Source organism: Acinetobacter sp. TY1 (assembly GCF_048551395.1).
GTDB lineage: Bacteria > Pseudomonadota > Gammaproteobacteria > Pseudomonadales > Moraxellaceae > Acinetobacter.
Map to the genome: position 1 here is coordinate 1 of NZ_JBLYZK010000015.1, position 57,671 is coordinate 57,671.

General features: G+C 37.0%; 48 protein-coding genes, 1 tRNA gene and 4 pseudogenes (1 of these 53 running past the window's edge). 20 read left to right on the forward strand and 33 right to left on the reverse strand.

Annotated features, from left to right (window positions below):
• Window positions 1-958: 958 nt before the first annotated feature.
• A pseudogene (locus ACK2M2_RS10065) lies at window positions 959-1,066 on the reverse strand (IS1595 family transposase); the annotation flags it as partial.
• Window positions 1,067-1,347: 281 nt separating this feature from the next.
• On the opposite strand from ACK2M2_RS10065, the gene ACK2M2_RS10070 reads away from it, so the two are divergent.
• Entirely contained in the window at window positions 1,348-2,364 is a 1,017-nt protein-coding gene (locus ACK2M2_RS10070; RefSeq protein ID WP_419348027.1) for an AI-2E family transporter, read from the forward strand.
• Between the two features lie 112 nt (window positions 2,365-2,476).
• On the opposite strand, the gene ACK2M2_RS10075 is transcribed toward ACK2M2_RS10070, so the two are convergent.
• From ACK2M2_RS10075 to ACK2M2_RS10145, 15 genes are all read right to left on the reverse strand, one after another.
• On the reverse strand, window positions 2,477-4,174 hold the full coding sequence (locus ACK2M2_RS10075) for an AMP-binding protein (protein ID WP_419348029.1): 1,698 nt from the start codon (window positions 4,172-4,174) through the stop codon (window positions 2,477-2,479).
• Between the two features lie 255 nt (window positions 4,175-4,429).
• Window positions 4,430-7,267 (reverse strand): RNA polymerase-associated protein RapA, encoded by a 2,838-nt coding sequence (rapA, locus tag ACK2M2_RS10080; protein ID WP_419348031.1) that lies wholly within the window; start codon window positions 7,265-7,267, stop codon window positions 4,430-4,432.
• Between the two features lie 139 nt (window positions 7,268-7,406).
• A complete protein-coding gene (locus ACK2M2_RS10085; protein ID WP_409512012.1) occupies window positions 7,407-8,051 on the reverse strand; it encodes an RluA family pseudouridine synthase in 645 nt (214 codons plus the stop codon).
• A gap of 285 nt (window positions 8,052-8,336) precedes the next feature.
• Window positions 8,337-8,582 carry a phosphopantetheine-binding protein gene (locus ACK2M2_RS10090; protein ID WP_419348034.1) on the reverse strand — a complete coding sequence of 82 codons (246 nt, stop codon included), beginning with the start codon at window positions 8,580-8,582 and terminating at the stop codon, window positions 8,337-8,339.
• Window positions 8,555-9,037: a hypothetical protein gene (locus ACK2M2_RS10095; RefSeq protein WP_419348036.1), complete on the reverse strand. Its 483-nt coding sequence runs from the start codon at window positions 9,035-9,037 to the stop codon at window positions 8,555-8,557. The genes ACK2M2_RS10090 and ACK2M2_RS10095 overlap by 28 nt, the downstream gene beginning before the upstream one ends.
• 74 nt (window positions 9,038-9,111) lie before the next feature.
• On the reverse strand, window positions 9,112-9,381 hold the full coding sequence (locus ACK2M2_RS10100) for a hypothetical protein (RefSeq protein WP_419348038.1): 270 nt from the start codon (window positions 9,379-9,381) through the stop codon (window positions 9,112-9,114).
• Window positions 9,382-9,785: 404 nt separating this feature from the next.
• Window positions 9,786-10,202, reverse strand: coding sequence for a GlcG/HbpS family heme-binding protein (locus ACK2M2_RS10105; RefSeq protein ID WP_409512015.1), 417 nt, complete (start codon window positions 10,200-10,202; stop codon window positions 9,786-9,788).
• 87 nt (window positions 10,203-10,289) lie between these two features.
• Window positions 10,290-11,588, reverse strand: coding sequence for a glutamate-1-semialdehyde 2,1-aminomutase (hemL, locus tag ACK2M2_RS10110; RefSeq protein WP_419348041.1), 1,299 nt, complete (start codon window positions 11,586-11,588; stop codon window positions 10,290-10,292).
• Between the two features lie 42 nt (window positions 11,589-11,630).
• A complete protein-coding gene (gene thiE / locus ACK2M2_RS10115; RefSeq protein ID WP_419348044.1) occupies window positions 11,631-12,251 on the reverse strand; it encodes a thiamine phosphate synthase in 621 nt (206 codons plus the stop codon).
• A gap of 325 nt (window positions 12,252-12,576) precedes the next feature.
• On the reverse strand, window positions 12,577-13,662 hold the full coding sequence (locus tag ACK2M2_RS10120) for an enoyl-CoA hydratase/isomerase family protein (RefSeq protein WP_419348047.1): 1,086 nt from the start codon (window positions 13,660-13,662) through the stop codon (window positions 12,577-12,579).
• A gap of 59 nt (window positions 13,663-13,721) precedes the next feature.
• Window positions 13,722-14,495 (reverse strand): enoyl-CoA hydratase, encoded by a 774-nt coding sequence (locus ACK2M2_RS10125; protein WP_419348050.1) that lies wholly within the window; start codon window positions 14,493-14,495, stop codon window positions 13,722-13,724.
• Between the two features lie 120 nt (window positions 14,496-14,615).
• Window positions 14,616-15,749 (reverse strand): acyl-CoA dehydrogenase family protein, encoded by a 1,134-nt coding sequence (locus ACK2M2_RS10130; protein ID WP_419348053.1) that lies wholly within the window; start codon window positions 15,747-15,749, stop codon window positions 14,616-14,618.
• A gap of 182 nt (window positions 15,750-15,931) precedes the next feature.
• A complete protein-coding gene (locus ACK2M2_RS10135) occupies window positions 15,932-17,590 on the reverse strand; it encodes an AMP-binding protein (RefSeq protein ID WP_419348056.1) in 1,659 nt (552 codons plus the stop codon).
• 82 nt (window positions 17,591-17,672) lie between these two features.
• Window positions 17,673-18,551: a 3-hydroxyisobutyrate dehydrogenase gene (gene mmsB / locus ACK2M2_RS10140; protein WP_409512022.1), complete on the reverse strand. Its 879-nt coding sequence runs from the start codon at window positions 18,549-18,551 to the stop codon at window positions 17,673-17,675.
• Between the two features lie 11 nt (window positions 18,552-18,562).
• Entirely contained in the window at window positions 18,563-20,092 is a 1,530-nt protein-coding gene (locus ACK2M2_RS10145) for a CoA-acylating methylmalonate-semialdehyde dehydrogenase (RefSeq protein ID WP_419348058.1), read from the reverse strand.
• A 208-nt stretch (window positions 20,093-20,300) separates the two neighbouring features.
• Here ACK2M2_RS10145 and ACK2M2_RS10150 point away from each other — a divergent pair, with 208 nt between their 5' ends.
• A complete protein-coding gene (locus tag ACK2M2_RS10150) occupies window positions 20,301-21,179 on the forward strand; it encodes a LysR family transcriptional regulator (protein WP_419348060.1) in 879 nt (292 codons plus the stop codon).
• A gap of 160 nt (window positions 21,180-21,339) precedes the next feature.
• Here the strand turns inward: ACK2M2_RS10150 and ACK2M2_RS10155 are convergent, their stop codons facing one another.
• Window positions 21,340-21,489 (reverse strand): hypothetical protein, encoded by a 150-nt coding sequence (locus ACK2M2_RS10155; RefSeq protein WP_409512025.1) that lies wholly within the window; start codon window positions 21,487-21,489, stop codon window positions 21,340-21,342.
• A 70-nt stretch (window positions 21,490-21,559) separates the two neighbouring features.
• The gene (locus ACK2M2_RS10160; protein WP_419348063.1) at window positions 21,560-21,943 is read right to left on the reverse strand and encodes an Mpo1-like protein; all 384 of its coding nucleotides are present in this window, start codon (window positions 21,941-21,943) and stop codon (window positions 21,560-21,562) included.
• A 239-nt stretch (window positions 21,944-22,182) separates the two neighbouring features.
• On the opposite strand from ACK2M2_RS10160, the gene ACK2M2_RS10165 reads away from it, so the two are divergent.
• Window positions 22,183-23,643, forward strand: coding sequence for an inorganic triphosphatase (locus ACK2M2_RS10165; RefSeq protein WP_419348066.1), 1,461 nt, complete (start codon window positions 22,183-22,185; stop codon window positions 23,641-23,643).
• A gap of 65 nt (window positions 23,644-23,708) precedes the next feature.
• Here the strand turns inward: ACK2M2_RS10165 and ACK2M2_RS10170 are convergent, their stop codons facing one another.
• Window positions 23,709-24,392 (reverse strand): hypothetical protein, encoded by a 684-nt coding sequence (locus ACK2M2_RS10170; RefSeq protein WP_419348130.1) that lies wholly within the window; start codon window positions 24,390-24,392, stop codon window positions 23,709-23,711.
• Between the two features lie 142 nt (window positions 24,393-24,534).
• On the opposite strand from ACK2M2_RS10170, the gene ACK2M2_RS10175 reads away from it, so the two are divergent.
• Both ACK2M2_RS10175 and ACK2M2_RS10180 read left to right on the forward strand, forming a co-directional pair.
• Window positions 24,535-24,945 (forward strand): DUF3144 domain-containing protein, encoded by a 411-nt coding sequence (locus ACK2M2_RS10175; protein ID WP_409512028.1) that lies wholly within the window; start codon window positions 24,535-24,537, stop codon window positions 24,943-24,945.
• Between the two features lie 189 nt (window positions 24,946-25,134).
• Window positions 25,135-26,199, forward strand: a complete 1,065-nt coding sequence (locus tag ACK2M2_RS10180; RefSeq protein ID WP_419348068.1) for an amidohydrolase family protein — start codon at window positions 25,135-25,137, stop codon at window positions 26,197-26,199.
• A gap of 85 nt (window positions 26,200-26,284) precedes the next feature.
• Here ACK2M2_RS10180 and ACK2M2_RS10185 read toward each other — a convergent pair whose 3' ends face one another.
• The 3 genes from ACK2M2_RS10185 to ACK2M2_RS10195 form a co-directional block, all read right to left on the reverse strand.
• Window positions 26,285-29,047 (reverse strand): M16 family metallopeptidase, encoded by a 2,763-nt coding sequence (locus ACK2M2_RS10185; protein ID WP_419348070.1) that lies wholly within the window; start codon window positions 29,045-29,047, stop codon window positions 26,285-26,287.
• 156 nt (window positions 29,048-29,203) lie between these two features.
• The gene (locus tag ACK2M2_RS10190) at window positions 29,204-30,067 is read right to left on the reverse strand and encodes a PhzF family phenazine biosynthesis protein (protein WP_419348072.1); all 864 of its coding nucleotides are present in this window, start codon (window positions 30,065-30,067) and stop codon (window positions 29,204-29,206) included.
• 149 nt (window positions 30,068-30,216) lie between these two features.
• Window positions 30,217-31,608 (reverse strand): L-cystine transporter, encoded by a 1,392-nt coding sequence (locus tag ACK2M2_RS10195; RefSeq protein ID WP_419348075.1) that lies wholly within the window; start codon window positions 31,606-31,608, stop codon window positions 30,217-30,219.
• Window positions 31,609-31,964: 356 nt separating this feature from the next.
• On the opposite strand from ACK2M2_RS10195, the gene ACK2M2_RS10200 reads away from it, so the two are divergent.
• Window positions 31,965-33,176 (forward strand): YbfB/YjiJ family MFS transporter, encoded by a 1,212-nt coding sequence (locus tag ACK2M2_RS10200; RefSeq protein ID WP_419348077.1) that lies wholly within the window; start codon window positions 31,965-31,967, stop codon window positions 33,174-33,176.
• 61 nt (window positions 33,177-33,237) lie between these two features.
• Here ACK2M2_RS10200 and ACK2M2_RS10205 read toward each other — a convergent pair.
• From ACK2M2_RS10205 to ACK2M2_RS10230, 6 genes and pseudogenes are all read right to left on the reverse strand, one after another.
• Window positions 33,238-33,492, reverse strand: a pseudogene (locus ACK2M2_RS10205) (lysozyme).
• A gap of 127 nt (window positions 33,493-33,619) precedes the next feature.
• The gene (locus tag ACK2M2_RS10210; RefSeq protein ID WP_409512034.1) at window positions 33,620-33,811 is read right to left on the reverse strand and encodes a hypothetical protein; all 192 of its coding nucleotides are present in this window, start codon (window positions 33,809-33,811) and stop codon (window positions 33,620-33,622) included.
• Between the two features lie 594 nt (window positions 33,812-34,405).
• A pseudogene (locus tag ACK2M2_RS10215) lies at window positions 34,406-34,700 on the reverse strand (hypothetical protein).
• Window positions 34,701-35,351: 651 nt separating this feature from the next.
• Window positions 35,352-35,428 (reverse strand) — tRNA-Met (locus ACK2M2_RS10220).
• Between the two features lie 107 nt (window positions 35,429-35,535).
• Window positions 35,536-35,742 (reverse strand): hypothetical protein, encoded by a 207-nt coding sequence (locus ACK2M2_RS10225; RefSeq protein ID WP_409512035.1) that lies wholly within the window; start codon window positions 35,740-35,742, stop codon window positions 35,536-35,538.
• Between the two features lie 361 nt (window positions 35,743-36,103).
• Window positions 36,104-36,271, reverse strand: a pseudogene (locus ACK2M2_RS10230) (aminotransferase class I/II-fold pyridoxal phosphate-dependent enzyme); the annotation flags it as partial.
• A gap of 169 nt (window positions 36,272-36,440) precedes the next feature.
• Here ACK2M2_RS10230 and ACK2M2_RS10235 point away from each other — a divergent pair.
• From ACK2M2_RS10235 to ACK2M2_RS10245, 3 genes are all read left to right on the forward strand, one after another.
• Entirely contained in the window at window positions 36,441-36,584 is a 144-nt protein-coding gene (locus ACK2M2_RS10235; RefSeq protein WP_409512036.1) for a transcriptional regulator, read from the forward strand.
• A 130-nt stretch (window positions 36,585-36,714) separates the two neighbouring features.
• Window positions 36,715-37,506, forward strand: a complete 792-nt coding sequence (locus ACK2M2_RS10240; protein WP_409512037.1) for a pseudouridine synthase — start codon at window positions 36,715-36,717, stop codon at window positions 37,504-37,506.
• 234 nt (window positions 37,507-37,740) lie between these two features.
• Window positions 37,741-38,769: an ELM1/GtrOC1 family putative glycosyltransferase gene (locus tag ACK2M2_RS10245; protein ID WP_419348081.1), complete on the forward strand. Its 1,029-nt coding sequence runs from the start codon at window positions 37,741-37,743 to the stop codon at window positions 38,767-38,769.
• Window positions 38,770-39,080: 311 nt separating this feature from the next.
• Here ACK2M2_RS10245 and ACK2M2_RS10250 read toward each other — a convergent pair whose 3' ends face one another.
• Window positions 39,081-40,790, reverse strand: a complete 1,710-nt coding sequence (locus tag ACK2M2_RS10250; RefSeq protein WP_419348083.1) for a M61 family metallopeptidase — start codon at window positions 40,788-40,790, stop codon at window positions 39,081-39,083.
• A gap of 182 nt (window positions 40,791-40,972) precedes the next feature.
• Between ACK2M2_RS10250 and ACK2M2_RS10255 the strand changes: the two genes are divergently transcribed.
• The 6 genes from ACK2M2_RS10255 (at window position 40,973) to ACK2M2_RS10280 (ending at window position 49,238) form a co-directional block, all read left to right on the forward strand.
• Window positions 40,973-42,235, forward strand: coding sequence for a D-alanyl-D-alanine carboxypeptidase PBP6B (locus ACK2M2_RS10255; protein ID WP_419348085.1), 1,263 nt, complete (start codon window positions 40,973-40,975; stop codon window positions 42,233-42,235).
• 171 nt (window positions 42,236-42,406) lie between these two features.
• A complete protein-coding gene (locus ACK2M2_RS10260) occupies window positions 42,407-43,693 on the forward strand; it encodes an NAD(P)/FAD-dependent oxidoreductase (RefSeq protein ID WP_419348088.1) in 1,287 nt (428 codons plus the stop codon).
• 136 nt (window positions 43,694-43,829) lie between these two features.
• Window positions 43,830-44,312 (forward strand): FKBP-type peptidyl-prolyl cis-trans isomerase, encoded by a 483-nt coding sequence (locus ACK2M2_RS10265; RefSeq protein WP_409512042.1) that lies wholly within the window; start codon window positions 43,830-43,832, stop codon window positions 44,310-44,312.
• A 90-nt stretch (window positions 44,313-44,402) separates the two neighbouring features.
• Complete coding sequence (locus ACK2M2_RS10270; RefSeq protein WP_409512043.1) at window positions 44,403-45,437, forward strand: hypothetical protein; 1,035 nt, start codon at window positions 44,403-44,405, stop codon at window positions 45,435-45,437.
• A gap of 35 nt (window positions 45,438-45,472) precedes the next feature.
• Window positions 45,473-46,903: a cryptochrome/photolyase family protein gene (locus ACK2M2_RS10275; RefSeq protein WP_419348093.1), complete on the forward strand. Its 1,431-nt coding sequence runs from the start codon at window positions 45,473-45,475 to the stop codon at window positions 46,901-46,903.
• 100 nt (window positions 46,904-47,003) lie between these two features.
• Window positions 47,004-49,238 carry a hypothetical protein gene (locus tag ACK2M2_RS10280; RefSeq protein WP_419348096.1) on the forward strand — a complete coding sequence of 745 codons (2,235 nt, stop codon included), beginning with the start codon at window positions 47,004-47,006 and terminating at the stop codon, window positions 49,236-49,238.
• Between the two features lie 44 nt (window positions 49,239-49,282).
• Here ACK2M2_RS10280 and ACK2M2_RS10285 read toward each other — a convergent pair whose 3' ends face one another.
• Both ACK2M2_RS10285 and yaaA read right to left on the reverse strand, forming a co-directional pair.
• A complete protein-coding gene (locus ACK2M2_RS10285; protein WP_419348099.1) occupies window positions 49,283-49,912 on the reverse strand; it encodes a metal-dependent hydrolase in 630 nt (209 codons plus the stop codon).
• A gap of 28 nt (window positions 49,913-49,940) precedes the next feature.
• On the reverse strand, window positions 49,941-50,720 hold the full coding sequence (gene yaaA, locus ACK2M2_RS10290; RefSeq protein ID WP_419348101.1) for a peroxide stress protein YaaA: 780 nt from the start codon (window positions 50,718-50,720) through the stop codon (window positions 49,941-49,943).
• A 124-nt stretch (window positions 50,721-50,844) separates the two neighbouring features.
• Between yaaA and ACK2M2_RS10295 the strand changes: the two genes are divergently transcribed.
• A complete protein-coding gene (locus ACK2M2_RS10295; protein WP_419348103.1) occupies window positions 50,845-51,477 on the forward strand; it encodes an alpha/beta hydrolase in 633 nt (210 codons plus the stop codon).
• 54 nt (window positions 51,478-51,531) lie between these two features.
• On the opposite strand, the gene rtcR is transcribed toward ACK2M2_RS10295, so the two are convergent.
• Window positions 51,532-53,130, reverse strand: coding sequence for an RNA repair transcriptional activator RtcR (gene rtcR / locus ACK2M2_RS10300; protein ID WP_419348105.1), 1,599 nt, complete (start codon window positions 53,128-53,130; stop codon window positions 51,532-51,534).
• Between the two features lie 85 nt (window positions 53,131-53,215).
• Window positions 53,216-54,730: a hypothetical protein gene (locus ACK2M2_RS10305; RefSeq protein ID WP_419348108.1), complete on the reverse strand. Its 1,515-nt coding sequence runs from the start codon at window positions 54,728-54,730 to the stop codon at window positions 53,216-53,218.
• Window positions 54,731-55,106: 376 nt separating this feature from the next.
• Here ACK2M2_RS10305 and ACK2M2_RS10310 point away from each other — a divergent pair, with 376 nt between their 5' ends.
• The 4 genes from ACK2M2_RS10310 to ACK2M2_RS10325 form a co-directional block, all read left to right on the forward strand.
• Window positions 55,107-56,366, forward strand: coding sequence for an RtcB family protein (locus ACK2M2_RS10310; protein ID WP_419348132.1), 1,260 nt, complete (start codon window positions 55,107-55,109; stop codon window positions 56,364-56,366).
• Between the two features lie 34 nt (window positions 56,367-56,400).
• Window positions 56,401-56,853: a hypothetical protein gene (locus ACK2M2_RS10315; protein WP_419348111.1), complete on the forward strand. Its 453-nt coding sequence runs from the start codon at window positions 56,401-56,403 to the stop codon at window positions 56,851-56,853.
• Between the two features lie 184 nt (window positions 56,854-57,037).
• Entirely contained in the window at window positions 57,038-57,253 is a 216-nt protein-coding gene (locus ACK2M2_RS10320) for a DUF7684 family protein (protein ID WP_419348114.1), read from the forward strand.
• A 24-nt stretch (window positions 57,254-57,277) separates the two neighbouring features.
• Window positions 57,278-57,671, forward strand: partial view of a DIP1984 family protein gene (locus tag ACK2M2_RS10325; RefSeq protein ID WP_419348116.1) — the 5' portion only. 68 nt of this gene lie beyond the right edge of the window; only the first 394 of its 462 coding nucleotides appear in the window; it begins with the start codon at window positions 57,278-57,280; its stop codon lies off the right edge, out of view.

Consider the following 57,671-nt stretch of genomic DNA (forward strand, 5'->3'; position numbering starts at 1 on the left):
TTCTTGCTCATGGTAAACTCCTGATGAGTGTGTTTAGTTTACCAAGTTAAAACCTCCTGTTTTTTCAGCACACATCACCCCTATGAATCTTGTTGCCTTAATGGCGAACATGAATCCTGATCAGAATTTTTGGGAAAGAATGGGAAGTTACTTACGATCATCAAAAGATTTCAGCAATTTTGAAAATTTCTTCAATTACCATATTCATCTCATAAAATATATCTGGCAAGAACAACTCAAGTTTGATGACCTAATTTCGCATCATATCGACTTTTATTTCCATGATAAAAGAACAAGCAAAGGAATATTGCTTTCAGCAGAAGAATTTAAAATATTACCGACGGGGCTTATACAACAATTTTCCATAGGTACAGAACCAGTATATACGAGCGACCATCTGCTATAAAAATCTCGTCTTAGCTTTTCCCAAATTATAAAGTCTACCTTTACAACTCAACTAGATTAAGCGAGCAAAGTGACTACACTCTCTGCTACTTTTAATTTTCAACTTTACTAAGAGAATGAGCAAACTTAGCCCCCGAAGCGAACTTCAATAGCGTACGAATGAAGTAACTACCTAGCACAGTTTTAGTACTTCCCTCTTTTTAATCATTTTTATAAAAGGTCTAAGAAGCTAAAGAGGATTTTCCGAAGTAATTTAAGAAAATTGAGATACAAATTACTATGCCGATGATTGAAGCGATACGCTAATAATCCTTTATTATGTAGTTTTAGAGCAATCAGGTATAATTTCTGTTAGACATTACTTCCACATTTTAGTAATTCCAAACGATCATTTTTCTGCTGCGCTACATTCACGTTTGCTACAAACACCACGTTCCCCAAAGTAGGAATCATCAAATCCAACAATACCTTCAACAGATGTAAATGTTCACATACTTAGCAATTTTGTGACGATCGTTGATGAAGATGGCGTTGGTGAAAGGGACATAAATATTGGTCAATTTTGCAGTATCAGTAGCTATAAAATCCATGGAAAAAAGCGAATAATCTTCCTAAATTTTGCCTCTATGATTTTAGAACGTAAATAGTATCTATTTTTTATTTTTCATATTAGTAAGCTACTCTTTATTTTAGATAAATACACACTATAAACTCTTAATTTTTTTCATATCCCTAAAATTAAATACTTTTTAAAAATTCTACTTATATTTATCATTAAAGCATTGCCTTCGATAATAAATAACTCTCAATAAATTACCCAATCGAGTCATCAAGATGCCAAATAAAACTTTATTTTAGTTAATTTTCTAAGGTAAATTTAATCTAAAAGTCTTATGATTAAAGTTGATTTTTCAGACCTACTGCATTTACGCAAACTGAATCATGAATACACACCAAGAAAAATACAGTATTTATATTTCCTATGTTTTAATGTTCATCGTATTGATGGCATTAATTCCACTTCATTTACTCGCAAGTTTTTTTGCGGGTTTCGTCGTGTTTGAAATCATTAATAGTTTGGGGAATATTACTGAACGCTACATTGATGGGCAACGTGCGCGAATTTCAATTAGCGTGATTTTAGGTATTTTAATTATTACGTTCATCACGCTATCTATTACAGGTTTATATAGTTTTGTACAACATGATTTACAAGGTGATGGAATTACTTTGCTAAGTCAACAAGTGGATCAAACCTTACTGAAATTACAAGAAGAAATCGCTCAGTATATTCCTGGTTTTATTCCGTACACACTCAATGAATTAAAAGATCAAACCTTTGATCTTCTACGTGATAATTTATCTTTACTTAAAACTACAGGTACAGACGTTCTACACACGCTCGCAACCATGCTCATTGGAACAATTATTGGCATATTGGTTTCGCTTAATCAATTACATCCTAAACATGAATATCCAATTTTTAAACGTGCATTGATTCAACGGATTGAGAATCTTTCTATTTCTTTTAAGAATGTTGTTTTTGCTCAATTTAAAATTTCACTCATCAACACCGCACTCTTTATTATTTTTGCACATATTATATTGCCCCTCTGCGGTATTCATCTGCCTTTTGCAAAAACACTGACTATTCTTACTTTTATCTGTGGGCTCATTCCTATTGTTGGTAATCTTATTTCCAATACCATTATTGTCCTTACAGGTTTAACCATTTCAGTCACAACAGCTGGAATTACACTTATTTATTTGATTTTAATTCATAAACTCGAATATTTTATCAATGCTCGAATTATTGGCACAAAAATTCATGCCGCATCTTGGGAAGTTCTTTTAGCCATGTTGGTCTTTGAATCACTCTTTGGGTTAACAGGCTTAATTGTTGCACCCATCTTCTATGCTTATTTAAAATTAGAATTAAAAGAAGCAGGCATGATTTAACATCTTTTATTGTTACTCAATTTAAATCTAAGAATGTTTTATTCATATGCATGAAAAGCTCCCTCAGGAGCTTTTCAAGATCATTTATTTTCAATATAGATATACAATATAATCATGATTCCCAAACGACTTCCTGTTTCAGTGCCGCCCATTGGTTTAAAAATGGCTCATAATGACTTTCAATTTTATTACGCTTAATTTTTAAAGTGGGTGTCAGTAAATCATTTTCCATTGTCCAAGGCTCATTCACCACAACAAAAAAACTAATTTTTTCATGTGATTCAAGTGTCTCATTAATACTATTACGCAATAATTTCAATGAACTTTCAATCTCATTATTTTTACTATTTTCTTTTAGCTGATGACGAATTTCTTCAGGAAGCATAATAAATGCAACAGGTTGAGGCTGACTTGAACCACCTATACATACAGACTCAATAAGTTCATGATTCCCTAGTTTTTGTTCCGTTGGCACAGGCATAATATATTTCCCTTTCGAGGTTTTAAATATATCTTTAATACGCCCTGTAATTTTTAATCGACCACTCGCATCAATTTCCCCTAGATCACCTGTACGTAAAAATCCATCTTGAGTCATATCTTCTGCTGTTTTTTCAGGATTTTTATAATAGCCCAACATCGTTCCCGGACTTTTAACTAAGATCTCACCATTTTCATCAATTTTGCATTCAACCTTCGGTTGCGCATTACCCACATAGCCTGCGGCAAAGTTTCCTTCCTGAGTGACATGAGAATAACCACAATTTTCTGTCATACCATAGACCTCAAGTAACTCTAAACCCAAATTGCGATACCATAAAATAATATCAGTGGGTAAAGGGGCAGATGCCGTAAAAGCATAACGAACTTTATTTAACCCCAATTTGGTTAATAACTTCTTTTTTACAATTTTACCTAAGACTGGAATTTTAAAGAGTATCTTTTGTACATGTAATGGAATTTTTTCATTAATACCTAAATAAAACTTTGTCCATAATCTTGGTACTGAGAAAAATAATGTCGGTTGTGCACGATTCAAATCTTCAACAAAAGTTTCGATTGAATTGGCAAAATAAGCTGTAAAGCCACTTATCATTAAAGTACATTCAATAAAAATTCGCTCTGCAACATGCGCAAGCGGTAAATAAGACAGTGCTCGGTCTGCCTCTGTTACTTGATATTTCGTTTGTAATTCACGAGCACCTGCAAGCAGAGTACCAAAGCTTTGCATCACCCCTTTTGGTAATCCTGTACTTCCTGATGTATAAATAATGGTTGCCAATTGGCTTGGCTCAGGCAAAATCACTTGATCAAGTGGGGCTGTATTTTCAACAATATCATCCCACTTTGGTGCATCAAACTCTGGTGCCAAAGCCAGACAAATACAGGTTAAATGTGCTGGAATTTGGTCTTTAACTTCATTCCAACTATCTGTTTTCCCATCTAACTTACCAATAAATAATACTTTTGCATCACTATGTTCAAGCACATAAGTTGCCCCTTCGGCATTCAATGTCGGATATAAAGGAACGGAAACATGCCCTGCCATCCATATCGCTAAATCCGCCATAATCCAATGTGCACTATTTTTTCCATAGATCGCTATCGATGTGCCTTTGGGTAAGTTCAATGACAATAAGTAAGTCGCCATACAGCGAACCTGCTGTGCGACCTCCATCCAAGTATATGAAATGACTTCTCCATTGGCTAAGGGCTGTACCAATGCCTTTTTATTGGGTAAGTTTTTTTCCCAATGAAGTAAACCATGCACATGACTAATATATACATCTGCGTTTTCCGTGTTTTGCATCTCATTCTTCCTTTATTTTAAGTTTTTTAAATCCTATTTTTGTCTTTCACCTGATTTATCACAAATCTAGTGTTTTCCTATGCAAATAAAATATGACATTTGCATTATGGATAGCATAAATTTAACTACTCTGTATAGATTGTTTTTTAACCTTTTTTAATTTATTCATAGATCGATATTGAATTTTTTCTCTAAAACCAAAAAAGCTCCCGAAGGAGCTTTTTATGCATCAATGAATTTAATTAAATTCGTTTATTATGGCTTAACTACAACTAAAACTTGAATCGCTTCAGGGGTTACAGATAGACCTTCAAGTAAACCTAAACCTTCTTTCTGCAATTTTTGTAAACGTGTAATTTCATCTTCACGAATACTTGAGTTGAACTGTTTCAAGTACGTTAAACGGTCAATTTCATATTGCCATTTACTGCCATACATTTCTTTGGCTTGTTCTTTCAATTGTGGCAATGCACTTTTTGCGATGTCGAGTGCTTGCGCATAACGCTGTTCAATCACATCACGGCGCGCTTTAACAACTTGACGGCAACTGTTGCTGTCTAAATGACTAACATAAGGCGATAAAATTTCAGGGCTCAATTTTGTTGAAATATCTTGACCTGTCTCAGTCAATAACACTCGAATCAATTGTGTTGGCAAGCTTGAAGGCAAGTTCAAAGCTTTTGGTGCAACCACATCCACTTTAAACCACACTTCAAGCAAGACTGAACCTTGTTTTAAAGCATTGGTTTTTAAAATTGCAACATTGGTACTACCGAAAGATTGAGTGCGGATCATTTCCATTACGCTTTCAGTAAATGGATGCTCCAAAGTCAAATATTCTGCATCTTCACGAATTTGAGCTTGGTCACGATAAAACGTTACAGTCATACCATCTTCATCAAGATCAAGTCCTTGAACTTGCATTTGATCAGTTGGTTTAATGATGACCGTACCGTTACTTTGCTCATCAAAATCGATATTGGTCGATGCCATGAAACGCTTCATGAACATTGGCAATAAAGTATTGTCATCATAGTCTTCAAGTGCAGTCACAATTTCTTGTGCAACGATTGGACGACAAGAATTGTATTCGAGTAAACGGTCACGGCCTTCTTGCAATTCATTTTCAAGTGCTTGGCGTTGTACATTCACTGCTTCAAGCAATTCTTCAAATGCTTGACCTTTATCGGTAAGTAAACAATCTTTTAAATCAACAATAAAGTTTTCTTGTAGCGTTTGTGCTGTCGGTGAAATGCTACTGAAAATATTTAACGCTTCATTGTACCAACGGAACATACGCTCTTGCGCCGTACCCACCAAGTATGGCACATGAATTTGAATACGATTTTCTTGGCCAATACGATCTAAACGACCAATACGTTGTTCAAGCACATCAGGGTTGGCAGGTAAATCAAACAATACAAGATCAGATGCAAATTGGAAATTACGACCTTCTGAACCAATTTCAGAACACAGTAAAATCTGTGCACCATAGCTATCTTCTGCAAAATATGCAGCCGCTTGGTCACGCTCAAGTAAACTCATACCTTCATGGAACATTGCAGTACGAATACCCGCATGAATACGTAATGCACTTTCCAATGCTTCAACCACAGGACCACTACGTGCAATCAACAACACTTTCTTGTGTTTTAAATCGGTACGTAATTTTTCCATCAACCAGTTAACACGTGGATCTGTTTCCATCCACGAGCCATCAAGTTGTGTTTCTTCAGGCCACATTTGTTCACGTAATTTACCATCTTTTGACCAATTTTCAGGTGCAGGTAATGGCGCAGGTTGACAGTCACGACCAGGGAAACCTTGAATCGCTTCACGAGTATTACGGAACAATACACGCCCTGTACCATGACGGTCTAACAACTCATGAATGGCGCGGAAGCGCTGTTCGGGTTCATCGGTAATTGGATGACCTAATAATTGTTCAACAGCAGCCAAATGCTCAGCTTCAAGCGGGAAGTCAGACATCAACACTTCTGCAATTTTTGCAGTGTGATGATATTTTTCTTCTTCATCCAAGAAACGATCTAAAGAATTAAAACGTTGCGGATCAAGTAAACGTAAACGTGCAAAATGACTTTCTACACCCAATTGTTCAGGTGTTGCAGTTAATAACAATACGCCTGGCGTTTTTTCTGCAAGTTCTTCAACAAGGTCGTAACGATCGTTACCACCGTCTTCTTCACTCCACATCAAATGATGTGCTTCATCGACTACCAAAAGATCAAAACCGGCTTCAACAGCTTGTTCACGTAGGTCTTCATGGTCAATCATCAAATCGACCGAAGCAATAATACATTGTTCTGTTAAGAATGGATTGAGCTCAGGATCATGTTCTTTGATTGCCGCAGTACGAGTCAAATCAAACAATGAGAAGTTCAAATTGAAACGACGACGCATTTCAATCATCCACTGATATTGTAATGAATCTGGTACTAAAATCAGGATGCGTTCAGAACGACCTGTTTTGAGTTGCTGATGAATAATTAAACCAGCTTCAATCGTTTTACCTAAACCCACTTCATCGGCAAGTAAAACACGTGGCGCAAAACGTTTGCCAACTTCATGTGCAATATAGAACTGATGTGGAATCAAGCCAACACGAGCACCAATCATGCCTCGTAATGGACTATTTTGCATATTGGCTTGCATTTGCATTGCTTCAATACGCAAGTCATACCATTCTTTATAATCAATTTGACTTGCAAGAATACGGTCTAGCGGTTTAGACAACTGAATGGTCGCGCCAATACGGGTTTCATTTAAAGACTTACGTTCTTGCGTACCATCTTCAAGGGTACGAATCACATCATAACGTAATACACCATTACGGTCTTCTACATGTTCTACCGTCCAACTTGTTCCATCTTGATCGTGCAAGGTGTCATTGACGTTAAAAACAATTCGAGATAATGGTGCATTATTACGTGCATAGACACGTGTTTCATCACTTTTTGGGAATAAAATACTGATTGAACGTTCATCAACATCAATCAGCACCCCCAAACCAAGTTCAGTTTCTGTATCTGATAACCAACGTTGACCTATAGCGAATTGTTGCAATTTTTCCACCTTTATCTCAAATAGGACTGAAAATTATGGTTCAAATTAGGAGAATATTTGAACCATAATTTCATACCTTAATGCAATCTATTTTGACATAAAGCCCACCAAAAAAGGGCTTCATTTATAACTTTAAAATCGGTATGACTTAAAAAGGAACTGGACAATCAAAATGTACAGACTCCTGTGTTTCAGGATGATGAAAACTTAGCTGTGCTGCGTGTAAACACAGTCTTGGCATCAATTGTTGCTGTTCTGCTGTGGCATATAGGGTGTCGCCAATAATCGGATGACCTAGATATTGCATATGCACACGGAGTTGATGAGATCGCCCTGTAATCGGTGTCAATTCGACACGACTTACAGCTTGTCCCTGAATTTGAAAATTTTCGATCACTTTATAGTGCGTAAGCGCAGGTTTATTATGTGTAGGATCGGCAATATGTAAAGGTGGATGTTCAGGATCATAAATCACAGGCACATCAATTGTACCTTCGCCTTGAAGCGTTCCTGCAACAATCGCTTGGTAGGTTTTAGACGTTTGACGTTCTTGAAACTGACGAGAAATATTTTTTTGCCCCCAACGGCTTAAACCAAAAACCAAAATACCTGAAGTATCTCGATCAAGTCGGTGAATCAGCAGTGTTTTAGGTTCAACTTTTAATAGACGATTGATGACACAATCCTGTAATTCTTCTGTTTTTCCTGGAACGGTGAGTATACCTGGGGGTTTGTGGATGACCATAAAATCATCTTCACGATGTATCAGGTTTTCGGTTAGAAAATTACTCAAGGTTCAGTTCCGCTGATCGTAAAAACAAGCGAGCAATGATAAGAATGCTAGCCATAAATTACAATCAAAATTATCATTTTTATGCAATATATCTGCATATTTCAGCCGAATATAAAATATTCATATTTTTAGCACGTTTAATTCCGCTAATCTTCATTTCGAAATCTAATGATAAAACTCAATCGGATACTGAACTTCACTATCAATTTGCTCAAGCCAAGATACACATTGAATTATATATGCTTAAGCAAACAAAAATAATTTAACTTTATAAAAGTTAGCTAATTACTTTTTTAAAGTTTTAACTATTTTTTCTAATGTGCAATATGTGAGAAAATCTTCATAAGTTATATTTGCTCCATTGGCACGCCATAAAGCAATCAACGTGACCATTGCAACCGAATCTAAACCATAATCACGTAAATCTACCTCAGGATTGATGTCTAAAGGTGCAAGATCAAGTTGCTCCGCCACTGCCAATAAAATGCCTCGATCGGACAGAATCAGTTTTTTGGCGCACTCAAAGACCATAACCGAGTCAAAGTCGCTGTGTTTATGTGATGGATGCCTTGCCCTGTCCAAACATCCACACTTTGAATATGTTGTTCAGCAGTTGTCATCAGCACTGCATCATCCACCACACAAATTTGTTCAATCATACTCAATGCATGTTGAATCATTTGCTTCATCATTGGACTCATCTTGCCTGCAACCGTCAATTGAGCATGAGCAACAGATAAGTATTGCCCAAGTTGCATCATGCCATGTTGAGGTTCTGACTGACTTAAAAATATGATTGGAATATCGAGCGCTTGTGCTTTTTTACATAATTGATCAATCTGTTCAGCTAGTCGACTTCCATTCCATTCAATGTGTTGTTTAAGTTCATCTAGACCAACAATTAATAAAACACTGTGTGTCGATTGAACAGACCATTTGGCTTGAGTTGGTTGATATTGGATTTTCTTGGGAAATGGATAAAACATAAAACTGATTCTACTGAACCATCAAGAATGAACTCACTCTTGATGGAGATAAAAATATAAATATGTGATACAACTTAGTCATTCATCGCTACGTGAGCAGCAGCTAAAAAACTTAATTCTTCAGCATGCGAAAAAAGTAACATTTCAATATCATGATGTGTAGTCTTTCCACCTAATTTATGAGCAACGATATTCAACATGTCTAAATAATAACTATAAAATTCTTGATCATCAAACTTATCCCATTGACTCAAGGTAGGCTGAATTTTAATTTGAAAAAAATTAATTAGCGTATTTCGACCTTTAAGAGGTGGAAAATATTTTGCAGGATCAATAACCGTCAAGGCTTTTGACCAAGATGCGATTACTTTCGAGCCTTTTATAATTAGTTGTTCAGGAGAAGTTTCTGTATATTTACGCAGTGTATCTTTACTATACTATTCGCCTTTACACCACCCCAATGATAAATATATCATTCAATAATCTTGTACTTTTCATCAAATATTGTCGTAGCTAAATAAGCTTGATGTAATTTATGACGTAACTCAATATTTTGTTGATAAACATTCTGCGCTATAAGATTTAGTTGAATAGGCAAATGATCTAAACTCACTTGCCAAGTATAATTTTCATTTAAATGATCAATATTTTTTTTGAAAATGCGAATAAAGACTGATAAAGATTCATTTATTCCCCTATCGATATTGTTAAAATAAAACAACTAAAAATATTTAATTGTATAAAAAATTTATTTTACTTGCGCTAAAAAGGTCTGAATTGCCCATTGTGCAATCGCAGCATCTTCAAAAGCTTTCACCCCTGAAACACCCACTGCCCCAACCAACTGTCCATCATAAAGAATCGGCTCACCGCCTTCCAACAAACCGACAAAGTTCGAAATTGAAAGAAAACCACTACGACCATTTTTAATCATTTCTTCAAATACTTTAGATGGCTTAGTACTTAAAGCAGAACACTTGGCTTTTTCTTGGCAAATTATCGCACTAATAGGTGCTGCACCATCCATACGCTTCATTGCCAATAGATTGCCTGTTTCATCGACAATGGCAATACTGACATTAAACTGCTGCTGAATCGCATATTGATGTGCTTGATTTAGAAGAAACTCAGCATCAGATAAGGTTAAATAATATTTAGTTTTCATTTTTAAAAATTCCTTTTATATTATAAAAAAGCTCGTAGTAAACTACGAGCTAATCTTAAATTAAATCAATATATATTTAATACACTTTTATTGTATTTTAGCAAAAACTTCTTTCGCCATTGCAATGGTAAATTCAATATCTTCATCACTATGTGCAGCAGAAATAAAGCCAGCTTCAAATGCAGAAGGCGCAAGGTTCACACCACGACTAAGCATACCATGGAAGAACTTACGGAAAGCTTCTACATCACATTTCAACATTGAATCAAAACTTGTGATGTCTTGTTGATCTGTGAAATATAGACCAAACATACCACCCACTTGTTGAGTTTTAAATGCGATACCCGCTTCATCCGCAGCATTTTGTAAACCATCAAGAAGTTTAGCCAATTGCGCAGTTAGGTTTTCATAGAAACCTTCAGCACGTAGATGCTTAAACATTTCAATTCCAGCACGCATTGCCAATGGATTACCTGATAATGTCCCCGCTTGATAGACTTTACCGAGTGGCGCAATGCATTCCATCACTTCACGTTTACCACCAAAAGCACCGACTGGAAGCCCCGCACCAATAATTTTACCTAAAGTGGTTAAATCAGGTGTTACACCATAATGTGCTTGCGCACCGCCTAAACCGACACGGAAGCCTGTCATGACTTCATCAATAATAAATACTGAACCATATTCATCACATACATCACGAATCGCTTGCAAGAAACCATCAATCGGTTTCACTAGATTCATGTTCCCTGCAACAGGCTCGACGATTACGCCTGCAATCTCTGAACCAAATTTGGCAAAGCATTCCTTTAATGTCGCAATATCATTGTATGGAAGCGTTAAAGTGTGCTTAGCAAAATCTGCGGGTACACCTGCAGAAGTTGCCTCACCTTCACCATTCGTCAATAAACCTGAACCAGCTTTCACCAAAAGCGAATCTGAATGACCATGATAACAGCCTTCAAATTTTACAATTTTGTCACGACCTGTATAACCACGCGCTAAACGAATAGCAGTCATGGTCGCTTCTGTACCTGAGTTGGTCATACGCACCAATTCAATTGAAGGCATAATTTCACAAATCGTATCGGCAAGCGTAGTTTCATGTACCGTTGGCGCACCAAAACTTAGACCATCAACAGCCGCTTCTTGCACCGCTTTGATAATTGCAGGATGCGCATGACCTAAAATCATCGGCCCCCAAGAACCAACATAGTCGACATAACGTTTACCATCAACATCATACAAATATGCGCCTTTGGCTTTTTCAATAAACACGGGCGTACCACCCACACCATTAAACGCACGTACAGGTGAATTCACGCCACCTGGAATATGTTTACTTGCTTGTTTAAATAATTGTTCTTGCTTTGGAGATAAGCTCATCAATCTACTCAACTAAAATTCAATACAAAATAAAAATAGCGTTTAAGCGGTTGCTTTAAAAAGCTCAGACCACTCATCAATGCGTTCAGGAATATGATTCATTGGGCGACCTAGAATATCGCTAACCACAGCGCATAAGTCCGCACCTGATTCAATCACTAATTGTGAATTTTCTACCGTTAAACCACCAATCGCGCAAATTGGCACATTCAATTTGGCTTTAGCAAGTTGCAACGTTTCTAAACCAATGTTGCCTGCTTCAGGTTTGGTATCGGTAGCATAAATTGCACCAAATGCCACATAATTTGCACCATCTGCAATGGCTTGTTCGGCCAATTCAAGTGAATTATTACAGCTACGACCAATCAAAACTTTTTTTGGTAAACGTGCAACTGCATCTACAATTGAGCCATCATCTTGCCCTAAATGTACACCTACACCGTATTTTACCGCCAACTCTAGATCGTCATTAATCACGAAAGGCACTTTATATTCAGCACATAAGGCTTTCATATATTCCACTTCATAAATTTGATCTTCTTTTGCCACTTTTTTACGACGATATTGCAATACTGCAACGCCACCATTGGCAAAAGCACCTTCTAACTTGGCAAGTAAAACTTCTAAAGGATCATCATTGGTAATGAGGTATAAACCACGCATTGTCTTTCCACAGCTCAATTTCATGCTCTGAGTATACCGTTACCGACTTGAAAATGGGGGCATTTCCTCGATTTTCTATTAGCCGATCTACAAATAGAAACCTTTCCAAACATGAAAATAAAAATTGCAATAAAAACAACCCAAACAAAAAATTTGCTTGGGTTATTCGATCAATCTGAAATATTCATAGACTTACTTTACAAAGTCTTATATCAAAAATTTAAATTTTGCACTATATATGGCTCAAACAGTACGGATGACACTAACATGTATCCAAACACATTGAATGGCAAAATATAATTTTCATGTGACTGCGTAATATCGGTCATTCAACATGTTCAACCAGTTGTTTCTGTCCAACTGTGAAAACCGTGGCTAACTTTTTTTCAAAAGCAGTGTTATCCGTTTTCCATTGTGGATTTTTGTCTTTATCTATCAAAAGTGCACGGACACCTTCAATGAAATCACCCTGTTCTAGCCAGATGTCCTGCACATCACGTTCAAGCTTCATACATTTTTCAAGCGATAGACTTTGCCCAATTTGTTGTAATTTCAAGCTTGTTTGCATTGCCATTTTTGGACGTTGTTGAATGGCATGTAAAGTTTTTTGTGCCCATTCGATGTCATTAGGATATTTTTCATCAGCAAGACTTTTTTCAATTTCATCAAGCGTAGCAAAACCAAAATGCTTATTTAAACGCTCTGCCATGGCTTGCAGTTGACTAGGAGCAGGGTCGGTAATAAAGCCACCAATAATTTCACGAATACGGCGCTCATTCAGTGTTTGTGCTGAGCTCAAAGCAGTTTGTAATGTAGTAAACTGTTCACTCTGCACATGATAATCAAGTAAATCTAAGTAAAGTGCATCACTGCTACTAATCTGTTCACCTGTCAATGCCATATAAACACCAACTTCATCGAGGCGTGATAAAAAGTGCGTTGCACCGACATCTGGGAAGAAACCAATAATCGTTTCAGGCATTGCAAAACGTGATTTTTCACTGCTCACCTGAATATGACAAGCTTGAGCCAAACCAAAACCGCCACCCAAAACAAAACCATCAAGCATGACAATAATCGGTTTTTTATACTGTCGAATGTATTCGAGCAATGCATATTCTGCTGCAAAATAATCTCGATAATCATTTTTATCCGTTTGGAAACTATCGTACAAATAGCGAATATCACCACCTGCACAAAATGCCTTCGGACTATTTGAATGAATTAATACAGCCTGTACTTGATCTTGCTCAAGCCAAGTTTCGAGTTGTTGATAAATACCTTGCACCATCTCTAAAGACAAAGCATTCAAATGCTTCACTCGATCAAGGGCGATCATGCCTAACTGCCCCTGAATTTGAATACTTAAATCATGTTCTGATTTTGCTTCATGTTGTGTCTGAGCGTTCATAATTTATTCCTGACTGCATGTTGATACGTTCATTTTTAATTTTTATCATCATTGAAACTTTACTGATGCGTAAACTTTGCTGGACGTTTCTCCACAAATGCTTGCATACCTTCTTTTTGATCAGCACCTGCAAAAATTGAATGGAATACACGGCGTTCAAAACGTAAACCTTCCGCTAAACTGACTTCAAATGAACGATTAATCGATTCCTTAATCATCATGACCGCAGTCAATGATTTTTCAGCAACTTTTTCCGCAACCAATAGTGTTTGTTCAAGCAGTTCTTCTTTGGCAAAAATACGCGCGACTAAACCACTTTGCTCTGCTTCTTGCGCACCCATTTGCCGCGCGGTCAAACACATTTCCATGGCTTTAGCTTTACCAATCGCTTGCGTTAAACGCTGTGTACCACCCAATCCAGGTAATACGCCTAAAGTTACTTCAGGTAAGCCAAATTTTGCATTGTCTGCACAGTAAATAAAGTCACACATGAGTGCCAATTCACAACCACCGCCAAGCGCATACCCACTCACCGCGGCAATCAATGGTTTACGGCGCTGTGCAATGCGATCTGCAAGACTAAAAAAATCATCTAAATAAATTTGTGGAAAATGAAGTCCTGCCATTTCCTTAATATCCGCACCTGCGGCAAAGGCTTTTTCTGAACCTGTAATAACAATACAGCCAATGCTTGTATCACGTTCAAGCTGATCTAACGCTTGATTAACTTCTATAATCAATTGATTATTCAGTGCATTTAAAGCTTGTAGTCGGTTTAAGGTAATCAAGCCCACACCATTTTTTTGTTCAAGTATAATTGTTTGCCATTGCATAAAAATATCCTTATCTATCACTGTGTTTCTATCTATTTGAAAGCGGTTTTATTGATCTTTTATGCTGATGCCTAAGTGCTAAGCATCATATTCATTCAGTTTGATATTTTTTCAGTTTGCTTAATTCGCCATGCTACGTGCAATCACAAGACGCTGAATATCACTTGTACCTTCGTAAATTTGGCAAATACGGGCATCACGGTAAATACGCTCAATTGGGAAATCTTTTAAGTAGCCATAACCGCCAAAAATTTGTAGCGCTTGTGAGCAGACACGTTCCGTCATTTCAGATGAAAAAAGTTTCGCCATAGACGCTTCGGTTAAACATGGCTCACCTGCTTCTTTTTTACGTGCTGCAAAGTGGACTAACTGACGTGCCGCTTCAATTTCTGTTTTCATACTGGCTAAACGAAATGAAACTGCTTGTTGCTCAAAAATAGTTTTACCAAAAGCTGTACGTTCATGTGCATAACGAGTCGCTTCTTCTAATGCTGCACGTGCCAAACCCACTGCTTGCGCTGCAATACCAATACGACCGCCTTCCAAATTTGCCAAGGCAATTTTTAAACCTTCGCCCTCCGCACCTAGACGCATACTTTCGTGCACACGTACATCGGTCAATGCAATTTGACAGGTATCCGAAGCATGTAAACCTAATTTTTCTTCGACACGAATGACTTCATAACCCGTTGTATTACGTGGAATTATAAAGGCACTCATACCCTTTTTTCCTGCACTTGGGTCGGTCACGGCAAAGACAATAATCATGCCTGCATTATGCCCTGAAGTAATAAACTGCTTCGCTCCATTAATAATATAGTGATCGCCATCTTTTACCGCACGAGTTTTAATCGCTGCCGCATCTGAACCCGTATGTGGCTCTGTCAATGCAAATGCACCTATCATTTCACCGCGCGCCAAAGGCATTAAATATTCTTGCTTTTGTTCTTCCGTACCAAATTTTAAAATTGGTACGCAACCCACAGAGTTGTGTACGCTCATAATGGCTGAGGTTGCACCATCCGCTGCGGCCACTTCTTCAAGTGCCAAAACATAGGCTAAAGTCCCTGTACCCGAACCGCCCCATTCCTCAGGAACAAGCATGCCTAAAAAACCTAACTCACCCATTTTTGCCAAAGCATCTTTCGGAAATATGCCTTTTTGATCCCATTCACCTGCATTTGGCTTAATTTGTTCTTGTGCAAAACTTTTTGCCATGTCCTGAATCAGTTGTTGTTCTTCCGTTAAATGCATCGCTTTCTTCCTATAAACAAACGTCTTATTTCTAACTTGCTTAACCTTAAAATTTAAATCATTAACTTTAAATAGTGATGATTTAAAAAGATTTTACAGATGAATCTTATGATGATATGGGATTGGCTGAAATATGCCTTCAGTCCAATCCATATCCTATTTTTTGAAAATAGTCAGTCCAATTAACCTGCTTGACCCAACTGTGTTTGCTGTTTGCTGATTTCTTGATTACGCAATAAAAAACGCTGAATTTTGCCACTTGGAGTTTTTGGCAACTCACTGACAAATTCAACCAAACGTGGATAAGCATGTGCCGATAAACGCTTTTTCACAAATTGACTGAGCTCATCTTCAAGTGCCTTACTTGCTGTGGCATGATTCGATAAAATCACAAAGGCTTTAATAATTTCTGTCCGCTCAGGATCAGGTACACCCACTACAGCTGCTTCAATTACAGCATCATGTTCAAGTAAGGCACTTTCTACATCAAATGGTCCTACCCGATAACCCGATGTTGTAATGACATCATCACTACGCCCAACAAAGCTCATACTGCCATCTTCATGAATTTCAGCAGTATCACCTGTTAAATAATAATGCTTTAAGAAGGGGGATTTACGACTTTCCACATATCCTGAAAACCACATCATTGGGGACTGGCTGATATCCACCGCTAAAATTCCTGATGTATCCGCAGGCTGTTCATTACCCTGCTCATCTAATACCGCAATCCTATAACCAGGACTTGCAAAACCTGCTGATCCTGCATGTACAGGATGTGACAATGCATGATGATTACAAACCACCATTCCGACTTCAGTCTGACCATAATGGTCAAAAATTGGGGCATCTAAAACCTGTTCGAACCAGCGAATCACTTCTGGATTGAGCGGTTCACCAGCACTACTCACCACACGGAATTTACCTTTTAATGGTGCCATTTTTTCAGGTTCAGCCGCCATCATCATACGATACGCTGTTGGTGCACCTGCCAAATTGGTAATTTGATATTCCTGCACAATTTGGCAGACATTGTCGACACTAAATCCCCCCTCATAAAACAGCGTTGCATGTCCCAATAACAATGGTCCTGTTATACCGTAATACAAACCATATGCCCAACCTGGATCGGCAATATTCCAAAATGAATCGGTTTCAGTCAGTCCAATGGCATTTTTCATATAACTGCCAAAAGCGACCAATGCTTTTAATGGCACTTGCAACGGTTTTGCAGGACCTGTTGTACCTGAGGTAAACATCAATAAAAATGGATCAGAAGTTTTCATCAATACGGTTTCACACTCATCCGACTGTGCCTCAAGGACTTGCCAAAAACTCAAATCTTGCGGATATTCTGTTACCATATTTTCAACATGCACCGTTACAATAGGCGGACAATCTTGTAAATCGACCAATTTTTCCCGATTACCCAAATCGGTCACTACAAGTTTACTCCCTGCGAGTTTGAGACGATGTTCAATCGCCTTTGGACCAAAAGCAGTAAATAACGGTTGATAGACCGCACCTATACGCCATGTTGCCAAAATCGTAATCACAAGTTCAGCCGTGCGAGGTAAAAGTCCCGATACTCGATCACCAGCGTGGATGCCTTGTGATTTGAGAAAATTGGCATACTGGCTTGAATATTTTTTCAACTGTGCAAAGGTGTATTGTTCCTTACGACCATCTTTGCCGTGCCAATACAATGCGACTTTGTCCGTATCTGCATAGCGATCACAGCACTCATAACAAGCATTCAGAGCATCCAATGAACCCGACAAAACATTGTTTGCAACCGTATTTAAATCAAATGTCTGAACCGCATCCTGATAATTCAACATCTTAAGTACCTCAGTCTAAATATTGTTATTACTGATTTTTTGAGGTAGCAAATCCATGCTACCCTTTTTGCACATTAATTTTTTATGTATATTGTTGAATGATGCTCGAAAAATCTAATCGTGCAGCATCCCCTTCACTTTGTTTCTGATACATTTCTTGAACTTTAATGCCCAATGTAACTGGCTGATCAACATGCTTTGCTGCATCGACTGCGAGTCCTAAATCTTTCAACATCAGTTGTGAAGCAAAGCCATCGGTATAACCACGAGATGCTGGTGCATTTTCACAAATACCCGGCCAAGGGTTATAGATTTCTGAACTCCAACAACGACCTGTTGAACTGTTAATCACGCCTGCCAATGCTTTAGGATCAATACCCAACTTCACGCCTAGCGCCATACCTTCAGCCACCGCAGTCATTGAAATCCCTAAAATTAAGTTATTACAAATTTTAGCAACTTGACCTGTACCCACAGTACCGCAATGCACCAAATTTTTACCCATTAAACTGAGCACTGGCTTGGTTGCTTCAAAAGTCACTTCATCTGCACCGACCATAAAGGTCAATGTGCCGTCTTTTGCACCGAGTGTTCCACCTGAAACAGGTGCATCACATACTGCAATATTTTTTGTTTTGGCAATCTCTGCAATTTCTTGAATGGTTTGCGGGTCAATCGTGCTGCTATCAATACATAAACTGCCTGATTTCAAGACACTGAGCACACCGTGCTCACCCAAATATACTTCTCGAACATGCTTTGCAGCAGGTAACATCGTAATAACAATATCTGCCTGCGCGGCAGCCGCTGTCGGGCTCTCACAAATCACGCCGCCTGCATCGGCAAAATGTTTTAAAGCGACTTCACTTAAGTCATAACCAAAGACTTGTTGACCAGATTTCAACAAGTTTTGCGCCATTGAGCCACCCATATTGCCTAAACCAATGAATGCAATTTTCATATGAATGCTCCTTAGCGTAGACTAATTGTGGTATTAACAGCACCTGCGTCTTGTGAGTCTTCAAACCAACGGCTAGTGATGGTTTTAGTTTGGGTATAGAATTGTACCGCTTGTTTACCATATGGACCTAAGTCACCCAATTTCGAACCACGAGAACCCGTAAAGCTAAAGAATGGCACAGGGACAGGGATTGGAATATTAATGCCGACTTGACCAATATCAATATTGTGCTGGAATGTACGCGCCGTCATACCACTTTGGGTAAATAGACCGACACCATTACCAAATGGATTGGCATTGATCAGCTCAATGGCTTCTTCAAGAGTATCGACATGCATAATTGCAAGAACAGGACCAAAAACCTCTTCTTTATAAATGCGCATATCGGTTTTTACACCATTAAAAACAGTTGGCCCAACAAAATTACCCTGCTCATAATTCTTCACTTGAACATCACGACCATCAAGTAACAGTTCTGCACCTTGCTCTACACCGCTATTAATCAGATCAAGTACACGTGCTTTGGCTTTTTGTGAAATCACTGGTCCAACATCGGTATTCGGCTCATGTCCTGCATTGACTTTCAGTGTTTTTGTTTTTTCAACCAACTCATCGACCCATTGTTTAGACTCACCGACCATCACTGCAACAGAAAGCGCCATACAGCGTTGACCTGCTGCACCAAATGCTGCACCAACCAAAGCATTTAAGGTTTGTTCTTTATTGGCATCAGGCATCACCACAACATGGTTTTTTGCGCCCATCATCGACTGCACACGTTTACCATGTTGACCTGCAAGGTTATACACATGCGTACCCACCGCAGTTGAACCAACAAAAGAAATTGCTTTAATATCTGTGTGAGTACACAGCTTATCAACCACTTCTTTACCGCCATGTACTACATTGAGTACGCCTGCAGGAACACCCGCTTCAAGTGCAAGTTCAACCAACATCATGGTTGAAAGCGGATCTTGTTCAGATGGTTTCAAAACAAAGGTATTGCCACACACAATTGCCATTGGGAACATCCACAATGGAATCATCGCAGGGAAGTTAAATGGGGTGATCCCTGCACATACTCCAAGCGGTTGTTGTAATGTATAAGTATCTACACCACGAGCTACACCTTCAACATATTCACCCATTTGCAGTGTGCCAATTGAACATGCATGCTCAACGACTTCAAGTCCACGCTGAATATCACCTTCTGCATCTGCAAGAGTTTTACCCTGCTCAGCCGTGAGTACTTGCGCAATCGCTTTGGCATTTTGGCGAATCAAATCTTGTAGTTTCAACATGATGCGCATACGTGCTTGAATTGGTGTGTCTTTCCAACTTGCAAATGCACGTTGTGCCGATGCAATTGCAGCATTCACTTCTTCAGGTGTTGCAAATGGCACACGACCTAAAACTTCTTGCGTTGCAGGATTGATAATATCTTGCCATTGCGCGGTTTCAGACTCAACAAATTGACCATTGATGAGTAATTTTGCTGTAGTCAGATGTGCGTTTTGCTGTGGTTGATGTATAGCGTTCATGATCGCTCCATGATCCTTGTTCTTGTTGATTTTTTTGCCCGATGGCATATCTATTTTGCGTATTTTTTACTTCATTTTTACGCTGTTTCAACAGACTAACAAAGAAAACTTTGACCCACTAGCCAAATTGTTGCACGATGAATGTGCAAATTTGCACAAACCTTTTTAGTATCTAATAGATTTGATTTAACAGGACGTTAAAGCACATATGAAAGTTGATTGGGATCATTTACGCTATTTTTTAATTCTTGCACGTGCCAAAACACTCACTAATGCTGCACGAATCATGGGCGTTGAACACAGCACTGTGGCAAGACGTATTCAAGCGCTTGAGCAATCGTTAGGTATGCAACTATTTAAACGTGAAGCGACAGGTTATGAGCTTACCATTGAGGGTTTAGCACTCATTCCTCGAGTGGAACAAATGGAGCAATCTTTTTTACAAATTGAAAAGCCCAATCCACTGCAAGGACGCGTCCGAATTGGTGCACCTGAAGGTTTTGGAACAGCATTTTTAGCTCGACTTCTGGCGGAATTTTCACAGCATTATCCCTTGCTGACCATCGACCTAATTCCTGTGCCCAAAACCATTCGCTTGTCACACCGCGAAGCCGATATTGTCATTTCAATTGAACGTCCAAAATCAGGGCCTTTTATTATCACGCGACTGACCAATTACAGCCTTAAACTGTACGGTAGTCAGCAGTATTTACAGCGTAACTCGCCTATTCGCCGTGTAGAAGATTTATCGGAACATCGTTTTGTCGATTATATTGATGATTTAGTCTATAGCTCTGCGCTGTATCGCTTGGAACGTCTACCTTTGCAGTTAACCGCATGTTTTCGCAGTAACAGTATTTTAGCTCAACAAATTGCTGTCAGTGCAGGTGCAGGTTTAGCAATTTTGCCGAGATTTATTGCGGTTGATCAGCCTGAATTACAAGAAGTCTTAAGTGAGGATGTCAACTTTACCCATACGTTTTGGATGCTAACCTTGGTCGATTTGCAACATGAACCTAAAATTAAATTAGTCTGGGATTTTTTACGTAAACAAGCCGATTTACAACAGGAATTATTGATGGGCTAAAGAAAGATCTATTTTTATGTATTTTTAGATACATTAAATTATTGAGGAATATATTTACGCCAATCACACTCCTGTAAATGCTGTGGTACTAAATCGGGTCTGTGAATATAAATTTTAGAACTAATATTGAGTAAGCAGGAATGTATTTTAGCTACTTCGACTAATGTAAATCAGGATCTAAAGCATCAGCATGAGTCAGATTATATTCTAGCTGCTGTACAACTCGTCCAATATCTAAAACCTGATAATGCAACTTTTCAATGTCCTGTTCATCCATAGATGCTTCTTCTGAATTCTGCTTTATGGTCAAATATTTTCAAAAATGAAGTACGATCAGTTAAAATTAATTGTGCTTCATTTATGAACTAATATTTTAACAATCAACTGTCAATTTTATCGAATTTACGATCACGTAAACTCAAATTTCCACGTAAAATATCTGACAGCATACGCCAATCTGAAATGAAGCTATATAACGGTTGTTTAAAGCTCGCGGGCTTATTTTTTTCAAAGACAAAATGACCAACCCAAGCACAGGCATAGCCTGAAACTAAACCATAAACAAAATATTTTGCTTTACGTTGACGAATAGCTTTGCTAAAAAAATAAATTCCAAGACTACTACCTGCCGCATGCAAACGACGGCTCATAATGCTACGGTGTTCAGTCAAATAAAAACGATAAAATTCCGAATAGTTCTTAATGGGTAACTGAAATTGTGGCGCTTGCTGCAATTCGCCTTTCGGCACTACCTGTGCATTCATGTTATTTTCCTTGTAGTTTCCATCCACAATAATCCAAAATTTGCACAATGCAAAGAAGATTTATGCTTTCCTTACGATTCATAAATCCATTCACAAACATACACTCAAGCAAATCTGTTCAACGTTCATGATAAAAATTGCGTTACAATAATCGATTGCAAAACTTCTCCGATTTCAAAGCTACGTTAAGTATCGGGACTTGCAAATAAAAATTCAAAAGATTGCATCAGGATTTAGACATGGTAGAAGTTGAATTAAAATTTCAGATTCCCGAAGCACGTCGCAATGCTTTACTCAAAGCATTAGACCCTAAAAAGTCAGAAATAATTCAATTACAGGCAAAATACTACGATTCTGAAGATCGTTTGCTTTCAAAGAATCATGCCGCACTGCGTCAGCGTTTAGAAGGTACTCGTTGGATTCAAACCTTGAAAGCGGCTGGAAAAAGCCATTTACACCGTTTTGAAGACAACGCTGATTTGGGCGAGCTTGAACAAGCACCCAATTTAGACCTCTCTCTTTATGAGGCCAATCCTACGGCAAAAGAGATTTTGAATCAGGTACTCGGTCAGCAAGCTGACCAATTAAAATTGCAGTTTGAAACTGATATTCAACGCACCCTTCGTGTCATTACTTTTGAAGATGCTGAAATTGAAATTAGCTTAGATATTGGCGAAGTTCGGACTGAATCTGCGACTCAAGAAATCCATGAAGTTGAATTTGAGCTTAAAAGTGGTTCGATACAATCTTTATTGGCTTTTAGTTTTGAATGGGTTAAAAAATATCAACTGTGGCTTGATGTTCGTAGTAAAGCTGAGTTTGGTGCTTTACTTGTGGCTCAAAAACACGTTAGCCCTGCAACTGGGGCAAAAGAAGCTATTTTTAATAAAAAAGATTCCGCCGATCAAAATTTACGATTATTGATTGCAAATCATCTACAGCATTTATTGCCCAATATTGCGGCTATTTCTGCACAAGTTGCCGAAGATGAACATGTACAACAAGCACAATTGGCACTGCATCATTTACATTTAAGTTTATCTTTGCTCAGTGATTGGACGGATCACAAAGTCGATAAATGGGCACATCAATTATCAGCATTTGAAAGCCATTTTAAAAATTTGCAACATTTTGAGCATATGCAACGTACTTTAGGGGCTTTATTACAAAATCCTAAAACGGCAGAAAGTCTTGATAAAGATATTTTATATGCCAAAGAAAAGCTTAATAATTTGGTCAAATCGACACAAAATGTACAGCATTATCTTGAATTATTAATGTTTAGTTTAGGCATTAGTGAAAAAACTCAAACACATGATTTGAAATGGTTTGCACAAAATACACTGCAAAATCAGTATAAGCAGTTGCAAGAAAGTTTAACTCAGGCAGATTTATCAGATTTGGAAAGCTTAGAAAAATTGGCTCAACATTTAAATGAGTTAAAGTTTAGCTTTCCACTTTTAACCTCGATTTATGATGTTAAAAATTTGCAAAAATATGGCAAGTCTTTAAATGATGCTCAACAAGCCTGTGAACAATATCAAGTTCTTGCCTCTTCATCTTCTTATTTACAGCAAAGTGAACTTGAAGCAAGTGATTGGTTTGCACTCGGCTGGCTTACTGCAAAACAAGAAGTTTATGCTGAAAAATTGCTTGAAGCGACTGAGCAATTCTTAGTAAGTCGTAAATTCTTGAAGTAAAAAATTAAGGTTGCATCACTTTTATCCAATTGATGCAACCGTTCTTAAACCTGCAAATCAATACATCAGCGATATTTACCAAAAACTTTCCACGTTTCGTTATCTGCCAAAGGATCACTATAGCTGTCATTGCGTTGTTTTCGTGGTTTATCACGTGCATCAACCAATTCAAAATCATCTTCAACGCTCAATACAATGCCATTTACATAAAAACGAGTGCGTGTATATTCACTTTGCCCATGCTGAAATACATAGGTACGTAGATCGATAAATTCTCGATGCGCAACTAACGCAGCCGTATCATCACTGTTTAACCACTGTGACATGATGGCAATTTCACTCGGATCAAACTGCCCACATTGATCGATTAAACTTGCAATACCGCGAAAAGTTTTTGACTCTTTGGCACGAGTTTTATTGATCCGTATGCGATCGACATGAAAGAAAAATAACGGTAAATTTAAATGACTTGGCAACTGAATTGCATCCAAAACCTGATCTTCCATAAATGGTTGGAATAAGTCTTGTGCCCGTTCAATGAGCCCTGTCCATTGTCGATAATACTCATCGATCTGCCGTTTTGTACCATAATAAATGGGTAAGCCTTCAACATTGGCAAGTTCTGCAGGTGGCCAAGTATTTTGACGTAATAGAGCAATATCACTTTTTAGACTTTGCACAGCAATCGCATCTTGCTGAACCGCTTTAGTTGTACTTTTTTGAATCGGATTTCTCTTTAAAACGAGCATTTCTGTTGTATCTGACATCGCGACATCCCTATTCATAACAATAATTAAATAGATACTTAGGCTATTTAAGATTAAGTCAAAGGTTTTGTTTCTGCAAGGCTTTGCTTATAATGATGCAGTTATTTATTTGTGGAAAAAAGTCATGTCTCAAAAAATCAACGCGACTGATGTTACCGATGAAGAAGCCTTAAATGCTGTATTTTTTGAGCGTGCTGACGAATTCATTAAACAAGCCAATGAATTTTGCCGTCCACCTAAAGGTCAAAAACCAAACCCTGATGAACTACGTGGTCAAGTTAGTTCAGCAATGCTATTCGGGACTGCTCGCTTTAACACTTGGGTTGCAGCCAATACCTTTAAAGATGGCGATGAAATGCGTGATGCGAAACAACAAGTGATGTCTTATATCTTGCAACAGTTTCAAATGATGCTTGAAGACAATTATGATGAATATTGTGAGCAATTTGAAAACTATTTACGCTTCCGTAAAAATGAAGATTTTCATACGCATAAACATGATCTTGACAAAGATGGACATAACCATCAACACTAATGTTTAAAGAGTCTCTATGAATAATAAAAGCCCTTCTGGGCTTTTTTTATTGCGCATTTTTTTGATAACTCCAAAATATGATGATTTTTTACACTTACCAAATCATACAATTTTGAGCATTTTTATAGATTTACCCGTATAAAAAATACGCTATATTCGAGTCATAATAATGAAATATATGGATGACTTATGCAAAATCTTGGATTTGCCCTGATTGACCCACACATTCATCAATGGGATCCATATAACACGCCACATGCAGCCTCACTTGCCGTCAAGCTATTAGGCAAACATCCGTTTTTACTCGATAAAATAGTACGCTTAGTCAAATCCAAAGACCTCATCGAAACAGTAGGTTTAACTACGCACATCACCCGTCCGTATTTGCCACAAGACTACAAACAAGATATTGGACAATATGCAGTCGAACAAGTCGTACATGTCGAAGCAAGTTGGGCTGATTCTAAAGGTAAAGGTGTAGTTGCTGAAACACAGTTTATTGAGTCACTTCCCTTTGGCACCAACACTGTTCAACTCGGTGGTATTGTTGCCACTGCCGATCCGACTGATAGCAATTTCAAAAAGATTTTAGCCTTACATCAAAAAGCATCGAGTCGATTACGTGGTATACGACGTATGGCTGCACATCATGAAGATAAAGGCATTCATGCTTGGGCGAATGATCCTCACTTATATACCAATAAGAAATTCCTAAAAGGCTTTGAACAAATTGCACGTCATCATCTAAGCTTTGATGCTTGGGTTTATTCCACCCAACTTGAAGATGTTATTGCTCTTGCGAAACGCTTTCCTGAGACGTCTATTGTTCTTGATCATTTGGGTACACCCGCAGGACTTTTTGGCAAAGTGGGACAAACTACAGGGCTGACGCAAACTGCTCGTGAAAATATTTTTTATCATTGGCAAGATGCCATCGCTGAACTTGCAACCTACCCCAATGTCTATACCAAAATGTCTGGGCTTTTTATGCCTGTACTTGGGCATCAATTTCATAAGAAAAAACAACAGGCATCTAAACAGCAAATTATTGATTTGGTTGCACCACTCATTACCCATGCGATCGATAGCTTTGGTCGTTATCGAGTAATGTTTGCCTCAAATTTTCCAATGGATCGAGTTAGCACATCCTTGGTGAATATTATTGATGCGCTCAGTGACATCGTACATGACTATGATGATGAAACTTTACAGCGTGTTTTTCATCATAATGCCAAACAATTTTATCGTTTATAAAGCATAGTTTTTAAATCATAATATAAAAAAGCCACGCTCATTTTTTAATCAGCATGGCTTTTCTCAATTAGATGCAATACAACAATTATTTCTGTACTTGACCGTATTGATCCGACATCACTTCAACTAATTGATCAGGTTTAATGTATTTTTTAATCACCGCATTCACATCGGCAACAGTTAAATTTGCCAAAATTTGATTACGCTGTTTGCTATACAACAAATCACGACCACGCTCTAATTGTGGTGCAAGCATGCCATGAATACGACGTTCATCTTCAAGCGCTGTCACTTTTTTCTTCATTATATCTGCTTTAGCTGCTTCAACTTCTTGCTCAGTCACGCCTTTGCTGATCATATCTTGTAAAACTTTATGCACAGATTTTGACACTTCTGCGGATTTACCTGCAGTGTAATTTGCACTAATGCTCAAAGCACCTGAGTCATTCCAATCGGCAAGTTGGACACTGCTACCAAAACCATAAACCAAAGCATTTTTTTCACGTAACTCTTGTCCTAAACGTGAAGAGAGTTGTGATTCACCTAAAATATAGTCAAAGACCATCATGGCTGCAGTTTCAGGACTATCTTCCCCCATTGGGAATGTTTGAATGGCTTGATAACTACCAAACTCACGTTGTTCTGCAAGTGCATGAACTTTTTGCCCTTTATATTCAAAATAATCATCCGCAATACGTTGATAATTTTGTTTGCCATTCCATGTTGAAAATTCTTTTTGAATTATTTTCAACATTTTTTTAGCATCGTAATCACCCGTAATGGCCAATTGCGCATAATTCATTGCAAAAAAATCTGTGTATAGCTGTTTGACTTGAGCATTATTTGAATTTTTTAACTGCGTTTTCGCAAGTTCAGGTTCAAAATGATAACGTAAATCACCTGGTTGATATTTTTCAAGTAAACGTGCAATGGTCAATGCTGATACTGTTGCTGGTTCAGTATAAGGACGATCCAAACTCGATAAACTTTGTGATTTAATTAAATCAAATTGAGATTGTTCAAATGCAGGATTTTTCATTACAGAGAGCATGTACTTGAAATAATGTTCAAATTGATCTTTCTTTGCTGAAATCTGAATCACCATACCATTGTCTGACGCAGATGCCGAAGCAGATCCACTTACTTCAATGGTTTTATCTGTAATATCTTGTAGGCTATATTTATCTGATGCACGTAAAAGTAAATACGCAGTTAAATCAATAATTTCACTCTTATTCATCAATGATTGTGCTGTACCAAAATTGACAAACAATGTCGCATAGGTTTTATCATCTCGGGTTGTCGTTGGAAACAATGCATACTTCATGCCGTTCTTTAATGCACCACGTTGAATTTTCTTTTCAATCTCGACATATTTCACATCTGTGGTTGCTAAATACTGACTCACTTCCTGCTTATACACACTCGCATCTTTTAATGGTTCAACCGCGTCACTTTGCTGATCGAGTGTTTTTGGTTGTTCCGATGCTTTTTGTTGCTGTGCTTTTTTTTGATCTTCAGGTGTGGGTAAAACCTCACCTTCTATACGATTAGGTTTTACCAAAAAATCTTTAAGTGTCGTGTTTAAATCGGTCACTGATAATTTTTGAATCGCTTCTTGATCTCGGAAATATTGTGTCCAATCACCTTTTGAACTCACCACATAATCACTCAGCATCGAACCGACTGAAACAGCATTTGTAAATAATGTTTCCTGACCATTTTTCATCATATTTTTGACACGATTTAGCTCAGTATCAGTAAATGATTTGTTTTGCTCGACACCATCAATCAGTGATTTTTCAATTTTATTTACATCATGGTTTGGTGCATAAATTGCCCCAAGAAAAACCAAATTAAAATTATTATCAAGCCAACTTGTAGACTGTACATTTGTTGCAATGCCTGTTTCCACCATCTCAGAATACAAATGACCACTCGGCTGTAAAGTAAATAAATACGGTGCTACGGATAATGCTGGCTGAATACTGTCATTTTTACCATTTAAATAAATATTGAATCGAGCAAGATCACTGCCCTTTTTCACTTGAAATTTTCGAGGTTCAATTTTGCTCGAATTGAGTAACGGAACAACCGCTTGTGCAGGCAATTTACGCGCTGCAATTGGGCTAAATTGTTGATCAATTTGCTTTAAAACCTCAGCTTTATCAAACTTACCTGAAATGACCATCACGGCGTTATTAGGTGCATACCAATTGCGATAAAAAGTTTGTAGCTCATTCATTTTAATTGATTTTAATTCAGGTAAATCACCAATTGGTAAACGCCCAAGTGACTCATTACCATATGCTGCTTTCCACATTTGATCCATCAACACGGCGAACGGCTGATCCATACGCACTTCACGTTCACGCATGACAATATTGATTTCAGAAGGTACAAATTTTTCTTGTAGTACCAATTTATCCATGCGTTCAGCTTCAAGATGGATAATTTCATTTAGTGCATTTACTTCAGGTCGCACAATATTGGTATATTTGGTCGAATAATAATCGGTACTCGCATTGGTCATTAACGTATGCTGATCAAGTCTGCGCTGAAATTCTTCACCTTTGACATTTTCTGTACCTTTAAATGCCAAATGTTCAAGTAAATGCGCTAAGCCCCCTTTACCTTTAGGATCATTCAATGCACCAGTGAAATAAATCGTATTCACTAAGACTTTATTTTCTTTATCATTTGGTGCAAGAAGTACACGAAAACCATTATCGAGTTTATATTCTTCAATTTGATGTTCTGATTTTACAAGTACCGTTTGAGCGAATGTCGATGTACCAAAACCCAATACACATAAAGATAACGTCAGTTGTTTCAACTGCATAAGCATAAATTAATCCAGCTTTTTAAAGTTCTAAAGGTTATATGCCCTACATCTTAAAAAAAGCTGAATCAAATTTATAGTTGACTTTTGAAAACAAATTGCTTTATTTATATACAATCAATGATTATCCCCATCATACAAACTGGGTCTGCCCCTTAAATTTTAATCAACAAAAATATCAGCTTGCATATAAAGTTTCGCATAACCTGAAATTTCGATTCGATTTTCAGGTAAAAGTGAGCAATACAGTGCCCCGCCTCGTAGCGATGCCTGATACCCAATCAGTTGAGTTTTCCCTAACTTTTCCGCCCACAATGGCGCAAGTCCTGTATGCATCGAACCTGTGACAGGATCCTCATCAATACCTTTTTGTGGTGCAAAATAGCGAGCAACATAATCATACTCATGATGTTGCGATGAATTTGCCTGTGCCGTAATGGTCAAATCCAAATCATCATAATTTGCGGTAATAGCGGTACTAATATGGTGCTCTAAGGCAAGTTGACGAATGATTGTTAAATTTGGCGTTGCCTCAATCACATCTTGTGCAGATTCACACACCAAAATAAACGCCTGAGCATTGATATAAACCTCTTTAAAAGGTCGATCAATCACTTGATTTAATAATGCAGGATAATTGACTAATTTCTCAGGCTTACGCACAGGAAAATTCATTTCAATTTTTCCATCTTCTGCCTGACGAATAATAAAAACACCTAAATTTTTCACATGAAAATGAATGGTCTTTGCTTGGGTAAAATCCTTAAACAAAACAAAAGCCGATGCCAAAGTAGCATGACCACAAAAATCTACTTCAACAGTGGGCGTAAACCAACGGATTTCATAACTGTCCACATTTTCTTGGGTAGATGCTATTTTTTTCACAAATGCCGTTTCAGCTAAATTATTTTCTAAGGCAATATTTTGCATTTTGGCATCATCTAACCACTGATCAAGCACTAAAACCGCAGCAGGATTACCTTTAAATAATTCGCGACTAAACGCATCGACCTGATACATTTTCATAATATCTCTCCTTTGATTGTATTTTAAATTACTGCTATTTTGAGTACAGACACAATTTCAATTTAAAAATGGTTACAGCAAAAAAAAAACGCATTCACATTGAATGCGCTTTTTGATCAATCACAATATTGCCTAAAGCAACATACAAATTAACGATGATTCAATTCTAGATCATCATCACTGAGTAAAATGCTTTTATCAGTTTGTCCCATCACTTGACTCGTCACCATACCAGCAGTCATTGAGCCATCGACATTCAGTGCAGTACGCCCCATATCAATCAATGGTTCAATTGAAATGAGTAATGCCACCAAAGTCACAGGCAAGCCCATAATCGGCAGAACAATGAGTGCTGCAAAGGTTGCACCTCCACCCACACCAGCAACGCCAATTGAACTCAGTGTCACAACACACACCAAAGTCAAAATCCAGAGTGGATCAAGTACATTAATACCAACAGTTGGTGCAACCATCACTGCCAACATGGCAGGATATAAACCTGCACAACCATTTTGACCAATAGTCGTACCAAATGATGCAGCAAAACTCGCTACAGATTCAGGAATACCTAAACGTTTGGTTTGTGCCTCAATACTCAGTGGAATACTTGCAGCACTTGAACGACTGGTAAATGCAAAGGTTAGTACAGGCAAAACCTTCTTAAAGAAGCGTAATGGATTGACGCCACTCAACAATAAAACAAGAGCATGTACCGCAAACATAATGGCTAGACCCAAATATGAGGCAACTAAAAAACCACCAAGTTTAGCAATATCCGCAGCATTAGAACTTGCAACGACTTTGGTAATTAATGCAAAAACACCATATGGTGTCAAAGTCATGACCAAACGAACCAACTTCATAATCCATGCTTGTAAAGTTTCCACAGCACTGACAATACGGTGCCCCTTCGTCGAATCATCGCGAATGAGTTGAATGCCTGCGATTCCTAAGAAAGTCGCAAAAATCACCACGCTAATAATGGATGTTGGATTTGCACCTGTCAGCTCTGCAAATGGATTGTTTGGAATAAATGATAAAATCATATCGGGTACATTAATATCTGTAACTTTGCCGACATAATCTGCATTAATTTTATCCAAACGGGCATTTTCCTGTTCACCTTGTACGAGTCCTGTCGCAGTTAATCCAAAAAGCTGCGTAACCATAACACCGACAAAAGCAGCAATTGCTGTTGTACCTAATAAAGTTCCGATACTAATCGCACTAATTTTGCCAAGAGATGAGGCATCATGTAATTTAATGACCGCACTCAAAATGGAAATGAAAACTAATGGCATCACCACCATTTGTAATAGCTTGACATAACCATTACCAACAACGTTAAACCATTGAATGGATTCCTTTAAAATTTCAGAACCTGCACCGTAAACTGCATGTAAACCCAAACCAAAAACAACGCCCACGGCTAAACCTGCCAAGACTTTTTTTGCTAAACTCCAATTTGTACGACGAGTTTGCAACAGCAAAATAATCAAGCCTACAAATACAGCGATATTGATGATCAAAGGATAATTCATTCTTATTCCAAGTATTTCTATCTGTCTATTATAAGCCAAATTGAATGATCACCGTAAAATTCGGTTTTTAGCTGATTTTATTCTCTACACATCTTCTCTTTATAATAAGCAATAAAACAACGTTATAGCGACTAAATCAGAAAAACTGCAATGCTTTTCTTAATTTTTTATAAACAATCTATATTTGTCTCCTTAATTAATTACTTACATTAGATGCTACTAAAATCATCCATTGATTTATTTAATAGCTTTATTAAGCATGCTTTTGGATAAAGATCCACCAAAGTCGTATTGTGAGCAACGGCTCAGTTATTTAACGTTCAATAAAATTTGTCTTTAAGCCACGAGTGAACAGGATGTTCCCCAACAAAATACAACTCAGCCTTTTCCTGTGTCTAAGCATGTGTTTGGGCATTGGCATTTTACGTTTTTCCTATACCGCACTGTTACCTGTCACTCGTGAGGCTTATGATTGGACAACTAATTTTGCAAGTTTACTCGGTAGTGCGAACTTATTGGGCTATTTGATTGGTGCATTTTGGGCTTTAAAACTACCACAAAATCAAAAATTACCTTTCTATATTCAAATGGCAGCAATTACAGGCTCACTCAGTTTATTGGCATGTGCATTTTCTACTTTTTCTGCAAGTTGGTATATCGGTTGGCGTATTCTTTCGGGCATAAGTGGTGGATTATTAATGATTTTATCACCAAGTGTAATTGCGCAATGTTGCCAGCCCGAAGATCGCTTAAGCATCAATTTCATTGGCTTTAGTGGAATTGGTTTAGGCGTTTTGATGGCAACGCTGTTTTTGCCGTGGCTTGATCAGATTGCAACCCAAATAGCTTGGTTATTATTATTTGCTTGCTCAGCGCTCATTTGTATGGTGCTGATTTTTTTATTACATCAATTCAAACCGTATTTAACTGATCAATCTACACAGACAACGACAATACCTGTATTTAATGGTTTATTTTTGGCATTATTAATGGTGTATGCAAGCAGTGCCTTTGCTTACGTACCGCACTCGTTGTTTTGGATTGATTATCTGAGTAATACACTAAACCTCAATTTGTATTGGATCAATTTCAATTGGATTTTATATGGCATTGGTAGTGCTTTAGGTGCATTTGTGGCATTTTTATTGGCACGAAAATTTGGCAATTTCACCGCTTTAAAAATTCTTTATAGTATTTATGTACTTGCAATTTTAATTGCTGTGCTAAATGTTTATCCTATTTTTACCTTTGTATCTTCTTTTCTAACTGGAATGCTTAATCCTGCGGTGGTCTTTCTCACCTCTTATACTATTTTGCAATTATTTAATCAGCAATATAAAAAACTTTGGAGTATTGCTACCTTAGTCTTTGCCACAACACAACTCATTGGTGGTTTAACTTTCAGTACATTACAAAAATTTGGTGCAAGTTATCACCACCAATTTATGTTGGCATCCTTTATCTTACTCATTGGCACACTGATTTTAATGGGCTATTTGTATCGTCACCCAACAGTCCAAATAAAAACCAAAGATAAAAAATTCAAACATTCAATCAAGAATTTATGAGCAGAGGTTAGAGGTTATAGCGGATACTTTTAATAAAACTTTTCAGAAAAATAAAAAAACCTCAATCGATGGCTTTCTCAAACAACGTTCGTTCCACAACTCGTCTATTCACATGCCCTTGCATCGCCTTGCCACCACTCTTATTCCAAACATTGAACTGAGTAGCGACACTCGTATAATCTGCTTCATTCAACTTTTTAAGTCATGTAGATTTTTCAAAAACACCTGTACCAATGCGGTGGGCAACCGATACTAATGCATCGAACGGATTATGATTGATCGAAACAGTTAAAGCACTATTCACAGCAGATGCAATGTCTTTAAATCATACGTCATATTCGCTTTGGCTTGTGCTTAAATGCCATTGGGATAAATTGTGGTACCAAAACCAATCATCTATATACCACCTAAAATTCCACACCAAGGTCAATCAAGCTCCCACTTCAGCATGGCAATTGCGCCTTGAGCTCTGTAATTTTCTGCTCAAGCGTTTCAACTTTTACTCGTTGCTGATCAAATGCTTGATGGTATCCTTTATTAATTGCATTTGTTTGCACCAACTGCTCAGATACTTTCTGTAGTCGATCCGATACTTCGTTTAATCTTTTCCACAGTGATAAACTTGGTTCATTCACATACGCCCCATTATTTTTGACAATAAAAAAGCACCCTTCTGGGTGCTTTTAGATTTACTTTTCAATTTGGCATATGTTGAATAACATCTGTAATACATACCGCCAAACCGATGAAACTGAGTAATGTTAACAAATAGATAAATACATATGATTCTGATAACTTGTATTTAAAAATCATAAAACCTTAAATGGCTAAACTTTAAGTATAGTAATAATCATTATCAATTAAAAACACAATACTATTGATCTACTTTCTAGTCATTTTTTCATATAGCTTTATCTGAAATGAAGAAATGTATTTGAGTAATTTTTTCAAGACATTAAATTTGAAGATAAAACAAGTAAATAGCAATATAATTAAATTCTCAATGATGCCAAGAATGAAATTAGTCGCAATGTGATCAGGATTATGAAGTATACCTCCAATAGTTAGAAAGATTTCAATCACTCATTCTTTGAAATCCACGGCAGATTCTAAGCAGATGGTTTCTTCTTCCTCTGCTCAATCAATTAGATCCATTGGTGGAAATGATCTGATCTTTTCACCTTTTAATCTATTAACTGCATTTTAATCCAATTAATCGTAAAACCTGATTAAATTTGATGAGGCTCAAGATGTACAGTTGATCCCCTTTCTTCGGACAAATCATATTTATACAATGCAATTGCTATCTTTTTGCCACCATGCCCCACTGACCATGAGCTGCCAGCAATTTCTAGCTGATTCAAATTGAAATTTTCTGCGATAACCAATGTTGTTTTCTTCTAACTCTTGAAATAAGGATTTTTCAGCTTCAAAATATTTTTCTTCTTTAGCAAATTGCTTAGTTCTTAGTTTGGTTTTAAGTGGGCGTTTCTTGGTTTTCCAAAAATAGCTGTCTTCATCCATAAAGTACGCCCATTAAAAAACCACCCGAAGGTGGTTTAAACATCTAATGAAGCTACTTGCTCTGAAAGTCGTGAAGCTGCTTCTCTGCATCCGTAATAATTAACCGAATCTCAGCTTCTCTTTTCTTCTTACTATCCTGATGTGCAATTACACCTAAGAAATAAATAACTACAGTCAAGCCTACAAGTATTGAAAAAATATAAGTTTTAATTTTCACCACCGTTTTATTGTAGTTTATTAACAACCTATTTTATTAATTTTTTTATATATAACAATAGTATTTTTTTACTATTTGATAAATTTTATATTTTCAACAACAAATAGAGTCTCGCATAATTTCAATAAACGCCATGCATAAAAAAGACACCTAGGCACCTTTCATCATTTGCCTTTGTCGCCTAACTAAACCAAGTGCTTCTTTACGCTCATAGATTTCATCATCGGAATAAGGGAGTAGTACTTTTAAATCCTTATTAGTCAATGAGCTGTTTTCAATTAATATACAGTCTTGCTCAGTAGTCCAACAAGACTTTGGAGATTCAGATATCTTACGTTGTCTTTTCATAACTTTATTTTAGTCAAAATTCAGGCATAAAAAAACCCTAATAAGCACGAAGCTAGTTAGGGTATTAAACTTTAATTTCTTTTCGTTGGTAGCGGGAGCTGGATTTGAACCAACGACCTTCGGGTTATGAGCCCGACGAGCTACCAGACTGCTCCATCCCGCATCAACGAAGTGTCTTTATACGCCTAAAATACAAGTAATACAATCATTATTAAATTTATCTAATACATAGCCAAATATAAAAACTCATATATTGGGTTTTTATATTACTTAATGTTCAATAATTTTAAATATTTTTCCAGTATTTACACTTTGGAAAAACATTTCAAAGCTAGGGCGAATCAGTTCATTGTCTACAATAATATATTTAATTCGTTCATAGGTTTTAACTGCACTTGATACAACTTCATCTAAAGTCGCTTCAATGGCGTAATTCGCGCCAAATTGATCTTGTACATTAATATTAAGTTTATTCATAAAAATACCTCAAAAAGTCAAATAACAAACAGTCTAAGACTGCAAAAGTGGCATTCAATATTTATTAAATTTAGTAGTTATATATTGAACGCTCAACAATATACGTTAAAAAACACCTTCTAGGGAATTTTTTTGCATGTCATACACATCTCTAAAATTCAGGTATTAAAAAAGCCCCACATTTCTGTGAGGCTTCCCCCCTTATTCAATTGCGCTGATTAAGGATTATTTTTTGCTATTTATTCTAAATAACCATTGAAGTTTTACTAAACAATTTAGCTCAAGTCAAACTTATTTACTAAAAGCCATCTTTTCGATGAGCAAAAAACACCCACCTTCAACTCTTGCCTGAAATTCGTTCTCGCCATGCTATCGCACCAAAATATTTCGAGAATGAATAAACCAAAATCGTATTATTTGGCAAATTGCAAAAAGAGTTCTAAAAATCTTCTGCAAAAGTACCATAAACATCGTCAGTCAAAATAAATAGATTAGGACGTTTTTTCACAATATTGGCAATAATTTCTAAACTTTAAAACCGCATATTTAAATGCAGGTGGTAAGGCATCTGAGCTTGAAAATGAAAATGGAGATTATGTGTCATCAACAGCTCAAATGGATTTATCTGAAGATTTAATACTAAGCTTGAAAGAAGTGTCATGATGGAAATTGATCACAGAATTCGAGCAAAAGAATTTATGAGACTGCTCGCAATTGGTAATGATAAATTTTACGACTTTGTAAAATCTGGTGCTATACAGCAACCAGTTCGGCAAACTGAAAAAGATGTGTTTTGGTACTCATCTTATGTTCGGAATAAAGTTGAAGAGCGTAAAGCTTAATATGGTATAGTAGCCCACATTCTAGTGGGCATTTTATTTTACTCAGCTACCTATTCTCCCTAAAACGGGTAATTAAACGGGTAACCCACGCAATCCACAATATTCTATCTATATATATCAATTGGTTACTATGAAAATTGTAATTCTAAATAAGCCTTATGACGTGCTCTCCCAATTCCGTAAAGATGAAGCACACATGACCATGTCTGACTTTGTCAGCGATCCAGATTTACGTCTTGCTGGTCGTTTAGATATGGACTCAGAAGGTCTCGTTTTCTTAACCGATCACGGTGGGCTAAATCAGTACATTACCAATCCTGCCAATAAAAAGTTCAAAACTTATGTTGTGCAAGTTGAAGGTGATGTAACTGAAGAAGCACTTGAACAATTACGTAAAGGTGTTGAGCTAAAAGATGGCATGACTTTGCCTGCAAAAGCTGAAAAAATTGAACAACCTGAATGGTTGTGGGATCGTGATCCTCCAGTACGTTTCCGTGCCAATGTGCCAACTTCTTGGGTTGAAATTCAGATTTGTGAAGGTCGTAACCGCCAAGTACGTCGCATGACTTCATCTGTGGGCTTCCCGACTTTACGTTTGATTCGTACACGTATTGGTGCAATTGATCTTGTACAAATGGGTTTAAAACCAGGTGAAATCAAAGAAATCGAACCACTACTGTATCCTGACTTCCAGAATCTTCCTCCTGAAGAACCGTATCGTTCTCGTTCTTATGTAAAAAAACCAGGAGGTACAGGTGGTAAACCAATGGTTCGTAAAAATAAAGATGGTTCTGTAAAGAAAACATCGGGTACGAAGCGTATTTGGCAAATGGATGATAGCGAAAAGCCAAAACGTAAAACCAATGGTACAACGCGTCCAAACTCGAAAGCGCCTCGTGGTCGTGGACGCAACGGTCGTTAATCTTTCCTGATTATTAAAGTTAAATATAAAAAGTTCACTTCGGTGAGCTTTTTTTAGCTCAATTTTTAAAGTGTTCTGAATAACAATAACTCAAAATAAAATCATCATTGGAAAAGGCATCATCAAATTGCTTTAAGCCTAGATTAAGCACTGTTTAATTTTTGATTAATTAGCCATTAATCTAACAAGGTTATGCTTACTTTATACAAAATTCAACGAAGTAAGGATGCGACTGTGACGATCAATACTACGCTACAACATCTACCCAATATATTAGTGATCCATGATGGTCGTAAAGGTCACTTGAATCCATCACTCGCTATTGCTGAAATGATTTCAGAACAGCATCCTTTTAATACAATATCTTTTCAACTGCCAATTCAATTGAATAAAAAATTGGTCAGCATATTAAAAAAGCTTTCTCACTTTCCCCAGATATTTCAAATCATTGGACAAATTTTCTTCAAATTTCAACCACAAGGCATTGAAAATACAAAACTCATTGTGTGTTCAGGGATGCCCAATCTGATTTATGCAGCCTATTTATCACGTAAATACCATATTCCCCTGCTGTACTCTGGCGGAACACGGAAATTCAATACCGCTTTAATAAATTGGATTGTTGCCTCTGTTCCTGAGAACAATGCCTGCACACAAATTATTGTTCCTGTTGGTCCAACGCTTGCTCAATTTTCCACAATTCGAAATACACTCCCCTTACAAGAAGCAAGTTTATTACTGGGTGGAGCAACCGAAGAATATCCTTTTAATCAACAACACATCAGCACAATAATTGAAAATTTCACTCAGTTTTGTCAGCAACATCATTTACAAGGCAATATTGTAACTTCTAGACGAACAGCACCTTTTTCTGAAAATATGCTGCAATGGATGACACAACAGCAGATACGTTTAATCACACCGATACAAAATATTGCAGTTTGCGATATTTTACAGCGTAGCCAATATGCTTTTGTCACTTCAGATAGCGACACTATGTTGTCCGAAGCGTTACACACTGGGCGTACTGTCATTTCTGTTGGTTTAAACTATACAACAGCAAGCTTTTTTGATCCCTTAATAGCACAACACTATTTACAACGTAAAACCTTTGAGGATTTACACACTGCAATTGAATTACCAAGTCCACTGATGCGAAATGCAATTGCTCAACCTATTCTAAATGCACTCAATCCAATACTCAAAAATAGCGTATTGCAAAACACAGGTCACTCACCACATTCCATTCAACATTTTGCTTAAACTTAGAACTCTCTTAAACTCAACTTACATGGCTATTTTCAAAAACATTGAAAATAGCCATCAAAAAAGCGCGGTTTATAGTTATACCGATGCTTTATGTTAATAATTATACAAAATCCTAAAAATCTCCCATAATCCCTCTTAAAAAGAGGAAAAATCTCAACTTTAATAAATTTTCCTTATTGAAAGCTCCCTCTTTTGGAAAAGGAGGGTTTGAGAGAATTCAAAGAATTATTAACAGACTAACTTCAACCATTTACATTGCATCTTTAAACACATATCAATCTGATATATAAAAATATATTAAGATTTTAAGCACGTGCTTTCAACCAAGTATCTGCTTTGTTTTGATCAGCAACATTCAGTTCAACTTCCGTTAAAGCTGAACCACCTGTTTGTACATCAAACTGAATAAACTCATCACGGCGGAATGCAAATACAGTATATGTACCTTCTTGTTTAGCATACTTTTCAACAAGTTTAACTGTTGCTTTAATGCCATCAATCGCCACAATCACATCATTAGCAGATAGACCCGCTTGAACAGCAACACCATCACGACGTGCAGATTGAATCAATACACCTTCAGGTTTATCAACAAGTTTTAAGCCCAGAGGTAAAGACTTGTCATTTTTCAATGTATAGTTTAAACCAAACTCTGGAAGTAATTGATCTAAAGGTAATTCATCTGTGGTATTGATGAGATGATTAATCTGTTCAATCCAATCATCACCTGTCAATTCATTACATAAATCGACAATAGTACGTTCATTCACTTGAATGCCATTCTGTGCATTTTCATACAGTTTACGCATCAATGCATCTAGGCTTGAACCACGTAAACGTAAACCCATATCTAAGCACAACGCCACTAAACAACCTTTGTTATAGTAACTTGTACCGGCATTATTTGAATTTTCATCTTGGCGATAAAATTTCACCCATGCATCAAAGCTTGACTCTGAAACTGATTGAATTGCTCGACCTGGATTTTGCAAATATCGATCAATTTGTGCTTTTAACAATTTAATGTAGGATTCTTGAGAAATCACACCGCTACGAAGTAAAATTAAATCATCATAATATGAAGTGAAGCCTTCAAAAATCCACAATAAAGAGGTATAGCCTTCTTGATTCAAATCATAATTAGCAAAATTTTCAGGGCGAATAAATTTCACTAACCATGAGTGGAAATATTCATGGCTACATAAACCTAAGAAACGTTGATAATCTGCTGAAGGTTCTTCTGGCTCATCAGTTTTAGGTAAGTCATCACGCGGACTAATCAAACTCGTGCTATTAGGATGCTCAAGACCACCATAACTATTACCTGTTGCCATGGTCATAAAGGTATAATTTTTAAACGGTGCAGAACCAAACATTGAAATTTCTGTGGCACAAATTTTTTCAATGTCTTGCTGCATACGAGCTATATTCATCGCATGTTTGCCCGAAACCACAAATTCATGTGGAATGCCATTGGCTTCAAAGCTAAAGCGAGTCTGCTCTGCCAACTCAAATGGCGAATCAATCAACTGCGCATAATTGTCGGCTTTTAAGGTAAAACGACCTTTGACCAAACTTTTTGACGCTAAGCCTGTCGCAATTTGAAAATGCTTCAACTCAGGTGGCAAGAAAACTTCAACTTCAACTGCTTTATGCTCCTGCCCATCTAAGCCTAAACATAAACATGCTGGATTGACATACAGACGTGTTTGATCGACATAGGCACCACGTACCGATAAATCATAGGCATAAACATCATATTCAACTGTAATCAATTCATGATCAGTATTAAATAAACGCCATTTATTTTTTTCAAATTTGCTGATTTTAAGTACACGCCCAGCTTCATCATACGCGCGAACAGATTCAATATGCTTAGAAAACTCACGAATCAGATAGCTGCCCGGAATCCATGTGGGTAATGATAAAACCTGTGTTGGATCTGCAAGAAAACGCAGTGTGACATGAACTAAATGCTGACGATAATCGTCAAATTCGATCTGATAGTGCAACATAATTTTGCTTCAACAAACAGTGGAAAGTTAATTTAACAATTAGATTATCATTTTTTATAAATTCATGCAGAAATTGCCGTATTTATCTACAAAACTGGCTAGCGAAATCATATAAAAAAGCATAGGATTCGCAGTGATTTCTATATTCATCGCCATCGGATTGGCTATAAAAGGTATCTCTGTTGAAAATTTTGACTTCCACACTGGCAATACTCAGCCTGTGTTGCTCCACGTTTGTAAATTCTGCACTACTTAATATCAATCCACAGTCTGTCGAGGCTGAGTCTTGGACAATCCTTGACACACAAACAGGGCAAATTATTGCTGAGCATAATAGTCATGTTCAGCGTGCACCTGCCTCTATGACCAAAATGATGGTTGCCTACATTGCACTTAAAGAAATTAAAGCAGGACATTTGCGTAAAGATGAGGTTTTAACCGCAACGCCTGTAGTGCAGATGGTACAGTGGGATGAATCTCAAATGTATCTCAAACAAGGGGAACAAATTTCAATAGATCAGCTATTAGCAGGTTTGGTTGTAATGTCTGCCAATGATGCCGCTGTGACCCTTGCAGAACGTATTTCAGGCGATGTTCCCGCATTTATTGTACGAATGAATAAAGAAGCGCAAGCTTTGGGTATGAAGGACACGCATTTTGCCAATGCACCAGGTGTAACCATGCCTGATCATTTTTCATCGGCACATGACATGGCGCTATTAGGTCAAGCGGTAACTCAAAATACGCCTGAATATATGCATTATTCAGTCATGCCAAATTTTAGCTACAAGCAACGCTTTCACCATGCAACGAATCTTGTTTTAAAAAATGATCCAAGTGTCGATGGCTTAAAAACGGGTTTCACTAGAGCTGCGGGTTACAATCTTGCACTCAGCGCCAAACGTCCTTCAGGTTTAATTGAATCGCCCGATCGCCGTTTAGTTGTAGTCGTAATGGGCGCTAAAAGTGCTATTAAACGTGCTGAAGTTGCACATAAACTATTAAATTTAGGTTATAGCTATACGCGTGATGAAGTTGCCATTAAGGATAAACAACTGATTGCTGAACTCCCTGTGGTTAAATCAACATTAAAGATTTTTAAAGTTGAAGCCAAAAAACCCCAACTTGTCACCACTTCACTGTATAGCAACCCTACCCCAATTGACTTGATGACTTTTGATAATCTCAATTCTAAAATCATGCAAACACATGCCAATGGTGTCATCAGTACTATCGAACCTTTACAAACAACAAAAACTAAACTCAATGTCGAATTGAATGAAACTTCACTCACCGCCCCATTGGCTCAAATCATGCATTTGGCTAAAGTCAATGTTTATCAAGGTGATCAACTGATTCAAACTTTTGATATTGAAGATGATGTCCAAATCGAACAAGCCTCATGGATTGAGCGCCTGATCAATTGGTTAAAGTCTTTGTTTTAACTTAATCGATTATTAATAACGAGATGCCAAAAACAGAAAACAATAAAACCAAGCTTTGAACTTGGTTTTATTGTAAAAATGTAATTTGTAAAACAAGAATCATAAAAATATTTCAATGGAATGGCATATTAGTGCCATTCCATTTTTTATAACAACAATTAGGTAATTTTTATGTCCAATCTACATCATATTGTGATTGTTGGTGGTGGCGCAGGCGGACTCGAGCTCGCAACTCAACTTGGCGATACCATTGGTAAATCATCCAAAGCCAAAATCACCTTAGTCGATCAAAAGCTCACACATATTTGGAAACCTCTTCTGCATGAAATTGCGGCTGGAACAATGAACCCAAATGATGAGGAAACTAACTATTATGCTCATTCAGCCAAACATCACTATGAGTTTGTCTTAGGACGCTTTGAAAAATTAGATCGTGAACAAAAGATTATTTCACTGAGTAAAACTCAAAGTACCAAATACGACAGCTCAACAGATTCATATACATTAAGTTATGACACACTTATTTTAGCTGTCGGATCAGTGTCCAATGATTTCAATACCCCTGGTGTCAAAGATTATTGCCACTATTTAGATAGTCGAAAACAAGCTGATATTTTCCAACAAGATCTTTTACATTTATATCTAGACGCACAAAATAAAAATATTGATCGTGACTTAAAAATTGCAGTTATTGGTGCAGGTGCAACAGGCGTAGAATTATCTGCTGAATTGGTTGAAGCCAAGCAAAATTTTTATAAATATGGTTTGAATAAAATCAACCCTCAAAATGTACAAATTACACTAATTGAAGGTGCAGATCGAATTTTACCTGCTTTAACTGAAAAAATAGCTGCACATGCTAATCAACAACTACAACGTATGAAAATTGAAGTACTCACAGCAAAGCGTGTTGAAAAAGTTGATGCAGATAAAGTGTGGTTTACCGATGGTACGTCTATTGATGCACAACTTAAAGTATGGGCGGCAGGTATTCAAACACCGTCTGTCATTGCTAATTTAGAAGGTTTTAATCAAGACCGAATGGGCCGTTTAGATGTATATGCAACATTACAAACCAAAGCCGATCCATCTATTTTTGCCTTTGGTGATTGCGCATGTTGTATTTTAGACGCGCGTGAACCTCCACTAGGACCTCGTGCACAAGTCGCAAGCCAACAAGCCGCTTTTTTAGTGGAAGCAATGAGTGCTCGCCTAAGTGGTCGTCAGCAACCTATGTTTCAATTTTCAGATAAAGGCTCTTTGGTTTCACTTAGCAAAAATAAAGCGGTAGGTGAATTAATGGGGCAAGTAAATGTACAAGGTTTCATTGCCAAGTCGATGTATGTTTCACTCTATCGTATTCATCAAGCCACAATTTATGGTTATGCACATGCAGGTTTACTGACGGCTAAAGATTTTGTTACACGAAAAATCTCTCCACGCATTAAATTACATTGAAATTGCACAAACTGCCCTTATTAATGAAAAAACGGTCATAAAACCGATGAACATGCATTTTTTTAGAAATTTTAGTCTACAAAAAATGCATTTCACTTTATGATAGCTTCCTTAAAATATTGAATGGATCAATGACATGACTGCAATTGCAAATAACCACGTGGTTTCTTTCCACTATACGTTGACTAACGCTGAAGGTGAGCAACTTGACAAATCACAAGGTGAGCCACTTGTCTATTTGCAAGGCGCTGGTAACATCATTCCAGGTCTTGAAAAAGCACTTTTAGGCAAAACAACTGGTGATAAATTCACAGTAACGATTCCTGCTGCTGAAGCGTATGGTGAATACAACACTGATTTAGTTCAAGAAGTTCCTGCTCAAATGTTCCAAGGTGTTGAAAACATCGAAGCAGGTATGCAGTTCCAAGCACAAACTGATGATGGCGTTCAAATTGTTACTGTTAAAGCAATTGAAGGCGACAACATTATTGTTGATGCTAACTTCCCTCTTGCTGGTCAAGATTTAACTTTTGATGTTGAAATTGCTGAAGTTCGTGATGCATCTGCTGAAGAAATTGAGCATGGTCATGTACACGGTGCAGGTGGTCATCACCACTAAGATCTAACTGATCTGAAAAGGCAAAGTAAATACTTTGCCTTTTTTATGTCAAAAAGAATAAATTCTATCAAAATGACAGAAATAATAACAATGAAGCTCACAATTCCTTTTGTACTCTTAAGCATAAACCTAATTACGTCATATACCTATGCAAAAGAAAAAATTCAAACCGTCCAATGCCATATTTCATCACCTAATTGGGCAAATGAACTGAATAAAGTTTATCAACTCGATGAATTTTATGTGTATTACTCAGATCTACCCAATAGTGAGCATAAAATTCCACAAACAGCAGATATCAACAAAAATACTATTCCTGATTATGTTGAAAATATTGCTCTTCAAGCTAAAAGTAGCCGTGATATGTTCCACCTAGCAGGCTTTCGCTCTCCACTCAAATCACCTCGTTATCAAAACCATGCAACAGGAATTGCCATTTTTTTGCAAAATATGAAGGGAAATGGAATAGCCTTTGAAAGAGCAGCTCAACATCCTAATATTGCAAAAGATATGATTCAAATGCCGTGTTCTATTGCTTTGGTTATTTCCAATAACTTAGATGGTTTTCCAGGCTCTTGGGCCACTGTTACTCATGAATTTTTTCATTTATACCAATATAGTTATACACAATTTAAAAATTCATGGTATTTGGAAAGTCTAGCATTTTGGGCAGACCGCTCACTAAAACGAGAGAATGGAAGTGGCACTAGAAATCTCCCTACTCTCCCACAGAATCCAACTGATTTTTATAAACAAATTTATAAACAGCCCTATACCCATATTTGGCGTAGACTTTTTTTAATTAATGATACTGATGTACTTAAAATTCCAGATCACATGAAGAATCGAATCTATATTGGTGGTCAAAAAGTCTTTGCAGATGACGAATGGCGTGGTACTCAGTTTGTACTCAAATTTATGCAAGATATGGAAAAAGAATCTAATCTAATTACACAACAACGTGATTGGCCCGAATACCATTGGAAAGAAAATGACCAACGTTTATCTGCATGGAATCCAATTATTTTTGGACTCATTCAAAAACAACTACAACAGCCACAATATGATCAAACTGAAATTCAATTCATACGTACAGTTGATTTAAAGTCCATAAAAAGTGAATAATCAAAAATAATTATCTAGAATTATTCAGCCTCGTTATGTCAGAAAATACACTCATTTGGTTTAGACAAGACTTACGACTACACGACCATAGTGCTTTGTGGCATGCAACAACATCAGGTTCAGCGATTGCCTTAGTCATACTCTCACCTGAGCAATGGCAACAACATGATGATGCCCCTATCAAAATTGATTTTTATTTACGTCAATTGTTACAACTCAAAATAGACTTGGCGCAGCTTAATATTCCACTCATTATTAAAACTATACCACTTTGGCACGATATCGCACCGTATATTCAACAGATGTGTAATGACTTAAGTATTCAACATGTTCATGCAAATATCGAATGTGGTGTGAATGAGTTACAGCGTGATTTTAAAATACAAAAATTACTGAATGAACATGCCCAAGATTTAATTTTACATCATGATCGTACACTTTTTCCTGTCGGTTCAATTCGTAATAAAAGCAATACGCCCTATCAAGTGTTTGGTGCCTTTAAAAAATATTGCTATGAACAGCTTAGTATTTCGATTCCACAGTGCTACCCAAAACCTGAGATTCAAGCCCCGATTGCTTATAACATTGAATCGGAAGACATTCCAAAAGTAGAACAAATTTACTCATCGAATTGGCAAACCAATACACATCCTATATGGGCTATATCGGAGCAACATGCTTGGTCTTTACTTGATAATTTTATTGAAGATCGTGTTGAGCATTATCATACTGAACGTGATTTTCCACATATTGAGGGAACGAGCCAACTTTCGAGCTATTTAAACATAGGGATAATCTCTATTCGACAGTGTATTCAAGCCTTATTTCGTTCACAAAATGGCTATTTTCAAATTGAGTCTACAGGTCAACAGACATGGCTCGATGAACTATTATGGCGTGAATTCTATCAGCATATTTTGTTCGATTTCCCTCGTGTATCGAAAAAATTTCCTTTCAAAATCAGTACTCAAAATATTCCTTGGCGTAATGCGCCTGATGATTTACAGGCTTGGCAAAATGCAAAAACAGGTATTCCGATTGTCGATGCAGGTATGCGTCAAATGCTTACAACAGGTTGGATGCATAATCGTGTTCGTATGATTGTTGCGATGTTTCTGTGTAAAAACCTCCTCATCGATTGGAGACAAGGCGAACAATGGTTTATGCAACACCTAGTGGATGGCGATTTGGCTGCCAATAATGGTGGATGGCAATGGTGTGCATCGACAGGAACTGATGCTGTGCCTTATTTCCGAATTTTCAATCCGATCAGTCAGTCAATCAAGTTTGATCCGCAAGGCGACTATATTCGTCAATGGTTACCTGAACTTGCGCATTTAGATGCCAAGACCATTCATGAACCTTATGCTAAAAATCCCGATATGTTGTTAGACTATCCAAAACCGATTGTTGACCTTAAAAGTAGCCGTATTCGTGCAATTGAAGCCTTTAAGCAAAATAGTTAAGTTAATCAGTTTAATTCATTACGTAATTTATATACATAATGGATAGTGATTTGATATTCTTGCGAAAAATATCTTTCATCGCTTTAAAAAGAAGAATCGTATGAGTAGAAAAACACAACAAGATATGCACGTATTGATGCAACACTTTCATGCTAAGACATTGCCTGAGAATGGTTTACGCTATTCAGAACGATTATTTCAAATTACAGCAAATTATAGCGATGAAAGTCTTGATCAACTTGATCAATTACTCATCGACTTACATCATCAAAATATTCGCCCCAATGATCTTGTTGCAGAGTTTGATGGTCTTAAATTTCTGATGAGTATTTCAGGCTACTTATGCGAAACCATCAACCAAAGAACCTCTACAGAAACAGAATGGTATAACTATCATGAAGCTATAAAAATTTTACCTTCTGATTATAATCTGCCTCTCGATTTCTTTTCTTCAATGGTAGCAATCATTGAAAAGCAAGTTTGTCTGCCTTTAGGTGTTTTACAAGATTTACTCTATCAAGGTACTGAATCAAAACGCAATTGTAAAAATTACGTAGAAAGCCGTTGTGAGACCATCAATCAAAGTAAAAAGCGCGACACCAATGAAATGGCGAAACAATATCTTTCGGCATTACAAAATAATACTTATATGCCCGGTGGAAACTATTATCGGAGCAGCACTGATCTGATTGATTTTGATTTTTCTATACGCAGTGTCGCTGAACTCGATGTCTTACTACAAAGTATTAGAGAAACTGAATTACTCACAGAACAGGATTTTGCATCTTTTTTTCAAAATAGAGAAAAACTTAACTTCCTCATTGGGATGACTTATTATTTGGGTGCAGTCATCGCACATTTGGGACAAAACTCGCTAAAGTGGTTTGACTTTGCCGAATATAAAGCCCGTTTTAGCAATGAACCTGATCTTGAATTCCGCCATGAATTTGATCAGGTCTGTGTGACGGAAGATCGTATGTCATTCCCAATGACAGTACTTACGACTTTACTTTTTGACTCCTCAGCCAACAATCAAAGCTGTGTCGCATATATTCAAAAGCAAACCTCAGATTTACAATCGGGACCTATTCGGTATTTTCCATCCTCTTTACGTTTTGCAACGGATGCTTCACTACCACCAAATATACAGACTGCTTTTGCACAGGCAGGTTTTTTTGCGGCTTATGCCAGCTTTATGATGCAAGGTTCGTCTTTCCCCCCGATGGTTCTTGTCCCTGAAGGAGAAAAAATTAATATCGTAAAAGAAATGTCTGACAATGCTCGATCTGAGATATTAAAAAAGCTCGATGAAAATATCTATCAACACCCTTATTTAATTTTTTGCGAGGATATTCACGCCTACCCACCCTCTGGTCGTACAGATGCAATCTATATGAAAATTCGGGTATACGACACAACGCCTATTGATTTAACACTCATTATTCCCTATCAACCAAAAACAGCAACGCAAGCTGAAAAAGTATTTTCAGCAATTCGCTATACTGAATCAGATATTCCTGAACACTTGCTTAGCCCTGCAATGGCTGAATTTTATAAACAAGCCTTTGAGTTTATCAATGCTTTTACACATGAAAAGCTTTGGGAAGAGTGCTTTGAAGAGCATATTTTACTGAAACCGCTTGAAGATGCAGCCTCAGAAGATCATTTGCATAAGTTCAAAACACAAATTATTGCAATACTAAATACACATCAAAAAAAACAATCTAATCAACAAGCTTATACACCTGAAGCATCGACTCACGCTACATCTAATCCATCCATTCAGCAGCAAACAGCGACACCTCAACCACAAAGTATACAAGCTACATTGGCAAGTCATACATCGACACGAGCTATTCTAGCTGTCCTAGATGATGCTGATAATACACCACAGCAAAAACAAGAAGCAGTTGCGCTACTCAAAACTAAAGCATTACAACATGATATAGATGCAATGCAAGTCATCGCTTACTTCTATGCCAATGGTAAATATGTAGAACGCAATCCTAAACAAGCTTTATACAATTTGATTGAAGTTGCTAAAGTGAAATTAGACGAAGAGTCCTTTGATACAGCGATGGGCTTTTTTGCAGCGCCTGAAAATGGTATTCACGCCGAAGATAAAGAGGCAGAAAGTTGGCTACTCGATTTAGCTGCACGTTATGATCAGGCTACACAAGAAAAACCTTCTTTTGATAAGTCAATTCCACAAAATAATACGTCCACTACACGTGCCCGCCGTCAACAAAAACAAGCTTTAGATGGCACACAATGGTTTATTCGTATTGGTATAGGATTGGTCATTTTATTGTTTTTAATTATTATTTTTAAATAATCATCAATCAGAAATCATCTAGGATTGATTGTTGATGATGTCTTTCATTTTTTAGACAACATCTTCAACAGATTTTGCTTCGCCTGATCTTCAAATAAATGATTAAAGTAATGCGTTTGATAAATTGGCTGCATCTGATAAAAATACTGCAAAACTTCAGCTCGTTTTAGCTTATACAAGTCAGATTCAACCCAAGTATATTCCTGCTGAATTTGCTGTTCATATTCGGCAAAGCGAGCTGTTGAACTTCCTAATATTGCCAAATCTATGTCAAGCAAATAGTTTAAATCTTGATCAGTTAATGCTTGATGTTTTTTTGTCGCAATAATCCAATCATAGACTTTTTGAATTTGATCAGATGCCAATAAATTTGAACAAGACTTTTGCATCAACTCTGCACTTTGTTCTTCATTATTTATGGCTTTAGGATCATAAATCACATCGTGGAACCAAATCGCAAGTTCGACTGCGATGGTATCATTCAACTGTTCTTTAATTTGATGAAATAAATCAAGGCATTCAACTATATGTTGAAAAGTATGATAGTAACGCTGTGGCTCGGTATAGGCATTTATAAGTAATGAATATAACTCTTCTACTTGCTTATTATCTAAGTTCAATTCAGCCGAAAATTGTGCCCAATACTGCTGAAATTTCTCATGATCATTTTGCATTGGGCACCTCACTCTTAGGCTAAATCACTTAAGCCACTTTCTCATCACGTTTAAAAACGAGTTCACCTTTCAATGAGCTTTCTGCATCAAAATAATAACCATCCGTATTAAATGATTTAATACCATCTACTTGATCAATTTGATGTTCAATCATATAGCGTGCCATCAAACCACGGGCTTTTTTGGCATAAAAACTAATGACTTTATATTTACCGTTTTTCTGATCTAAAAATACGGGTTTAATAATCTCTGCCTGAATTTTGGCTTCTTTCACCGATTTATAATATTCATCTGAAGCAATATTCAATAAAATTTTAGCATCTACTTGCTCTAAATCATCATTAATCAATTGAGTAATTTGATCTTCCCAAAATTGATATAAATTCGAACCGCGTTCATTGGCAAGTTTTGTGCCCATTTCTAAACGATATGGCATCATCAAATCAAGTGGACGCAATAAACCATATAAACCTGATAAGCTACGTAAATGATTTTGTGCAAAATTGAGATTATCTTGCGACAAACTATATCCATCTAAGCCAGTATAAACATCACCTTTAAATGCAAAAATAGCTTGACGCGCATTGGCAAAACTAAAGTCAATATTCCAATCACGAAAGCGCTCTGCATTTAATTGTGCAATTTTTTCACTTACACTCATCAAATTGGCGATTTCTGAAGCAGATAACTTACGACTAACGTCGATAAGCTGTTGTGATTGATCAAGTAATCTTGGTAAAGTGTGGCTATCTGTAGGTAGCGCAGTTTCGTAATCGAGTGTTTTTGCGGGTGAAATTAAAGCAAGCATGGTTTTCCTGATCAAAAAATAACTAATCAAACTATAACAGTCAGAATATTTTAATGCCAATTTGTGTTTTCTGTGAGCAAAATCGGTAAAATACACCTTCTCCCTACTATTTATTGTTTAAATTATGTCCGAACAACTGTTCATACAAGGTTCGGTTGGCAAAATTGAAGTTTTTGCTGACTATCCTGTGGGCGAAGTAAAAGGATTTGCTGTCGTTTGTCATCCACACCCGCTTCAGGGTGGTACACCTCAACATAAAATTCCCGCTTTACTTGCTCAGATTCTGACTGAACAGGGATGTGTCGTCTATCGCCCAAGTTTTCGTGGTTCAGGTCAATGCGAAGGTATCCACGATGAAGGTTTTGGCGAAACTGATGACATTTTAGATGTTATTAAACATGTTAGACAATTACACAAAGGTCTACCTTTCTATACAGGAGGCTTTAGTTTTGGGGCACATGTAATGGCAAAAGCCTATCATGCGCTACAAGATGAGCTCAAACCTATACAGATGATCTTATGTGGTCTACCAACGACAACTGTAGATGGTATTCGTAATTATGAAACGCCCGCCATTAAGGGTGATATTCTATTTGTACATGGTGAAGCTGATCCAACCACAAAATTAAGTGATTTGATAGAATGGGCGAAACCCCAACGTCATATTATTACGGTTTTACCGGGTGCAAATCATTTCTTTACTGGCTACTTAAAACAGTTAAGAATTGCAATTTCACGTTTTTTACTAGTACCTTAAACGAATATTGCTTTGTACGTAATACATGAATGGGGGCAATTATTGCCCCCATTTTTATTGAGAAATTACATTCCAAGTCAGCCCGAACTTTGCCAAATACTTCTTCACCCGATCACTGTCATTGGTACTCTGCCGTTCCGCTCTAGACACTGCAAATAAACGCCGTCCCGCATCTGCCATCGACTTCGATTTGCGACAAATTTCAATCACACCCTCAAGTTGAATACGATCAAATTCATCTATTTCAGCAATCTTTTGATGAGTCAAAATAGCGCTTAATCCTGAATATTGTTTTTCTACATGTTCACCAATATTCCAAATATTTTGCAGTCTTTTAATTTCAGCATTCACCTCATTTAAACCAATACGCTCACCATTTGCCAATGTCGCCATACGCGTAACACTTGCAGTTAAATCACGAAAATTCCCTTGCCAAGTCGCCTCATGTGATTGTGCAAACTGTAAATATTTCTCCAAAGCATCACTATGAAAACGTAATTGCCGTTGATGTACATTGGCGAAGCGCTGTAATTCAAACTCAATATTGGGTGCAATGTCTTCACGACGTTCTTTCAAGCTCGGTAAAAAAAATGTCCATGTATTTAAACGTGCCCATAAATCTTCACGAAATCGCCCTGCTCGAACTTCTTCTCGTAAATCTCGATTTGTCCCTGCAATCAATTGAAAATCAGCTTGAACTTCTTTATCACTTCCGACAGGAAAAAATATTTTATCTTCCAATACTTTGAGTAGCATAGCTTGCTCATCTAAACCCAACTCACCTATTTCATCGAGAAATAAAATACCCTTATCTGCACTTTTTAAATAACCTGTTCGTGCCGAAACTGCCCCCGTAAATGCACCTTTGCTATGTCCAAATAATGTAGACATTGCACCATCACCAACTAAAGTGGCACAGTTGACATCAATAAATCGCCCAGTTAGATGAAACTTTTCTTTTTTAAGAGCATAAATTTGTTTTGCCAATTGTGACTTACCTACACCTGTTGCACCCATAATTAAAATAGGTGCACTTGATCTTGTAGCAACAAGTTCAACTTCCAGAATCATTTGATTAAAGTTCAAATTTTTAGTGGCAATATTAGATTTGAGCTGTTGCCAATTTTCCAATTGTTCATACTCAAAACGCTGCGTTAATGCGGTATAACGTGATAAATCTAAATCAATAATGCGATATTCACCTTCAGGTTGTTGCTTACCTGTCGGAGAACTTTGAATGAGTTTTGCAGGTAAATAATGCGCATCGATGAGTAAATACCAACAAATTTGTGCGACGTGCGTTCCTGTAGTGATATGTAAAAAGTAATGATTTCTTTCTATATCAAATGGGTAGGATTTTACAAAATCGTACAACCCACCGTACATATCGGAAAAATCCCACGGATCTCGAATATTGACTTGATGACCTTTGATCTGTGTATGTGGTGAAATCTGCACAGCATCTTTTTGTAAGTGTTCAATCAGACTTGAACTGCGACGATCATGTAATAGAACCAATTCATCAACCAACAAATCTTCATGCATCAGTAAGCTTAGCGTTGGTCGCCACCGTTGCCAACGCTCTTCTTTTTTGCCTTGATCGAGTGTAGAACCGACAAAACCAATCACAACTGTCTTTTTAGCTTTTTGCATATTTTTCTATAAAATTTTATAGTTCCACTTATTTTAATATAGCTAATTCAATTTAAAAAACATTTTTATTTGTGACTTTGGGATTTTAATTCTCCTGATTCTCAGCATGATTTTCTTGATCTTTGACAATGTAGTATTGTTTTAAATCCTGAATCATCACCCGATCTAATTTTAAATTTTGTATTAAAGATTCAAAATACTCTTCACGATCTTCAGGTGATAAATACTCTAAAATTTCATGTAAAACGGTCTCTAAACTTTGCCATTGCTGAGTATTGGGTTGCCATATTACCCATTCACTCAACTGTAAAAATGTCTTCAATATTTTTCCATCAAGCCAGTACTCACCCTGAGGCTGTTGGCTTAGAGATTCAATCCATTGCCACAATATAGGTTGAAAATGACTTGCCAATTGTGGATAAGCATCTAAATATACACATAGGTTTTTAATAACGTCTTGATCATTTTCTGCAATCGCTTCATTTAATAATTGTGTAATTTTATCAGCCACATACAAGCCTTTCTCTTGCCACTGTACCAGTAAATCTATACTGGTGCTTTGGGGTGATTCATCATCACAGCCATAAGCATGATTTAAAGCATCAAGTAAATGATCTTTAAACCATTGATCTTGTACACCTATGCCATGTAATGCTCGCATAGCTGACATCGGTCGAAACCAGACCTCATCATCATGTAATAAATCTTTTAAATTTTGAATAACTTCGGTAGGAATAATGATTGTTTTACATTGTGCTAAAGCATCCAAACTCATATTGAATATGCTTTGATTAGAATGTTTAGCATATTCAATGAAAGTATCTAAAATAAACTGCTGTAAAGATTCTACCAAAAGCACAGGACGATCAGACAAACAACCTATTAACTTTTCCTTTAAATGACTAGAAGATGTTTGCAAAAAGCGCTGTGGGATTTGCATTAAAAATTCTGGAAATTGATCATAAAAATACTGAATATACTGCGTGGGGCGAATACCTGCCGTTGCAAAACTTAATTTTTCTTCTTTAAATAATTGATAGAAAATTTCTATATTTTCAGCTTTTAAGTAAGATCTAGGCAATTGTAGTAACAATTCAAATGTTTCCATTGGATAAATCTGAAATACTTGCCAAAACAAACTTACATTGTGTTCTGCAAACGGACTAAATACCTGTAGCCAATAGTTTAAATATATTAATTGTTCCTGTCCTGATTGCTCTTGGAAAATCGAAGCCATTTCAGAATCTGACTGTAGTTGATTCCATGTTTCAGTTTGATCGTCCACCGTCATACTAGTTTGATATTTTTGCAATGCAGTTTCGAATTTCTGCATTTGCACAACCATAGTTTGCTCAAAGCCTTGCTGAATTTTTGGAAAAAATTCCAAATAAAATTTTAAAAAATCCGTGAAATGTTTTCGTATAGCCGTATCTTGCTTTAACAAATCTTGCCAACACTGCAATTGAAAATATTGATCATGCCCTATCACTAAGCATTGAATTTGATCCATTAGCTCAACATTAAAATAATCTTGTTGATCAAGTAAATCTAATAATAAAGATTGTGCTTTTTCTAATGAAAGCATTGTTTGGCTTGACATAATTACCCTATTGTTATGTTATTTTCTTCATTCTATCTTATTTTCAATTCATATTGGTAGAACGCTCACCCTGGCATTTATATCGCCATGGCGGATGTAATGGTTATTTCAATCCAGATAATATCTATCTATTTTTATATTTAATTATTTATTTTTATACTTAAAATAATTTCTATAACACTAAAAGTTTAACAAAAAACTCATACACAATAAATTAATCAATTAAATATCAATACATTAATAAATGAAAATTAAATCAAAATCAAACTTGGCACACTCACTGCAGTATACATAACATACATCATAGTGTGTATGACATTCACCTGCCTGCAACTGCTTAGCAGGCAGGTATAGAGAAAGGAATAAAACAATGACTATGTCAGTAATTGAACAAATTGAAAAACAAGCATCGAATGAACGTGCTTATAACATTATTCAGGATTCTAAAGGTGTCCCAATTAAAATGTGGACCAAAGGTGTTCCTGTTGATGAGAAATCGAAAGACCAACTTTTGAAAACTGCACAAATGCCGTTTATTTACAAATGGATGGCAGTGATGCCAGATGTGCATGTTGGAATTGGTGCAACCATTGGAAGTGTGATTCCAACTAAAGGTGCAATTATTCCCGCAGCGGTGGGTGTCGACATTGGTTGTGGGATGATGGCATCTCGTACCACCCTGACCGCTTCCGATTTACCCGATAATTTATTCGCTTTACGTACCGAGCTTGAGCGTTTAATTCCACATGGAATGACCAAAAACCGTGGACAACGTGATCGAGGTTCTTGGGCAAATCCATCTGAACGTGTCGATGCTGTGTGGTCTGAGTTGGTAACCGATTTTGATTATATTTGTGCCAAACATCCACGTTTAAAAAACACCAATAATCGCACGCAGTTAGGGACACTCGGAACAGGAAATCACTTTGTCGAAATCTGTTTAGATGAGCATCAACAAGTGTGGATTATGTTGCATTCGGGTTCTCGTGGTGTGGGAAATGCAATTGGATCATATTTTATTGATCTTGCACGTAAAGATATGCAGAAGCATTTTATTAACTTGCCTGATAAAGATTTAGCGTATTTGGTTGAAGGAACAGAACATTTTGATGATTATTGGTTTGCTGTGGGTTGGGCGCAACGTTTTGCCATGAAAAACCGTGAGTTAATGATGGAAGCCGCAGTTCAGGCTTTACGAATCATTATTAATAAACCGTTTAATGCCAAAGTTGAAGCGGTGAATTGTCATCATAATTATGTCGATAAGGAAGAGCACTTCGGGCAGGAAGTTCTAGTTACTCGTAAAGGCGCTGTACGTGCGCGTTTAGGTGAGTATGGAATTATTCCTGGATCAATGGGTGCGAAGTCTTTTATTGTCAAAGGTAAGGGAAATCAGGAGTCTTTCTGTTCGTGTTCGCATGGTGCTGGTCGGGTTTTAAGTCGCACTGCTGCAAAAAAACAATTTACTGTGGAAGATCAGATTGCACAGACGCAAGGTGTGGAATGTCGTAAAGATGAAGCGGTGATTGATGAAATTCCGTCTGCATATAAACCGATTGAAGATGTGATGAAAGCGCAGATTGATTTGGTAGAAGTGGTGTATACACTGAATCAGGTTGTTTGTGTAAAAGGATGAGTGTCTTTTCACGCAGATTAATAAGGAGATGATGATGTGTAATGTTTTGCTGATTAGCACAGAACAATGGATAGATTTAGCCCTATTCAACTGTGAAGATATTTCATTTACGCAACATCTTCCCGATTATATTCCTGAAATTATTGAAATGAAATTCGAACATCGTTGGTATATTACAGGCTATCCGAATGTGCAGTCATGCAGTTGCCAATTTAGAATTAGACCACTTGAATTGGGCTTTAATCCACCTGAAGATTGGTTTTGTGAAGATGAGCAAGCCATTAAAGCAACTAAAATAGCATATGAAATATTTAAATATTTAATGGACAATCAGATTCAATTTGAAATTATTGAATCGTGGACTCAAGGCAGTGTGAATACAGACATAAATACAATTCATGATATTGATCTGGATTTTAAAGAAATTAGTCAGGAGGAATTTTGCTTCATTGAAAATTCGAGAATGCTATTCAGTAGGGAAAATTGATGGCACATAGAGATATTGTAGTTTTGCGTAATGAGCTTATCTCGAATCAAGAGATTACTTTTGATTTACCGCAAAAACCTTACATTTAAGTGATTGCAATACATAGCGATAGTGTGAGTAATGAATGGCGAAATATTTGCTGTGATTGGATTGTAAAATCAGAGCAATATTATTGGGCTTTAGCTTGGGTCATGAATGTTCAATTTGGGATGATGCTTTGGATTGGAGTTACCTAGAATTTTGTAATTATGATCTACCTGAAGATGATAATTACAACCTCATGACTACTTGGCATGAAGACCAAACTTTAGATGAAGTTATAGAATTTGCAGAATCAGTTGTAGTAAATACTTTACCTCAACAGGATTTATATCAAATTATTGTGTTAAATATTCACTAAATATTGAAGTTATAAGGATAAAAAATGAAACTCGCAGAAGCGTTATTACTACGAAGCGATCAACAGAAGAAACTCGCTTCACTGAAACAGCGTATCAATGCCAATGTATTGATACAAGATGGTGATGAACCATCGGAAGATCCAAACGAGCTATTGAAGCAAGTCTTTGCATTAACACAGGAATCGCAAAAATTGGTTTTTGCCATTCACCAAACCAATGCTTTGGCAAAGTTAAATGATGGTCGCTCATTACTAGCTTTACTCACCCAACGTGATGAGTTGGTGGAACGCCATAAAATTTTAACGTCTGCGATTAGCAATACAAACCGTGAGCCTGATCGTTATAGCTCTCGTGAGATTAAATGGCGTAAAGTGATTCCTGTATCATCTTTGCAAAAGCAAGCCGATGATATTAGCG

What these genes read in the sequence shown, in the direction of transcription:
- ACK2M2_RS10160 (WP_419348063.1), bottom strand. Translation starts at nt 21,943, where the DNA reads ATGAATGCACAGGTAGTGCCGAAAGGCGAATTGCAGCAAGCGCCACAA.
- ACK2M2_RS10285 (WP_419348099.1), bottom strand. Translation starts at nt 49,912, where the DNA reads ATGCAAAATGATCATGAGAAATTTCAGCAGTATTGGGCACAATTTTCG.
- ACK2M2_RS10270 (WP_409512043.1), top strand. Translation starts at nt 44,403, where the DNA reads ATGAAGCTCACAATTCCTTTTGTACTCTTAAGCATAAACCTAATTACG.
- ACK2M2_RS10170 (WP_419348130.1), bottom strand. Translation starts at nt 24,392, where the DNA reads ATGCTCGTTTTAAAGAGAAATCCGATTCAAAAAAGTACAACTAAAGCG.
- hemL (WP_419348041.1), bottom strand. Translation starts at nt 11,588, where the DNA reads ATGAGCTTATCTCCAAAGCAAGAACAATTATTTAAACAAGCAAGTAAA.
- ACK2M2_RS10175 (WP_409512028.1), top strand. Translation starts at nt 24,535, where the DNA reads ATGTCTCAAAAAATCAACGCGACTGATGTTACCGATGAAGAAGCCTTA.
- ACK2M2_RS10275 (WP_419348093.1), top strand. Translation starts at nt 45,473, where the DNA reads ATGTCAGAAAATACACTCATTTGGTTTAGACAAGACTTACGACTACAC.
- ACK2M2_RS10315 (WP_419348111.1), top strand. Translation starts at nt 56,401, where the DNA reads ATGTGTAATGTTTTGCTGATTAGCACAGAACAATGGATAGATTTAGCC.
- ACK2M2_RS10265 (WP_409512042.1), top strand. Translation starts at nt 43,830, where the DNA reads ATGACTGCAATTGCAAATAACCACGTGGTTTCTTTCCACTATACGTTG.
- ACK2M2_RS10235 (WP_409512036.1), top strand. Translation starts at nt 36,441, where the DNA reads ATGAGACTGCTCGCAATTGGTAATGATAAATTTTACGACTTTGTAAAA.
- ACK2M2_RS10195 (WP_419348075.1), bottom strand. Translation starts at nt 31,608, where the DNA reads ATGAATTATCCTTTGATCATCAATATCGCTGTATTTGTAGGCTTGATT.
- ACK2M2_RS10250 (WP_419348083.1), bottom strand. Translation starts at nt 40,790, where the DNA reads ATGTTGCACTATCAGATCGAATTTGACGATTATCGTCAGCATTTAGTT.
- ACK2M2_RS10305 (WP_419348108.1), bottom strand. Translation starts at nt 54,730, where the DNA reads ATGTCAAGCCAAACAATGCTTTCATTAGAAAAAGCACAATCTTTATTA.
- ACK2M2_RS10240 (WP_409512037.1), top strand. Translation starts at nt 36,715, where the DNA reads ATGAAAATTGTAATTCTAAATAAGCCTTATGACGTGCTCTCCCAATTC.
- yaaA (WP_419348101.1), bottom strand. Translation starts at nt 50,720, where the DNA reads ATGCTTGCTTTAATTTCACCCGCAAAAACACTCGATTACGAAACTGCG.
- ACK2M2_RS10125 (WP_419348050.1), bottom strand. Translation starts at nt 14,495, where the DNA reads ATGCAATGGCAAACAATTATACTTGAACAAAAAAATGGTGTGGGCTTG.
- ACK2M2_RS10310 (WP_419348132.1), top strand. Translation starts at nt 55,107, where the DNA reads ATGTCAGTAATTGAACAAATTGAAAAACAAGCATCGAATGAACGTGCT.
- ACK2M2_RS10180 (WP_419348068.1), top strand. Translation starts at nt 25,135, where the DNA reads ATGCAAAATCTTGGATTTGCCCTGATTGACCCACACATTCATCAATGG.
- ACK2M2_RS10130 (WP_419348053.1), bottom strand. Translation starts at nt 15,749, where the DNA reads ATGCATTTAACGGAAGAACAACAACTGATTCAGGACATGGCAAAAAGT.
- ACK2M2_RS10070 (WP_419348027.1), top strand. Translation starts at nt 1,348, where the DNA reads ATGAATACACACCAAGAAAAATACAGTATTTATATTTCCTATGTTTTA.
- ACK2M2_RS10185 (WP_419348070.1), bottom strand. Translation starts at nt 29,047, where the DNA reads ATGCTTATGCAGTTGAAACAACTGACGTTATCTTTATGTGTATTGGGT.
- ACK2M2_RS10135 (WP_419348056.1), bottom strand. Translation starts at nt 17,590, where the DNA reads ATGTTGAATTATCAGGATGCGGTTCAGACATTTGATTTAAATACGGTT.
- mmsB (WP_409512022.1), bottom strand. Translation starts at nt 18,551, where the DNA reads ATGAAAATTGCATTCATTGGTTTAGGCAATATGGGTGGCTCAATGGCG.
- ACK2M2_RS10280 (WP_419348096.1), top strand. Translation starts at nt 47,004, where the DNA reads ATGAGTAGAAAAACACAACAAGATATGCACGTATTGATGCAACACTTT.
- thiE (WP_419348044.1), bottom strand. Translation starts at nt 12,251, where the DNA reads ATGCGTGGTTTATACCTCATTACCAATGATGATCCTTTAGAAGTTTTA.
- ACK2M2_RS10295 (WP_419348103.1), top strand. Translation starts at nt 50,845, where the DNA reads ATGTCCGAACAACTGTTCATACAAGGTTCGGTTGGCAAAATTGAAGTT.
- ACK2M2_RS10260 (WP_419348088.1), top strand. Translation starts at nt 42,407, where the DNA reads ATGTCCAATCTACATCATATTGTGATTGTTGGTGGTGGCGCAGGCGGA.
- ACK2M2_RS10120 (WP_419348047.1), bottom strand. Translation starts at nt 13,662, where the DNA reads ATGAACGCTCAGACACAACATGAAGCAAAATCAGAACATGATTTAAGT.
- ACK2M2_RS10075 (WP_419348029.1), bottom strand. Translation starts at nt 4,174, where the DNA reads ATGCAAAACACGGAAAACGCAGATGTATATATTAGTCATGTGCATGGT.
- ACK2M2_RS10150 (WP_419348060.1), top strand. Translation starts at nt 20,301, where the DNA reads ATGAAAGTTGATTGGGATCATTTACGCTATTTTTTAATTCTTGCACGT.
- ACK2M2_RS10200 (WP_419348077.1), top strand. Translation starts at nt 31,965, where the DNA reads ATGTTCCCCAACAAAATACAACTCAGCCTTTTCCTGTGTCTAAGCATG.
- ACK2M2_RS10090 (WP_419348034.1), bottom strand. Translation starts at nt 8,582, where the DNA reads ATGGTCTTTGAGTGCGCCAAAAAACTGATTCTGTCCGATCGAGGCATT.
- rtcR (WP_419348105.1), bottom strand. Translation starts at nt 53,130, where the DNA reads ATGCAAAAAGCTAAAAAGACAGTTGTGATTGGTTTTGTCGGTTCTACA.
- ACK2M2_RS10105 (WP_409512015.1), bottom strand. Translation starts at nt 10,202, where the DNA reads ATGAAAACTAAATATTATTTAACCTTATCTGATGCTGAGTTTCTTCTA.
- ACK2M2_RS10145 (WP_419348058.1), bottom strand. Translation starts at nt 20,092, where the DNA reads ATGAACGCTATACATCAACCACAGCAAAACGCACATCTGACTACAGCA.
- ACK2M2_RS10190 (WP_419348072.1), bottom strand. Translation starts at nt 30,067, where the DNA reads ATGAAAATGTATCAGGTCGATGCGTTTAGTCGCGAATTATTTAAAGGT.
- ACK2M2_RS10095 (WP_419348036.1), bottom strand. Translation starts at nt 9,037, where the DNA reads ATGTTTTATCCATTTCCCAAGAAAATCCAATATCAACCAACTCAAGCC.
- ACK2M2_RS10165 (WP_419348066.1), top strand. Translation starts at nt 22,183, where the DNA reads ATGGTAGAAGTTGAATTAAAATTTCAGATTCCCGAAGCACGTCGCAAT.
- ACK2M2_RS10225 (WP_409512035.1), bottom strand. Translation starts at nt 35,742, where the DNA reads ATGAATAAACTTAATATTAATGTACAAGATCAATTTGGCGCGAATTAC.